Consider the following 57,671-nt stretch of genomic DNA (forward strand, 5'->3'; position numbering starts at 1 on the left):
GAGGAGCCGGTGGATCACATCAGGAAAGCGGCACCGGCCGGGCGCCGGCGACTCGCGGGTGCGGACCTCGGAGAGCAGCGCGTCGCAGATCTGCCGCATCGTCCCCGCGGCGTCCGCGATGGCCTCGTGGGAGGCCCGCCGTTCGGCGGCGTCGCGGGGCCGGCTGTTCAGCCAGTCGATCTCGGCGGTGACGCGGGCCAGCGGGGTGCGCAGTTCGTGCGACAACTCGGCCGCCTGGTGCTGTTCGTGGCGCAGGACGGCGGCCAGCCGGTCCAGCAGGACGTCCAGGTTGGCGGCGAGCGCGGCGAGTTCGGCGGGCCGCCCGGCGGAGCCGAATCGTTCCGGGGCGGCGGACTCGCTCCATCGCGCGGCCTGGTCGCTCATCGCGGCGACGGGCCGCAGAGCGCGCCGGACGACCAGCCGGGTGAGGAGGTAGATGCCGCCCAGCAGTGCCACGGCCAGGGCGGTGGACGCAACGAGCGCCGTGTCGGCCGTGCTGCGGTACGGGTCCAGGCTCACCGACGCCACGACCGTGCCCGCCTGGCCCGAGCCGTCCGCCTTCGCGACGGGGAGCGCGTACAGCCGCCACGAACCGGGGCCCGGACTGTCGGCGAAGACATGGCTCTTCCCCGCCAGCAGATCCGCCTGCCGCCGCAGCGGATCGGACGCGCCGGTGGGCTTTTCGACGGCCTTTCGGCCTTGATAGATCCATACGCCGCTGTCCAGCGCCTCGTCCTGTGCGGGCTCCCGGACGACAAGCCGGCCGTCCGGGCGGGCCTCGACAGTGGCGCCGACCGCTTCGGCGCGGGTGCGCACCGCGTCGTCGGCCTGTTGGCGGAGCCGGTTGTCGAGGGCGAAGTTGAACACGGTCGTGAGGACCGCGATCCACAGGGCGCCGGCGACCAGGGCCATCAGCGCGAGACGGCCTCGCAGAGTACGGGCGCTACGGAGGCGTCTCATGCGAAGCGGTATCCGATCCCCCGGACCGTATGGATACGGTGCGGGCAGTTCGCGTCGCGCAGCTTCCGCCGCAGTCTGGCCAGGTACTGGTCGAGCGTGTTGTCGCTGACCCGCGCGCCCTCCGGCCAGCCCGCCCGCAGGAGCGCACGCCGGCGGACGGCGGTGCCGGGCTCCGCCATCAGGCGGGCGAGGAGACGGAATTCGGTGGGCGTGAGGGCGACGGGGCGTTCGTGGACGCTCAGTTCGTGCCGTACCGGGTCGAGACGGAGGGCGCCCGTGCTGTCGGTGACGACCTGCGACGGGCCCGTCCGGCTCAGTACGGCGCGCAGCCGCGCGGCCAGTTCGCTGAGATGGAAGGGTTTGACCAGATAGTCGTCACCGCCGGACGCGAAGCCGGAGAGCCGGTCCGTGAGGTTCCCGCGGGCGGTCAGGAAGATCACCGGGGCGGTGATGCCCGCACCGCGCATGGCCTGGCACACGTCCCGGCCGTCCGAGTCGGGAAGCCCGATGTCCAGCACCACCGCGTCCACCGACCGGTCGACCGTCCGCAGGGCGACGGCGCCGTCGGAGGCGGTCACGACGTCGAAGTCCTCGTCGCGCAGGCCGCGGGCGAGCACGTCGCGCAGGCCGTGGTCGTCCTCCACGATCAGAATGCGGGCGAGCGTCACCATGTCAGCCTCTCTCCTGGCTCTCCTGGCTCTCCGGGAGCAGCAGGGTGAAGCGCGTCGGCGCCCGTCGGGTCAGACTGAGCCGTGCCCCCGTACTGTCGGCGAGTTCGGCGGCCAGGGAGAGCCCGATCCCCTGTCCCGGCCCGGTGGTGGTGCCGCGCTCGAACAGCGCCGACGGGTCGGTGGTGAGACGTCCCTCGTCGCCGACGTCGACGGCCAGGGCGTCGCCGATCTCCCGCAGGGTCACCGTGACCGTTCCGCTGCCGTGCCGCCGTGCGTTGTCCAGGAGGATGTCGAGGATCTGGGCACTGGTCCGGCCGGGGACGGTCAGCGCGGAGACCGCCCGGTCGATCACGAGGTCGAGGCGGCGGCCGTCCTGGGCGAGCGGGCCGTGCCAGCGTGTCTCGGCCTGCTCCAGCAGCGCCCCGACCGGGCGGCCGGCGGGGCGGGAGGCGGTCGCGGCCCGTTCCCCGGCCAGCCGGAGTACCTCGTCGATCGTGTCCTGGAGGTACTGGGACCGCTCCAGCGCGTCCTCAGCGCGGTGCGCGGGTCCGCGCCGGGGTCGCTGATGGCTGTTTCCAGCCCGAGCCGCAGACCGGTGAGCGGAGTGCGCAGCTGATGGGAGGCGTTGGCGGTGAAGTGCCTTTCATGGCGGAGCAGTTCGGACAGGCGCTGCACCATCTCGTTGTGCGTACGGGTGACTTGGTCGATCTCGGCGACTCGGCTGCCGGCCGCCCGCGCGGTCAGGTCGCCGTCGGCGATCGCCCGCGACGTACGGGAGAGGGCTTCCAACGGCTCGCTCAGGGACCGAGCCTGGCGCCGGGCGACGAGGACGGCCACGCCCAGCGCCCTGGTTCGGCCCGACGAAGACGCTCGACGTCACCCTGGCCTCCCTGCGCCGTCGCCTGCACCAAGCGGCGGCCGACGCACCCGGCTCCTCACTCCTGCCGACGATCACCACCCTGCGCGGGCACGGCTACCGGCTCGACCCCGTACAGCCGGGAGCAGGGGCAGAGCACGACACAAGCGGTTGATCAGGCTCCTGAGGCCGGCGGGCAATCACGACAGCTCTAACACCAGCAGACGAAGAACGTGCCGGTGTCGTAATGATCGCCGGGCGGGGGGAGCGCGGTGCACCGGTCGCCGTCGTCCGGCATCATGGAGACTCGGCAGTCGGGTTCCCTTCCGGGGGACGGGACTTGGGGGAAGCGTGGACGCTCTGACCGTCGCGAACGAGATCACTCCGTACGTCACGGCGGCCGTCGGCGCGTACGGGACCGCCGTGCTGACCCGGGCCACCGACGCCGGCGCGGACGCCACCGTCGGCCTCGGGCAGCGCATCCTGCAGCGGATCCGGAGCGGTCGGGAAGGCTCCGCCGAGCTGGAGCGGCTGGACCGGGCCGTCGAGGAGGTCGCCGAGGCTCCCGGGGACGAGGACTTCCGGGCCGCGCTTCGCGCGCAGTTCAAGCGCGTCCTGCTGGCTGATCCCGAACTGGCCGCCGAGATCGCGCAGTTGCTGCCGTCCCGGTCGGAGGTCCACCTCACCGCGTCCGGCGAGGGTTCGATCGCCGTGCAGAACAACTCCGGTGTCGTCAGCTCTGGGGGCGATGCCAGGATTCAGTGGCGTACGACATGAGCGGCGCGTCCCTGGAGGCGTCCGGCGAGCGGTCCGCCGCCGTCCACAGCAACGCGGGGATCATCAGTACGGGGCCGGGCACCACGTTCTACACCGCTCCCGCCGTGCGCCTGCCTCCCGCCCAGACCGTCGCCGGTCCGCGCGGGCCGTCCAACCACAATCTGCCGCGTCCGCCCAACGCGCTGTTCGTCGGCAGGGACGACGACCTGAAGCGACTCGGTACGGCGCTGGCCGCCGAGAGACCGCTCAGTACGCAGATCGTCGTCGGGCTCGGGGGCGTCGGCAAGACCAGTCTGACGCTCCAGTACGCGCACCGTCACCGTGCCCGGTACACCACCGTGTGGTGGATCACCGCCGACAGCCCGGACGCCATCACGGCGGGGCTCGCCGCGCTGACGAGTCGTCTGCTGCCCGATCTCGCGGCCCCGGCGACCACCAACGCGCTGGCGGAGTGGGCGATCACCTGGTTCCAGACGCATCCCGGGTGGCTCGTCGTCTTCGACAACGCCGACGACCCGAGCCATCTCGCGCCCGTCATCGGCCAGCTCGACACGGGTCATCACCTGATCACCAGCCGCCGCACGGCCGGCTGGCACCACCTCGCACAACCGGTGCGGCTCGACACGCTCCACCCCGACGACGCGACCGAGTTGCTGACCCGTACCGCCGGGCCGTACGCCACGGTCGAGTCGCGCGACGCCGCCGCCCTGGCGGCCGAGCTGGGCCATCTGCCGCTCGCCCTCGAACAGGCCGGCGCCTACATCAACAACCACGGCATCAGCTGCGGCGCGTACCTGGAGCGGCTGCGCCGCTACCCGGCCCGGATGTTCGCCACCGCGTACGCCGGCAGCACCGACCGGCGCACCATCGCCCGGGTCTGGCGCGTCACCCTCAGCACCATCGCCGACCGGGACCCGCTCGCGGCGGAGATCCTGTCCACGCTGGCCTGGCTCGCTCCCGACCGGCTGCCACAGGACCTGCTCGCCGGTTTCGGCGATCCGCTCGCCGTCGACGACGCCCTGGCGCTCCTCGCCGGATACAGCATGATCACGAAAATGCCGCCGCACCTGCGGGTGCACCGGCTCGTCCAGGCCGTGGCACGCACCGCCGACCCGGCCGACCCGCTCCGTACGGAGGAGGCGATCCTCGCCGCCCGTGAGCGGGCGGCGCGCGTCCTGCTCGACGGGCTGCCCGAGGGCGCGTCGATCGAGGTCCCGCAGTGGGCGCGCTGGCGGAGCCTGCGTCCGCACATCGAGGCGTTCATGGAGCTGACGCCGCCCGCCGACGACACGGCCGACGTGGTGAGGCTGCTGCACGCGCTCTCGCGTTTCCTGCTGGACCAGGGGCACGTCGCACAGGCCGCCGCGTTCAGCGAACGTGCCCTGGCCGGCGGTGAGCGCCTGCTGGGTCCCGACAACCCCGGCACCCTCACCTCGCGCAACCACCTGGGAAACATCTACCGGGCCGCCGGGGACCTCGGCCGGGCGATCCCTCTGTACGAGAGCACCGTCGCCGACCGCGAACGTGTCCTCGGCCCCGACCACCCCGACACTCTCTCGACGCGCAACTACCTCGCGAACGCCTACCGCGACTCGGGGCGCGTCACGTGGTCGATCCCGCTGTACGAACGCACCCTGGCCGACCGCGAACGCGTCCTCGGCCCCGACCACATGGACACCTTCCTGTCCCGGAACAACCTGGCGAGCGGCTACCGGGACGCGGGCGACCTCGGGCGCGCCGTCCCCCTCTTCGAGGCCACGAGCGCCGACGCCGAGCGCGTACTGGGCGACAACCACCCCCGTACGCTCCTCTTCCGCAACAACCTCGCCACCGCGTACGAGGCGGCGGGTGACCTGGAGCGTGCCCTGCCGCTGTACGAGCGGACGGTGGCCGACCGCGAGCGGCAGCTCGGCCACGCGCACCCCGACACCCTCACCTCGCGCAACAACCTGGCAGGCGCCTTGCAGGAGACCGGCGCTACGGGCCTGGAGCGGGCCGTCGGACTGTACGAGCGGACACTGGCCGAGTCCGAGCTGGTCCTCGGCCTTGAGCACCCGCGCACACTTCTCGTACGCAACAACCTGGCCGACGCCCTGTCGCAGAGCGGGGAGTGCGAACGGGCCGTCGCGACCTGGGAGTCGGTCCTCGCCGACTCGGAACGCGTCCTCGGCTCGGACCACCCGGACACCCTCCTGGTGCGCGGCAATCTGGCGGCCGGGCTGCTGGAGAGGAGCGAGACGGGGGCGGCCGGCGGCAGGGAGGCCGGGGGTGTCGCCGACCGCGAACGGGCCGTCGCGCTCTGGGAGTCCGTGATCGGCGGCGCCCGACGGGTCCTCGGGGACGACCACCCGGACACCCTGCTGGCCCGGAGCAACCTGGCCCGCGCGCACCGCTCGGCCGAAGCGACCGCGAGCGTTCTCGCCGACTGCGTACGGGTCCTCGGCCCCGGCCACCCCCGCACCCTCACTACCCGCCGCGACCTGGCAAGGGCCCACCGGGCCGCGGGCGAACTGCCCGAGGCGATCGCCGTGTGCGAGCGAGCGGTGCGCGACAGCACGCGGGAGCTGGGCGACGACCACCGGCTCACCCGGACCATGCGGGGAGAACTGGCCTCTCTGCGTAGGAAGTTGGTGACCATGGTGACCCCGTACGGCCCGGGGGCGTCACACCGGGTCGTGAGAACAGCGGACTGATCGGCCGGAGCGGGTGCCCGCGTCCGTGGGGCGGAGCGCCTCATCGAGGAGGCCCGCGCCAGGGCCAGCCAGCCAGCGGTCGAAGCGCAGCAGGAAGGGAAACTCGGCGCGCAACGCGTCGAGGTCCGCGTTTCCCGCGAGCCTGCCGTCGTCGACGAGAGCTGCCAGCTTGCCGAGGACGTCATCCTGCGAAAGCAGGGTCGTCGGCAGGCGGCTGTAGCTGATCGGCCGGCCGGCCGCCCGGGTCAGCTGCTCGGCCAGCGCCTTGCCGGTGAGAGAGTCACCGGCGATCTCCATGGTGCGGCCGGCGTAGCGATCGGATGAACCGAAGACCGCGGCGACGATGCGGCCGATGTCGCGTACCGCGATGAACTGCATGGCCTGGTCCGGGCGTACCAGGAAGGACAAGTGCCCCCGGGCGAGACCCGTTTCCGGGGTCACCAGGAGCTCCATGAACGCGGCCGGCCGAACGACGGTGCTGGAGATGTCCAGATTCCGGACATGGGCCTCGATACGGTTCTTGGTGTCGAGATGGTCGACGCCCGTCGCCGAACCCGCGGTGACGGCCGAGCTGTAGACGAGATGGGCGATGCCGCAGCGCTCGGCGATGTCGGCCACCGCCGTGCCGAAGCGGACCTCGTCCTCGTTGGTCACGTCGGCGCCGGCCTGGCCGGAGTTGGGCTGAACGCTGAAGACGCCGTACGCGTCGGAGAAGGCCGCGCGCAGCGACTCCGGATCGCCGAGGTCACCGCGGAAGGTTTCGACGCCGATGGCGGAGAGGGATCGGGCCCGGTGGCCGGACGGGTCCCGCACAACCGCGCGCACCGCCCAGCCGTCGGCCCGCAGCGCAGCGGCGACCGATCCTCCCTGCTGCCCCGTGGCGCCGAGGACGACCACGGTTTTGTTGATGTTGGTCATGCCGACCACCCGGCGCGCCCGGTGCTCACGGACGTGTTCTTGATGAAAGTTCCTGAGTGGTGAGTCGGAGATGTGCTGGTCACGGCGTACTCCAGGGTTCGTAAGGGATGCTTCGCCCCGCGTCCGTTACGCTAAAACCTGACGCCGACGTCAGGTGCAAGCGAGACGTGGAGTCGACTCAGGAGGTCGGGGTGCGGATCGGGGAGGTCGCCGCGAAGGCGGGCGTCAGCGTCAGGGCGCTGCGCTACTACGAGCAGCAGGAGTTGCTGCACTCCACCCGGAACCCGGGCGGCCAGCGCCAGTATCCTGCCGGTGCCGTCGAACGGGTCAGGCTGATCCAGCGGCTCTACTCCGTGGGCTTGCCCAGCAGAACCATCCGCGAGGTGCTGCCGTTCGCCGACTCCGGTGAGGTGTCACCGGAACTGCTGGAACTGCTCGCGGCCGAACACGACGGCCTCGACCGGCAGATGACGGACCTTCGGGACGTGCGCGACCGGCTGCACGACTGCATCACCGAGGCGCGCGGCCATCACCGAACAGCAAGTCCGTCCTGAAGCAGAGGAAGCGGCCCCGAGCGGCCAGTTGACACGCCGGCCGCGCCGGGGGGCGTGTCCGGGAAGCGACCGCTTCCTCCCTCCCCTGTCGGGCCCTGTGGAAGAGCGCCGAACGACGGCCACGGCGAGGTGCCGTGACCGTCGTCCGCGCGCCTGACGGGATCACCGGGCGCGGGCCTCCCGGACGGCGTTACTTGCCGGAAGACCCCTCGGCGGGAAGCACGGAAAGCGCCACCACACGTGCGTCGTTGCCGGCCCGGCCCCGAATCCGCAGGGCGACATAGCGGGCCGTGCCCTTCGCGGTGAGCGTCGCGACACGCCCCCTGGTGCGGAACGTCCCGGCCGGGTCGTACGACAGGCCGTCCGCGCTGAACTCGGCCTCCGCCGACGGCGCGCGGCCGCCCGTCCAGGTGACCCGGATCTCGCCGATCGCCGTCGGCGCCCCGAGGTCGACCACCATGCGGCCGCCGGTCCCCGGGCTCCAGGAGGTGTGCGGGTCGCCGTCGACCGCCGCCGCCGGGTCGGACATCCCGGCGGGGAGCGGCGCCGTCGGGAAGGTCGTCCGGCCGAGCGCCACGTCGGCGAGCGGGTAGGCGCTGGCCCCGCGTACGGTCACCTGTTCCGTACGCCCACGGCGCACGCTGACATGTGTCGCACGGCCGCCCGGCGGGGTGACCACCAGGCGGCAGGAGGGCCCTGTCAGTCGGACCGTGGCCGCGTCCACCACCTCGGCGCGCAGTCCGGACGGCACCGGCCCGCCTCCGTCCGGTCGCAGGACGAACCGGGCCGGGGCCAACACCGCCTGTGCCGCGTGGAGTTGGGCGTGGTAGTCGGTGCCGCCGGCCGTGACCGTCTGCGTACCGGCGTACAGCCGCACCGAGCGGGTGTCCTGCGGCAGGGACACCGTCGTGGTGACCGCGGCTGCCGACAGGTTGAACAGGCTGAGGTGGCCTCCCGCGGTGCTCGCGCGAACATCGGGATGTCCCGAACGGGGTGCCTCGCGCCCCGCCGCCGCCTTCACGTCGGACGGGGTGCCGTTGGCGTAACCCTCGACGACGACGGCCTCGGCGGGCCCGTCGGAGAGGACGAGGGTGTCGCCGTAGACGGCCAGCCCGTTCTTGGCCCCGCGTACGACGAGGCCCGCGCGCCCGTCGACCGACACCCAGCCGCCGGTGCTGGTGAGGTCGGCGTCCGGGTAGCGCGCCAGGTCCGTCCAGGTCTCGCCGTCGGCCGAGCCCTGGAGCGCGTACCCGCGGCCGGCGGCGGACTCCCAGCGCAGGGTGACGCGGTCGAACTCCCGCTCCTGTCCGAAGTCGACCGTGATCCTGCTGTCCGCGCGTCCGCGCTCGGCGACGGAGACCGCCCAGCGCGTCGCGAGGTCGCCGTCGACGGCCAGGGCCGCGCCCTTGCCCGTGTCGGAGGACGAGGCGGTCGCCGTCGCACCCCGGGCGAGATCCGCTCCCCCGGCGCCGTCGCGGGCCTCGATCGCGTACAGGGAGTAGCCGTAACGCGGGTCCGGGAGGACCCCCTGCATCCGGAGGTAGCGGTAGGAGACCTTGGCGAAGGTGGTGTCGTCGGTGCGCCCGCCGGGCGCCGGGGGCGTGGTGCCGCTGTCCTTGGCGGCGACGGTGACCGCTCCCTCGGCGGCGGTGTACGTACGGCCGCCGTCGAGGCCCGGCACGCCCGGCATGGTGAAGTTACGCACTTCGAGGTGGCCCTCGCCGGCGGCGACGCCGCTTGTCGCGTAGACGACGTCGCCGGAAGGCAGGGTGGTGAATCCGGCGAAGCCCGTGGGCAGCGCGAAGAGCGTGGCGCTGCCGTCGAAGCCGTCGCGGAGTTCGGTGTACGTGGCGACGGAGCGGGAGACCGGCTTGGCCGAGGTGGTGGGAAGGAACATCGGCGTGGCCCCGCTGACGGCGAACAGCCAGTCGTCGTGGGCGGGCTGCCAGGCGAACTTGACGAAGCCGGGTTTGCTGACGGCCGCGGCCCAGGCCGCCGGGGACTGGTGCGCGACGAGGCCGGGTGCGGCGCCGAAGTCCTTGACGCCGCTGGCCCGTTCGAACAGCTCCCGCTCCGTGAGGGGGCGAACGGCCTTGCCCCGCGCGGCCCGCCACTCGTGCAGCAGATAGCTGATGGCGATCTCGGCACGGGCCTCCGGCTCGTACTTCGGTTCCCCGGAGAACTTGGTCAGACGGTTGACCGGCGGGTACGCCTGGTAGGCCGCCAGGCGTTCGGCCAGCGCGGCCTCCGCGCGGGCGGCTGCCCTGTCCCCCAGTACCTGGGCGAGAAACGCGAGGGGGATGACGTCGCGTCCGTAGAGGTGCTCGCGGTCGTTGACCATCGGCATGAGCGGCTCACCCGAGTCACTCATCATCAGGAGGAGGGTCTCCCAGAGGGGACCGGCATTCGGCTGGGAGGTCAGGACCTCGGGCATCGGCCGGCCGGCGGTGATGAAGTGCGCGGCGTTGCGCCCGGACGTACGCCACAGCTCGGACTGGTAGTGCGGGCCGAACGAGCCGTGGTTCTCGACGATGAAGGTGTCGTACAGGTTCTGCGCGGTGTTGTCGCTGACGGGAACGCCGTCGACCAGGGCCGGGTTGGCGCGGTCGGCGGCAGGCAGTCCGGCCTCGTTACGGCTCCAGCGGCCGAAGGAGTCCTTCCACTGCGGGTACTTGGCGTTGTCGGGCGCCCAGGCGAGACCGGGGGCCAGCGACTGCGCGTAGACGCCCATCTCCTCCAGCTTCGTGTCTCCCACGAAGCCGCCGGAGAGACCGCGCGGCGTCCAGCTGCCCGACGCGGGGTCGTTGCCCGTACCGAGGCCGGTGGTGTAGTCGGCCTGCGCCCGCACGATCGTGTCCACGTTGTCGCGCGTCGCACTGTCCAACCGGTCCCAGAGCAGGCGCGCCGCGAGGACGAAATAGAGCTGGAAGGTGGTGTCGAAGAAGAGCGTGCGGCCCCATTCGGTGCCACCGGTAAGGCGGTTCGAGGCGGCGAAATGCTTGATGGTGTCAAGGGTGCGGGAGAGCAGGGTCTTCTCGTCGACGCCGGCCAGCTCGGCGTCGTAGGTCCCACGGGTGAGCAACAGCGCGTTGCCGAGGACGACGGCGAAGCCGAAGTCCTTGGCGGTGTAGTGACCCTTGGCAGCGTCCCACTGGGTCTCGGACCAGCGGGTGTGGGTGAGCAGCGCCTGGTGGTAGACATCGGCGATGCCGTCGGGTGCGGCCGGACGGTGCTCGACCGGCCGGCCGTCGGCCGCGGCCGACGAGACGCCGAGGGACGAGGCCGTCGTCAACGCCACGGTCAGGCCCGCCAGTTGGGCGAATCGGCGTCTGCTCAGCTCTGCCGGGTGGTGATTCACGCGGATGCGCCTCCTGGGATCAATCTAAGACAACGTTGTCAAAGCGCGTTCATTCTTTGTTCGCGAAGTCGGAACCGTCAAGCCCCTGAGCGCGCATCCATGGGCGAAGGGGGGCGGACGCCGGGCGATGCCCGAGGGAGGCACCCGGCACCTCTGGCGGACCGGCCGAGCCGAATCTCGGAAGATGAGCCGCTTTCGGCACGGGCAACGAATCCCGTCCCCGCCCCTTCAGGCACCCAGTTGTCGCTATGGATCGGTGCGCCTCCATGGCGGACGCCTGCGATATGGGACTCTCCGTGAGCAAGCCGGTACAGCAGGTCAGCCTTCACTTCCCGCCGACGCCGCGAATGCCGCGTCAGACGGGCAGCAGGTTCGGGGCGCGAGGGTCATCTCCGGGCGCGTTCCCGTTCATTGCCGTGATCGGCCCGGTGGTCGCGAACCATGACCGTGCCGTACGGGCGAAGCAGCGCCTCTCGCCGAGGTGGCGGAGGCTCACTACATCGAAAGGCAAGTATCACCATGAGGTTCAACCTCGTCCGTACCGCGGCTGTCGCGGGCTTGGCCGCAGGCGTTCTTCTCACCGGCGTGCCCACGACCACCGCTGCGCCCGTGTCCGCTGTCGCCGCGCCCACGGCGTCGCCGGCCGTCGCCAGCGCCGCACCGGCCTGCGTGCACCTGCGCCAAGAGGACTACTTGCGTGACGGCCAGTGGCGTTCACTGGCAAACGCCAAGAACAACTGTTCCCACGCCGTCCGGATCCGCATGATCTGGACGGGAACCACCGACGGGAGGTGCTTCAGCCTCAACCCGGGACAGGATCACGGCGAGTCGAAGCCCGGCAGGGGACCGTACGTCTCCGAACTGCGCGACTGCTGAGGACGGCAAAGACGCACACCAGGGGGCCGGTTTCCACCTCGTGTCGAGATCGGCCCCGCTGACACCTCGTTCGTGTACGGTGCGGCGCCGCCAACTGAATCCCGTGCCCGGGCGGGTTCGACCGCAACGACGGCCGACCGACGTTGCGGAAGCGTCCGCAGATACTGCGGCCGTGCCGCGAACCCCGGCGCCCACCCGGCCGGCCACGCTCGTCCAGCCTTCTCCTGAGAGGGCGTTACTGATGCGGGATGTGAACGCCGGCCGCACGCAGGTTCTCTTCGACCAGGGCGTTCAACCGGGCGATGGAGGGGCCCTGGTCTTCCCGGTGGTGGTTGACCACTCCGTACCGGGCGGCGGCGTCGGACTGGTTCCGGAACCCGGTCGGCATCGTCTGCAGCGCACGGTTGGCCAGCAGATTGGCGGCCACCGCGGACGCGAGCTCCACGATCCGCGGGTCGTCGGGGTCCCAGGATCTGGCGTCCCAGCTGCGCTTGGTCAGCTCGATGAACTCGGGGTCGGCGAGCGAGTGTTCGAGGTGGTTCAGGAAGCTCTCGAAGATCTCCGGAATCAGCGCCCGAGCCAGCACCAGACCCTCTCGCTGAACGGCCACGTAGTCGGGGCAGAAGCCGAGATCGGTGAGTCGTTCCAAGATCGCGCAGGCCCGGTCGGGCAGCAGAGCCCGGTCGCCGTGGTCGAGCCGGTGCAGCGTGTCGCGGCGTGCGGTCAGATCCTCGATCTGTTCGGTGAGGCGGCGATGGACGTCGTCCAGAGCTGCGGCGAACCGCTCGGGATCGGCGTCCAGCAGATCGCCGACCTCGGCCAGCGGTACGCCGGCCCCGGCCAGGGTCCTGGCCTGGATCAGCCGGAGCAGGTCGGCCGACCCGTAGCGCCGGTAGCCGGAACCGTCACGTTCCGGTTCGGCGACCAGGCCCAGCCGGTGATAGTGCCGCACCGTCTTGATCGTGACGCCGACGAACGCAGCCGCCTGACCGATCGTGAGCCCGTTCGCCATCGACTCAGCACACCTCCAGATCGCGGGCGATCACAGGGGCGAGGGTAGCGCGCGACAGTCGGTGCCGGAGAACCCATGGCCGCGATGGAGATTGACCTTGACCTTAGGTCAGGGTGCACGCTCATCGCGAGGCTGCCTCGAAGGGGCCGGCAGCCACCAGGACCACTGTCGCGAGATTGAGGAACGACCATGAGCGAGTCCGTCCACACCACAGAGAACTCCGCTGCCGGACAGGATCGCCCGGAACTCCGGAAGGCCATTCAGGAGATCGTCGATTCCGGTCTCACCGGGGTGTCGCTGCGCGTGAACGATGAGCGGGGCGAGTGGGTCGGCAGTGCCGGGGTGGCGGAGCTGGGCGGGACTGCCGAGCCGCCGGTCAACGGGCACGTCCGGATCGGCAGCAACACCAAGACCTTCACCGCGACCCTGGTGCTGCAACTGGTGGCGGAAGGCAGGGTCGGGTTGGACACCCCGGCCGTCGACTACTTGCCCGAGTTCGACCTTGACCGGCGGACAACGGTGCGGATGCTGTTGCAGCACACCAGCGGGGTGTTCAACTTCACCGGCGAGTTCCACGAGGACGGGACGGTCCTCGCGGGGATCCCCTCCACCATCTCGGGCCAGGAGTGGGTGGACAACCGGTTCAAGACCTACCCGCCGGAGGAGCTGGTACGGCTGGCGCTGTCCAAGCCCGCGCGCTTCGAACCGGGGACGGGCTGGAGCTACTCCAACACCAACTACGTGCTGGCCAGGCTGCTGGCCGAGAAGGTCACCGGCCGCTCGTGCGCCGAGGTGACGCGGGAGCGGATCCTGGATCCGCTCGGCCTGTCGGACACCGTGGTGCCGTACACCTCGCCTGAGATCCCCGAGCCGCACGCGCACGCCTACTACCGGTACGAGGAAGCCGGCGTGCGGAAGACGGTCGACATCACCCGCCACAACCCCTCCTGGATCAGCGCCGGCGGGGACATGATCTCCACCACCCGGGACCTCCACACGTTCATCTCCGCACTGGCGGGCGGCAGGCTCCTGCCGGCCGCGCTGCTGGCCGAGATGCGCACCCCGCACCCCGAGAGCGGCTTCGGCCTGGGGCTGCGCGTGCAGGACGCGGGCCCCGACGGCGGCACCCTCCTCTTCCACAACGGTGGTGCCGCCGGCCACGCGGCGCTGATGTACAGCACGCCCGACGGCAGCAGGACCCTCACCGCCGCGCTCAACTATGTGGACGACGCCGCGATGTCCCTGGCCGTGGCGTTCCAGAAGGCGATGGAGGGGCTCGTCGACGAGGTGTTCGGCAGCGGGCGGGCCGGATCGGCTGACGAGGTGACGGAGCCGGCGCAGCCGACGGACTGAGCACGGGCCTGTCGCGGAAGTCCGCGAACAACCTCGGGTGACGACCGACCAGGTACGGCACGGGGACAATCGACTGCTTGAGCGACGAGCACCCGGCACATGATTCCCCCTGTAAAAACCCACAGGCAGCCGTCCCGCATGGCGGGGCGGCTGCCGCCGTTCTGGGGCGGGAGCGCCACGAAACAGCGCCGTAGGCCGGCGGAACGGTGCCGTGTCCCGCGAAGCCGTCATGGCCCAGGCCTGAAACAAACACTGGTTCGGCCCGACGAGGACCGCGACGGAACATACGCGCGGGCATATGCGATTCGTCGGCGCGGATTGGCCGTCTCCTTCAATTCGACTTGATTCAATCGCCCACTGACCGGAAGTCTCTTTTCCTTTCCCTCTGCCGGGTTGATGTGGCAGCTTTTCCGAGGGGGATCGGAGACCGGATAAAACGTGGGGGGCGTACTGGGGAGCACAGGCGCATACCGGGGGCACACGGCAGTGCGAAAAGTGCTTCAGCCGCCGGTCGGCCAGGAGTTCCTGTCGGCGTATGACGGGCACTGGATGTGTTGCCGACCGACGGAGCACCATCTACTAGGGGGCGTGCATGATCCATGTTCAAGTCGTACACAGGGTCGGACTGTTCCGTGCGGCTCTTGTGGCGCTGCTGCGCTGCGAGGAGACGCTCCACGTGTCGGCGTCCCACAAGCGCCCGGCCCGTCAGGAGACGCTCTGTCCATCGCCGCATGTGTGGGTGGCCGATATCGACTGTCTCGATGACCCGGCGCGCACGGGAAAAACCGGACCCGGCAACGGGCAGGGTGGTATAGGGGCGTTATTGGTGCTGACGTCGGAAAGAAAACCCGGAGCACTGATGAAGGCATTCGAAGCGGGAGCGCTGGGGTACGTCAACAGGGACGGGGATCCCAGCAGGCTGGTCGAAGGAATTCACCGGGTGGCGAGCGGTGAGCGGTATGTCGACGACTCCCTGGCCTGTGATTTCCTCCAGGCGACCAAACTCCCCCTGACACCACGGGAGTTGAGCGTTCTGGCGCTCGCGGCGGAGGGCTCGCCGATCGGCGACATCGCGGCCTCGCTGCATCTGTCAAGCGGGACGATACGTAACTACCTGGCCTCCGCGATACGCAAGGTCGGCGCGCGCAATCGCATGGACGCCATCCGCATCTCCCAGGACGCGGGGTGGCTGTAGCCGCCGGGCTCCCGCCCTCGGCGGTTCAGCTGCCGACGGGCGGCGGCGTGTGCTGCCAGTGGCCGAACAGGTCGCGGTAGAGCGCCGAACTCGTCAGCAGTTCCTCGTGCGTACCGAACCGCGGTGTCGTGCCGTCCAGTACGAGCACGCGGTCCGCCCGGCGCGCGGACGACAGCCGGTGGGCCACGACGATCAGGGCGCCGCCACGGGCACGGGCCCCGTCGGTGAAGGCCCGCTCGGCGAAGGCGCGTTCGGCGCGGGCCTCCGCGGCCGGGTCCAGATGACAGGTGGCCTCGTCGAGGAGGACGAGTGGCGCGGAGGAGAGGTAGGCGCGGCACAGCGCGAGGAGTTGGCGCTCACCGTGCGACAGGCCGCGCGGGTCGAGTACGGCGTCGGGCCCGCCGAGCCGGTTGACGAGCGGCTCGGCGCCCAACACCCCTATCGCATAGGTCAGTTCACCGCTCGTGGCATCCGGCCGCAGATGCAGGAGGTTGTCGCGGACGCTGCCGGTGAAGACGTACGCCTGCTGCGGGATCAGGACGCGGCGGTCCGCGAGGTCCTGAGCGGTGGTGCCGGTCACCGGCTCTCCGCCGAGCAGCACCGTTCCGTGGTCGGGGGCGACAAGCCCGGAGACGACACCCGCGAGCGTCGACTTGCCGATGCCGCTCGGGCCGACGACGGCGATGTGCTCACCGCGCCGGACGGTGAGATGGAGGTGGTCCAGTACGGGGGGTGAGTCGGGGCCGTAGGCGTGGGTGACGGCGCGGATCTCGACCGCAGGCGCGGTGCGCGAGGGGCGTCGGCCGCGTGGGGTGGCGGCCTCGACGACCATGTCCGGGTCCGGGTCGGGAGCCTTCGGGGGAACGGGTGGGGCGGTGGCGTCCTGGAAACGGTCGACCACGACCAGCAGTCTCGTCCCCGCCGCTCCGAGCGCGGTCATCATGCTGTGCAGCGCGGGGAGCAGGGCCTGGAGCAGATACGTGAGCGCCCCCGCCAGCGCGCCGGTCGTCACCCCCTGCCGCAGCAGCCACGGAGTGGTGACGAGCAGGAGGAGTACGGGCAGTTGGCCCGCGACGCCGAGTGCCACCGTACGCAGCGCGGCCCAGCGCGCCAGCACGCGCGACGTCCGCTCCGCGGTGTCGATGAGCCGCCCCGTACGCTGCGCCGCGTCCGCCTGGGCTCCGCAGGCCACGAGGTCACGATGGCCGGCCGACACCGCGCCCACGCCTTCGGCCACGGCCTCGTCCGCGTCCAGGAAGGCGCGCTGGGCCGAGGCCATCGGGAGCAGTGTGGCGAGGAAGAGCCCGATGCCCAGGACGAGCGGGGGCAGGACGACGAGGAGCAGTTCGGGGGCGAGGGCCAGCAGGCCGATCAGTGCGCCGACCGCGTTGAAGACGAACGCCCTTACGGTGAGGACGAGTCCGGCGAAGCTGTCGCGGACGATCTCGGTCTGATGGGTGAGCCGTGAGACGGCACCGGTGTCCGCGCGGTCGTCGGTGCGGGCCGGGTCGGTGACCGCGTGGCGCAGCGCCTGCCGGACCGCGCGCCGTACGAGCGCGTCCCGCAACGGCTCGGTCAGCTCGGCGAGTTGGGTGAACACGCCGCGCATCGGAGGTCCGGCGCCGAGGATCGACGCGGCGGCGACGGCGAGCCAGAGCAGTCCTGTCCCGGTCTGCCCGGCGAGGAAACCGCGGTCGAGCGCCTGGGCGAGACAGTACCCGCCGAGGAACGTCTGCGCGGACTCCAGCAGCGACCACCCGCCGAGCCGTACGAGGACCCGCTTCCGGCCCGCCAGAAACCGCCGTGCGGGCGGCAGGTTCCGGCGCAGCGCTCCCCGGCCGGGGCGCGCGCCGGGTGCGGGCGACTTCGCGGCGGCGCTCACCGGTCGGCCCGTTCAGCGGTGTCGGCGGCGGGTGCGGGCTCGGTTGCGTGCTTGTGCGGGAGCGGTACGGCGCGTGCCGCGACGGGGGCGCGGTGCGTGTACGGTTCCGTCTTCGAGGCCGCCGCGGGGACCGCCGCCGGCCCGGGTTCCGGGGGCGCGAACAGGGCGCGGTACTCCCCCGAACGCCACAACTCCTCGTGCGGACCCGTCGCCCGCACCCGGCCTTCCTCCAGCCAGACCACCAGGTCGCAGCGGGCCGCCGAGGAGAGGCGGTGGGCGACGATCAGCCGGGTGCCGTGCCGGACGTCCCGTGCCAGGGCCGCCTCCACCTGACGCTCCGTCACGGTGTCCAGGCTGGACGTCGCGTCGTCGAGCACCAGCAGTCGTCCGGCTCGCGCGAACGACCGTGCCAGGCCCAGGCGTTGCAGCTCTCCCCCGGACAGGGGCGCGGCCTGCGGCGGTGTCGCGTACCCATGCGGGAGGAGCCGTACGAACGCGTCCGCGCTCGCCGCACGCGCCGCAGCTCGGACACGTTCCTCGGGCATCGGAGAGCCGCCCGCCAGTGCCTCGCCGAGCGTGGCTCCGAAGAGGACGGGGCGTTCGAAGGCATGGCCGACCTCGCGGCGCAGCACGTCCCGCCGGAGCGCGCCGAGCGGAATGCCGTCCAGCAGGACGGTCCCCGCGTCCGGCTCCGTGAGCCGCCCGGCCACCGCCGCAAGCGTGGACTTTCCCGCCCCCGAACGGCCGACCACCGCCACGGACGTGCCGCCGGGGATCGTCAGATCCACTCCGGCGAGGACGGTGCGGTCCTCGCGCCTCACGCTCACCCCGCGCAGTTCCAGCGTTCCGCGCCCCTCGGGCGGCAGGGTCCGGGCTCCGTACGTCATCGCGGGCAGCGCCATCAGTTCGGCCGCCCGGCGGGCCGCCGAGCGGCTGCGGATCAGGGAGCCGATCAGGCCGGCAGCCGTACCGACGCCGGCGGCGAGTGCCGCGTACCGGCTGGCCGCCAGCAGGTCGCCGACGCTCATGTCCCCGGACGCGAGCCTGATGCCGCCGACCGCCAGGACGGCGGTCGTCAGCAGCGGCATGAGCACACCGCTGCGCGCGACGGCCGCGCCGTGGATCCGCCACATCCGGCGTCCCTGCGTGGCCAGTTGGGGCAGCGGGGCGAGGATACGGTCGCGGTCACGTGCCTCCGTACCGGCGGCGGCGATCGTACGGGCCCCGGCCAGCGCCTCCACCAGACGTGTGGCGATGTCGGCCTGGGCGCGCTGGTAGCTGGCGACGCTGTCGGACGAGCCGCGGGCGAAGGCCCGCAGGACCAGCAACAGCACCGGGAGCCCGGCGAGGAACGTGACCGCGGTCCACGGGTCGATCAGGAACAGCGCGACAACCGCTCCCACCGGCGCGAGCAGCGACGCCCCGAGCGTCGCGGCGGATACGGGCGCGGTGGACGCCTCGGTGGCGTTCGCCGTGAGCCGGACGGCCACGTCGCCGGGCGGGAAGCGGGCGGCGTGGCCGGGCCACGCGGCGAGCAGTCGGCCCACGCCCCGGGTGCGGAGCCACGCGGCGGAGCGGGCGCTGGTCGTACCGCCCAGCAGGGCCACCAACGCGTCCAGCAGCACCTCGGCGACGATCACGGCGGCGCAGGCGAGCAGCCAGGGGTCCGCGTCCGGGCTCCGCCGGAGCAGGAGGTCGAGTGTGCGGCCGAGGACGGCCGGCAGCGCGAGGGACGCGACGGCGGACGCGGCGGAGCAGAGGAAGACCGCCGTGGTCCGGCCCGCGCTGTGGCGCGCGGCGCCCAGCAGGAGACCGGCGGCGGTCCCTTCTCGGTCCTGCGGGACGGGCGGTGTCTTCAAGAAGGGGTCTCCCCTCGGTTCGGGCGGCGGCCGGTGGGTCCGTACGGGCTCGCGGGACGTACGCGTACAGACCGCGTACGCGTACACGTCGGCGTGCGCGTACAGACCGCCGTGCGCGGACAGACGGACGCCCGCGAGCGCCGGACGGGCCTTTCAGGCTGTCCGGCGCTCGCGGCACCTGGTCATCGGCCGGCCGACGACCAGTGGTGTCAGTTACAGGTGGTGATGCTCAGGCTGCTGTCACCGCAGAGCAGCAGGCTCGCCCGGCTGCCGGTGGCGACGTCGCCCGTGGCCTCTTCCTTCGGGGTCTCCATCGACTGCAGGTCAAGAAGGTTCATGGCAGGTGCCTTTCTTCTATGGGGACGGTGTGCTGGTTACGACTCCGGGAGGAGCCGGTTCATGGGCCGCTTCTTCAGCGGCGGGAGGAACGGCAGTCGCGCGGGTTCGTCCGCGTGGGCGGCGGCGACCGCCAGCAGACAGCCGGCGGTGCCGGTGGCGAGGTCCATGGAGAGCCGCATCATCTGCTCCCCGGGGAAGGCGAGATGCCCCTGGTAGGGCATCGCGTGCCAGGCGAGGGCGCCCATCTGCCGCGCGATGTCGGCCGGTTCGGTGCCAGGGCCCGTCACCGACGTACGGCTGAGGTGGAGCACCATGCCGGCCGCGCCGCGGAAGAGTCCGGGCTGCGCGTAGAAGGTCGCCTGGGCCGCCCTGACGATGTCGCCGCGCGCTCGCGCGAATCGCTCGTCGGCGCGGTGGACGAGATAGTCGTCGAGGACCATCCCGATACCGACGCTGCCCGCGCCCAGGTAGGGCATGGTGCGCCAGCCCTCGTCCACCTGGAGCGTGCCGCCGGCGCTCTGTACGCAGCGGTCCAGGTCGTTGTGGAGCGCCGTGGCCGCGAGATCGAGCAGCGCGGTGTCGCCGGTGCGTTCGTACAGGCGGATGAGGAGGAGCGCCGTGCCCGCGCCGCCGTACAGCAGCCCGGCCCGCCGTGTGCCGTCGGCCGCCGTTCCTGCGGGGGTCAAGTCCATTGCACGGGCGACGAGTTGTGCGCAGCGCATGGCCGCGTCGGCGAGTCCGCTCTCACCGGTCGCCTCGCCGAGAGCGTCGAGCGCGAGTCCCAGTCCGGCGGCGCCGCCGTGCAGATCGGCGGGCAGCTCGTCCCAGGGCTGATTGATCGCCAACTCGGCCAGTTCCAGGGCGCGGTGGGGATGACCGAGCCGGTGCAGGGTCCAACTGAGGCCCGCGAGACCGTCGTAGAAGCCCAGCGGGGTGCCGGACTCGGGCTGCTTGGTCCGCTCCAGCAGCCATTCCTCGGCGCGCGGGCAGGGGTCGGCGCCGCTTTCGGCGAGGGCGTAGAGGACACCGGCCGCGCCGTATCCGAAGGAGAGACCGCCGCCGGTGGTGGCGAACTGGGCGATGTCACCGGGGAAGTAGCGGTCGTCACGTTCGGGGGTCGCGGAGGCGAGGATCGCGCGGACCATGGAGTCGCGGTTGTAGGGCCAGTCGGCGGGGTCGGCCGGAAGATAGGGGCCGGGGGCGGCGGGCGCCGTACCAGTTCTGGAACCGTTATCCGGCTCGCGGCCCGGCTCCCTCATGATCTCCGCCACCGCGTCGTCCAGGAAGCCACGATCGACGGGGAACTCCCGAGCGACCACCTCCGCCAGATGCGCGGCCTTGACCCGATCGATGGCGAAGAGACTGGTCAGCGGTATGAAGAGGGCCAGGCGCAGACAGGCGAGCGCGTAGCGGTCGACGTCGAGACCGCGTCGGCCCCCGGGGGCGACGAACGCCGGATTGGCAACGGTCTGCCGCCCGTTGTCGGCGGCGGGCGCCGCGGCCTCGAAGTCCAGCAGCACGACGGAGGACTCGTCCTCGGAGACCATGATGTTGAACAGGTGCAAGTCGTTGAAGACGATCCCGCGGGCGTGCACCGCCTCGACGGCGCTCTCCACCAGCCCGTACACGCGCAACGCCCACTCGGTGTATTCGGCGAGCCGCTCCGCACCGGGGTCCGCGTCGATCAGGGGATGTCTGCGGGCGAAGAAGGTGTTGAGGGGTCTGCCTTCGACGAACTCCAGCACCAGGAAGTGGTGGCCGCCGAGCTCGAACGTGTCGAGGACCTCCGGCGTACAGGCGAGCCCGGACAGCTGTTCCAGCGCGTACCGCTCCCGGGCCAGCCGGGTCACCGCGTCGGCCCCGTCCACCGCCAGACCGGCGTGCGGCCTGGCCTCCTTGAGCACCACCTTCGCGCCGGTCCTGCTGTCGCGGCCGACGTACACACCACCGCCGTTGGAGAAGTGCAGGGCCTGTTCGACGACGTACGGCGACGCCTCGACGGTCGTCGCGGCGCGCGCCTCTAGATGGGGACGCAGGACCTCGGGCGGCGTGATCCAGTCGGGTATCCGGAAGACGGGGCCGCGCGGATCGGGTACGAGCTTCCCCTCGGCGTTCTCGATCGCGGGGCGCAGCATGCCGTCGGCGTAACAGTCGCGCCGCGTGAAGCTGCCGTAGCGTACGTGGACGGGGCCGGCGTTCCACCGCAGATCGCTCAGGATGTACGGGCCGGGCTCGCCGGCGAGAATCGCGTCGAGTTCCGCGGCTATGCGCCCGAACTGCTCATCGTCCGCCGGGTAGATGGTGATGAATTTCCCGCTGGCGCCTCGGTCGGCGTATTTGGCGTTTCGGGTGTGCAGGAGATATCTGCTCGGCACGAATTTGAACGCGATGCGACGGTCTACGCAGTAGGCCATCGTCCGGTCGAGAATCGACTCGGCGTTGTCCAGGCAGGCGGAGACGTGAATCTTCCAGCCCTGGGGCGGGAGTTCGTGCTCGACCGGCCGGAACGCCAGCCAGTCACCACTGCGATGCCGCCGCCATCCATCGGGCACGGGGCGCCGGGCGGCTTCGTACCACTGCCCCGCGGGTTCGCCAACTGCCGGTCCAGCGGCTGTCGGTCCGCCGACCGGGGAAAGGTGGTGCGGCGAGTCGTAGAATTGCCGGTCTGCGTCGCAGAAAACGGCGTAACCCTTGTTCACACACCCTCCTTCGTCGGCGAGAACGCAAACGTTGCCACGCTGCCGAGGGCGGCTGATAGTCGCGGATGTCACCGACACGATGTGCATTACGCACGAGTAACGAGCGTGTTTCACCGGTTGGGGGTTCCAGGGGCGCGGCGTGGCGGGGAAGATCGCCAGGCTGCGCAGAAGATGGCCTTGCGGGCCGCTTCGCAATGAAACCGTCCGCTGATCTCGATCGATCTCACGAAAGCCCGCAGGGAATTCGAGACCGAGACCGAGACCGAGTTCGTGCGCAGTTCGGGGGACGCCGGCGTAGTGGGTCATGACTACCCCCTGCTGGCGCCCGCTTCGAAGCGCAGGAAGTTCTGCTGCGCGAGCACACTCACGGGTGCTGGGCCCTAGCGCCTCGTAGCGCACGCCGTTCCGGGTCTGGACGGTGATGGTGTCCTCGCGCGGGGAGGACCACCGCGGCGAGGGGCTGGTTGAGTTCCGGCACGAGCAGGATGTCGTTCGTGGTCGAAACGGCGTCGAGAAGCGGACTTTCGTTTTCACCGACGGCACCGAATAGCCTGTGAGGGAACCGGTCGAGGAGAGGTGCTGTAGTTGTCACACACAACCGATTGCTGGTCTTCTCGTCACCGGGTCGCAGCGTGACCCGCGACGAACTCATCGCCATGCTCCGCGAACAGACCCCGGCATGCGGACCCGCACGTGACGCCTTGATCGCCGGGGGTGATTTCGTCGTCTGGGACAGCCTGGTCCCCGCCAACCGGCACGCGGGCGTCTTCCGGGCTCGAATGCGTCACTCCCTGAAGCGTGGCCACACGATCGACGGCCTTGCCGGAAGCGTCGACATCCTCAAGCGGGCCGGGGAAGAGCCGCTTCGTACCGGAAGCATCGACGCGGTGGACAAGTCGTCGGTGTTCACGATCTTCCTGAACTCCACGGCGACAGTCGTGGTGGCCTGCTGCGGCGGACGTCGACCCACCACCATGGAGGCGGCCGACACCCCCGAGTGACAACGGACGAGGCCGAGGCGCTGGTCCATCAGGCCGCGAGGTTGGACGTCACGGTCAACACGCTGGTGCGGGGCAGGTGACCTTGACCGGCCCGGGGTCTGTCAGCCGGTCGACGTTGCCCGGAGACCGAGGGTGTCCTCGTGGAAAGGCGCCTCGTACACCACCGATACGACACAGCCGTACTCGGGCGCCGTATCGACGTAGCGCACGATGTACTCGACCGAACCGTCACGCACGCGAGAACACCGCCCCCGAGCCACCCCTTCGCGGTACGCGGCGAGCCGGGCCGGCTTTCGGCCCCGCAGCCATGCTTCGCGGCCGGGTCCTTCGGTCATGGCGAGCCCGAGCCCGACAGGGAAGCGACAGACCGCGTACACGATGAGATCCCCTTGCCAGACAGTGGCGAAGTGCAGTCGACGGCCGGCCGGAGAGGACGCGGTGCGGTCGTGGAGCCGACCGCAGTGCGGACACGGGCCGTCATCCATGACGACGGCCCCTGGGTCGGCTTCCAACATCTGCCCGAGCAACAGCCGCAGCCCCGCGCGGACCGTGACGAGGCGCTCTCCTTCCGGGCCCGCCATCTCCCCGGTGAGGCGGGCCCGTTCGTCGGGAGCAAGCCATTCGCGCAGGGCTCGACGCTCGTCGGACAGCAGCGTGGACACCAGGAACGTGCGCAGGGCGAGGGAGTCGAGCTCCCCGTCGCACTGCGCGGGGTCGAGACGGAGCGGTGGCGCGGGCAGCGGAGTCCGCTGCGCACCCCAGCCGCCGTCGGGATTTGTCGCAGGCACGATGGGAAATGTCGAAGGCACGGGAGGGAGATTCGGCTCCAAGGGTTCCATCGGATCCGTCGCTCCCTCCACTGCCTCTGCGCATGCTAGTGCTGAGACCGCTATCGCCGGGGCGTTCACGGTGCGGTGGTGAGCGGGCGTCCACCCCAGCGGATGCCTTTCTCCCAGCGGACCGAAGCAGACGAGTCCGTGCTCGCGAGGCGGCGTAGAGGCGTAGCACTACTAGATCGGGCCCGATGCCTCCTCGACACTGCGACCGATGTCGTCCGAATGGCCCGCGACGAGAGCGACTAGCCGCCCTCGGTGGGGAGTTGACGGTTGCGGTAGCGGCCGGGGGTCTCGCCGACGAGGGCGGCGAAAGCCTCGATGAAGCTCGTCGGATTGGCCCAGCCGCAGGCGAGAGCGGTGTCGGTGACGGACTTCCCCGCGGCGAGGCGGGTGAGCGCGTGCTGGACGCGTAGTTGAGTGCGCCACTGGTGAAAGCTCATCCGGAGTTCCTGCCCGAAGAGCCGGCTGAGCGTACGCTCGCTCGCCCCGACGCGCGCGCCCAGCTCGGCGAGAGTCTGCTGATTGGCAGGGTCGGCGTAGAGGATGCCGGTCAGCGCCCGGAGCCTGTCGTCGGCCGGTTCGGGCAGGTGCAGCGGCTGCTCGGGGGCCGCGGTGAGCTCGTCGACGACGACCGCGTGCAGCCGGTCGACCGCTTCCGGCGCCCGCCCGTCGGTGTCCGCCGCCTCGGCCGTGAGGGCGAGCAGAGCTTCGCGGGAGAGTCCGGAGACGGTGAGCACGGCGGGATGCGCGGGCAGCCGGGCGGCGAGGGCGTCGAACAGGAACAGAATCCGCATGTCCGCGTTGCCGTGCGCGGTGTGGTGGTGCTCGAAGGCCGCAGGAGTCCACGCCACCCGGGTCGGCGGAGCGATCCACGTACCCCTGGCGGTGGTCACGGACAGCACGCCGGTGGCCGAATAGACCAGGTGACCGCGGTCGTGGGCATGGGTGGGCAGCCGCTGCCCGTGCGCCAGGACGATACGGCCGCGTTCCGCGAGATCAAGATGGCGGGTTTCCCTCATAGATTGGCATCCTATCGGTGGCCCGCCGTCCCGGCTCCGCCCGAGAGTGGACGGCATGAACAGCCCAGTCACCCACCAGGCCCCAGCGGCCCGCCCGTCAGCGTCCCGGCAGCCGTCCCTTCCCGGGCCGGCCGGGGTGCGCACCGTACAAGCCGCTTTCGCGTTCGGCCTGGCCGCGCTGAACCTGCGCATCGCCGTGGCGTCCCTGTCTCCCGTACTCAAGGAGGTCCAGCGCGACGAACACCTCTCATCGTTCGGCGCCGGAGCCCTCTCGACGGTGCCGGTCGTCTGCTTCGGGGCGTTCGCGTTCCTCGCGCCCCGGCTCACGCGGCGCTTCGGACCCCACCACCTGCTGTGGTACGCGCTGCTCGCACTGACCGGCGGCATTGTGCTGCGCTCGGTACCGGGGGTACTCGCCCTGTTCGGCGGCACCCTGATCGCCGGCGCGGCGATCGCCGTCGGCAATGTCCTCATGCCGCAGCTCATCAAGCATGACTTCGCCGGCCGCGCCGGGCTGATGCTCGGCTGCTACTCCCTGGCCCTGTCCGGCGGAGCCGCGCTCGCCGCGGGCGTGGTCGTCCCGCTGGAGTCGGCCACCGGCTGGGGCTGGCGGCAGGTGCTCGCGCTGTGGGCGATCCCGTCCCTCATCGCCGCCCTCGCCTGGCTTCCCGAACTGCTCGCGCCGGACCGGCGTTCCCCGAACCGCCGGCGACAGGAGCGGGTGAAGCAAGGAGGAGCCGATACCGCCGCACCCGCGCTCAGGGCGCTGTGGCGCGACCGAACCGCCTGGGCGGTGACCCTGTACATGGGGCTGCAGTCCCTCGGCTACTACGCGATCCTCTCCTGGCTGCCGACGCTTCTGCAGGACCACGGCATGAGCGACAGCCAGGCCGGATGGATGCTCTCCTTCTCCAGCTTCCCCGGCATGGCCGCATCCTTCGCGGCGCCCTGGTTGCAGCAGCGTCTGCGCCCGGCCTTCGTCGCGCCCCTGGCGGCTGCCCTGCTGTGCGCCACCGGCTTCGTCGGCCTGCTCATGTCCCCCGTATCGGGGGCCTACCTCTGGATGACCGCCCTAGGACTGGGCCAGGGCCTTGCCATCGGTCTCGCCCTCGGCTACATCGTCGCCCGCTCGCCCGACGCGCACCACACCGGCCGGCTCTCGACGATGGCGCAGGGGGTCGGCTACCTCATCGCCTGCCTGGGCCCGCTAGGTCTCGGCCTGCTGCACTCCGCGAGCGGGGGATGGTCGCTGCCGGTCGCCGTGCTGCTCGCCGTGCTCGTCGCGCAGACTGTCGCGGCCTTCGGCGCGAGCCGGGACCGTCATGTCCTGGCGTCCTCCTGAAGGGCGTAGGCCCGCGAGCTCGACAAGATCCCCAAGGCACGCCCAGCCGGGCCGTCCCTGCGGCGAGCTGGAACCCGAACGCTGCACCGGTTCCGCGCGCGACGGGAGTGCCCAGGCTTCCGATGTCTTCACCCTTCCGCCGTGCACCCAGATCGGCATCACGATGGAACGGATCGGCAATCGGATCCGCTACGACGATGGGCTGCTCGGCTCCGATGGCGATGTCGGCAGCGGGCGTCAAGTTTCTGCTTGAGGCGACTAAGCAAGCCGCCCTGGTTCTGCACCGCGACTACCTTGCCGTCGAAGTGGCTCGCGGCCACGCCAGGGAGCCGGTCCGCGACCTGGTCGCCCCGGACCAGGCGCTGCGGAAGGAAGCGAGTGCCATGCTCGTCGCGGATGGACACGCCGTGGCCGGCCCGGTCACGGTCCTGGTAGCCATGGTGGCGTGCGAAGAGGGCGAGCCTCAGGCTGAACAACGCCGTCTGGCCTTGGAGCTCGCCGTCGATGGCGGCTTCCCTCGCGCGCGGATTGGCCCTGACGCGTCCGGCTCACGCGCTTCTGCTGACGATCTGGACGAGGTACGTTCCCAGGTCGTCGAGCGCGACGCCGCAGAGCTTGCCGAGGTGCTGCGCGAAAAGCTGGTCGCTGAACTCGGCCTGGGACAAGCCGCCTTGTGCTGGATGGGCGTAGGCGGGCCACACCCACGCCTCACGGAGGCCCTCTTCGTACGAGGAAGCAGACGGGCCCTCTGGGGCACTCATCCCCGACAAGCTTGCCAAGGGTATCCACCCCGGACCGCGCCCCCTGCTTTCAAACCCCCAAGTACCGTGGGCTGCTTGACACCCTGCGGATGTGTCTCGATCACGCTGGCGACGCGCGGCGTGCCGCCTTCACCCTGCATGTCCACCGCTCCACTTGAGCAGCTCACTGGGCGTCGGCGACGGCCAACTGACCGCGCGTCTCGGCCTGGAAGGGACGGGGCGGACGTTTAATCAGATGTGCGTGCGGCGCGGGGTTGTTAGGTTCGCCGTGTGCCGAAGCTGAATCAGATCATCGCAGTCGAAAAGGGCGTCAAGTCCAAGGCCCTCCAGGAGCTCACCCAGGCTCACCAGGACGTGCAGAAGCCCGCCCTGCTGGCCGGCATCTCCCGGACCTACCAGCCCAAGGACGAGGAGGGCGAGCAGCTGCCGCCCGAGTCCACGCGGGTGCAGATCAAGGCCGAGGACGCTCTGCGGGCGACCGCCGGGACGCTGACGCGGCTCTTCGACGTGACCGCGACGAAGGACTGGGCGAACCGGTCCGCGGTCGCGGACGTGGTGGTCGACGGTACGGTGCTGTTGTCCCAGGTTCCCGTCCCGTACCTGTTGTTCCTGGAGAAGCAACTCACCGACCTGCACACCTTCGTGCGCAAGCTGCCGGTGCTCGACGCCTCCGAGTCGTGGAACCTGGACCCCTCGACGGACTCGTGGAAGACGGACCCGGTGCGGACAATCCGTACGAAGAAGGTTCCGCGCAACCACGTGAAGGCCGAGGCCACGGAGAAGCACCCGGCGCAGGTCGAGGTGTACTACGAGGACGTCCCGGTCGGTTACTGGACCACGGTGAAGTTCTCCGGCGCGCTGCCCGCCCGGCGGGTCAACGAGCTCCTCGACCGCGTCGAGAAACTCCAGCAGTCCGTCAAGTTCGCCCGCGAGGAGGCGAACAACACCGAGGTCACCGACCAGCGTGTCGGCGACGCGGTATTCGGCTACCTCTTCCGGTAGCCCCCACATTCGCCCTCCGTCGCGAGCGGAGGGTGCGCGATGAGCGCAAGCTGAAACTGATGTTGAAGCTGATCAAGGGGTGTCAGTTGGGGGTTCGAATCCCTCTCCCCGCACCACGTGCGGGGGTGGCCCAAGCCTGGCAGAGGCGGCCCCATGAAACTCAGATTCTCGCTCCAGTCTCAGTATTCGCCGCCGAACACCGGATCGACCGAGCGTGGGCGAACATCGACGAGCTGGGGGTTCAAGTCCCCTCGGCGCCTCTCTCGTGGCGCTGTAGTTCAAAGGCAGAACACGTCGATCTCAACATGACCCGCGGCTCTTAAACGCCGCCGGTGTGCGCAAATGGGTGGCAAGTTGGAGCCCGGGAGCTGGACATGCTCCCGGGCTCCGTCACGTTCCGGCCTGCGGCTTGGGCTGTTGACCGGGAAGGCTCACCGGGTTGAGTGGTCAGGGCGTCCCTGCGAGTCTGCGCCGGAAGCGTCGCCGTGGTGCGAGGCAGTCGACACGAGGTGCGCCTAGAGGACTTCGCCGGCCTGGCCGGATGGTGTCGCTGTCCCGCCCGTCGCCCTGCCCCGCCGCACGAAGAGCTGCCGACCAGCGACCGACGTCAGAGGACTGTGCCCGTGGATGAGGCCGGTCGGCGGCGGCGTGAGAACGTACCGAGGTCAATGGTCTGGCCCGTGTGTTCGTAGGTGTGCGTGAGCCCGCTCCGGTCGTGGTCGTGCCCGCCTTCGACACCGTGGATCAGGGTGGTCGTGAGGCGGCCCACCAGAGGGGCGTGCTGAACTTACTACCGCTGGTGCCTATGGCCACGTAGAGGCCGTCAAGATCGGTTCGGGCGTATACGGGGGTCCGGTCGTCGGTCACGTCGTACACGCCCGCCACACCATGAGGCTTGTTGGGAACGCGCAGGCCGGGCAGGCGGCGAGCCGCCAGCGTCACCTGCGTCCCCGCTACGTGGTGCACCTCCTGGCGCAGCGACCGCAGACCGACGGTGAAGTCTCCTCCCCCACTTCGGCGAGCCGGTTCAGTTGTCCCGACCACGGGCCGGCCGCGTTGACGACCACCCCGGCGGACAGTTCCGTTCCGTCCCCTGAGGCGCGCCCCACGCACCCGTCCCCCGCATACGCACGATCAAGGCGACCGCGTCCTCCGAACAGGTACCGGGGGTCAGGACTTCCTGCAATAGGAGGCCGCGAATCGCGGCAACGGTGACGGTGGCCACATCGCGTGCTTCCTTGGTGTCGAGCCCTTCGCGTTCCGCGATTGAGGACAGCATCACGGTCAGGTCGCCGATCGACTCCACGAACTCACGGAAGTCCTCGGGGCCGTACGCGGCCAGTCCGGCGACGTAGAAGAAGCCGCGGATACGCGACAACCGCTCCGGCCGGGTGTAGGTACGCCAGATCACCTCGACGAAGTCGTCGAAGGTGCCCTGCTGGGCGGCCTCCAGAAGTGCCTCGTTGTCGCGGGATCGCTGCGCGTTGAGCATGGCGGCCAGGACGCCCGAGAGTGATCCGAAGTGGTATCGCAGCAGGGCGTGGCTGGTCTCGATCCGGGCGGCGATCTCGCGGAGCGACATCTCAGGCGGGGGAAGGGCCTCGCCGAACGCGTCGAGAAGCCGTGCCAGGAGTCGCTCGCGCGCGCTGCCCTTGCGTTCCGAGGTTGACAGGATCACTCCCACAGTTTATCCATTGGAAAAGAAAGTTCGGCGGTTCCGTGTTGCTTCGCACATGGTCGCAGTCAGCCCGCAACGCGGAGGATCGACGATCGAACCTGCTCATGCAGTCGGCGCGACGGTCATCGACGGATCGGGGCGCGATCCCGGCGACGTCGACGTCACCATCGAGAACGGCCGAATCACCCGACTCGGTACCTCCAGCGCGCACCGCGAGCGTCTCGATGCCAAGGGATTGACGATGACGCCCGGCCTGATCGGCGCTCATGTCCACCTGGGCCTGTCGAGCCCGATCCAGCCGCACTTCTCGCTTCAGATAAGCGCCGCCGAGATCGCTGCCGGCATCTTCGCCACGACCGGCACGACACTCGACGCCGGCTTCACGACCGTTCGCGACACCGGCGGGGTCGAAGGCGGTACCGTCACCGCGACCGCGAAGGGCAAGGTCAGAGGGCCGCGTGTCCTGTCGTGCGGACCTGTTCAGTGCCAGATCGGCGGGCACGGTCAATACGAGGCCGGCTCCGTGATGGCGGGCAACGCGGACAAGCTGCGGCACAACGTAGCGACTGAACTCAGCCTGCGCGCAGCCCTCGAGACGCCGATGGAAGCTCTCGTAGCGGCGCCGCCTTCCGGCCAGGTGGGTGTCATCACTCCTGGCGCGCAGGCAGACCTCGTTCTTTGGAACGGCAACTCGCTCAAACACCCAGAACTGTTCCCCGACCCCACCAAGGCCGTACTCGTACTCCGGGCCGGCCAGATCGTAAAGGACCTCAGATGAGCACCATGTGGCAGGGCTGCCTCGCCAACACCGACTACTTCGAGATGCGCTCCAGTGGTGGGTACGACTACGGCATCTGGGTCACCACGCCACCGGGCTACGACCCTGCCGCCGCGCAAGCGCCTGTGGTGTACGTGCTCGACGGCAACTGGGCTGTGGGCATGACCGCCCCGCTCATCGTCACCCAACTGGACCCCATGCAGCCGATTCAGCCCTACATCCAGGTCAGCGTGGGTTACGCGGGCGAGGAGGCGGAGCACTGGGAGCGGCTGCGCAACCGAGACCTCGTGCCTCCCGGTGAACCCATCGCCAAGGAGTTCATCGACGCGGTGGAGATGGCGGTCCGACTGGGCGCGAAGACTCGCGAGCAAGCCGACGCCTATCTCGCCGAATTGAACGACAGCCGCGGGGATGTGTTCCTGAACTTCCTTACCGCCGACCTGCATCCGCGGATCGAACGCGACTACGGCACAGCCCCGAGCGGTCACGGCCTCTTCGGCTATTCCTACGGCGGACTCTTCAGTCTCTACGCCTGGCTCACCGGCGACACGTTCTTCGAGAGCATCGGTGCGGGCAGCCCCGGCGTTGTCAGTGCGGACAGTCAGGTCTTCGCTCGACTTGAAGCAATGGGTGACAGCCGGTCCGCCACCAAGCTTCACGTGACCCTCAACGACCGAGAGATCCTCGGAGACGTGGCGATCTACCAGAATCTCGCGAAGAACGCGGCGACGTTCCTCCACCGCCTTCCCTCACGCAGCGAATCCGTCACCAGCGAGGTCATGCACGAAACGCACGTGACCGGGCTGCAGGCATCGTTCCTCAGCTACCTCAGGACCTGCCGTGCCCGGTGAGCCTGAAGGCCGCGGCTCTGCCTGACCGCATCGCTGGGGGGGCAGCGCTCCTGAGCAACGCCGCCGAGCCGTCATGAGACTGCGAGCAAGTTGATTCGCTCGGACTCATGACTGGCGTCGGCGGCTGTGGCCATCCGTCTGACTGAGGTGCGACGGGTGGCCTATGGCTCACGAGTCTTCTTGGCGATCAGTCGTGGGAAATTGCCATATCTGGCGCCTACTTGGGGTCCACCACACCCGCCAGCAGCCTCGCTGTGCCTTCGGGCGCCTCCACCTGGAAGTGGTGGCTGCCGAGGTCGACGAGGACGATGTCGACACGGTTCCCGTAGCGCTCGATCGCTTCCTGATCCGTAAGTTCCCGTATCGCGAAAACCGTGATCGGCTGCTTCGTCTCGATCAGCGCCGCGTCCATGTCCCAGTGAACCAGGCCCACGATGGAATGCAGGCCGGCAGGCTGCCGTACCGCGACCATCTTCTCGAAGTAGGCATCCTTGAGGGCTTCGTCAGTTCCAGCCGGCGAACCTCCCTCGACCAGCCCCCGCACCCCTCCCTCGAAGTCTTGGCGGAAGAGGTTCTCCATCGCCTCGACCTGCTCCGCACTCTGCGCGGGAAACAGGCCCAGGTAGTGCAGCGCGTCGAGGGCGACGATGTGCGACACCTTGTCGGGCAACTGTCGGCCGACTTCGACGGCAACTGCCCCACCAAGAGAGTGCCCGGCAACAATGGCCGTGTCTATCGATTCCGCTTCCAGGACGGCGGCTACGTCGCGACCGAATTCTTCGATCGTCCAGACGTTCCGCGTCGACCGCGACTCGCCGTGCTCGGCGAGGTCAACGGCGATGACTCGAATGTCGTCAGGCAGGTGATCGGCGATCACGTCGAAATCAGTCCGATTGAGGCCCCATCCATGAATGAGCGCCAGCGTCGTTCCCGAGGCGGGGCCACTGACCGTGTACCTGATGGTCGTGTGCTCGTCCCGCTGAACCTCAAGATGCTTCTTCGGCCTGGTCGTCATGATCTTTCCTTGTCATAGGTGGTGAAAAGCCGTATTGGTTGGCGCGTGGATATTGCTGGGCAGCTCAACTGCATGGGGCGATCTCTGTGGTTGCGGCTGAGTGGCGTGCTACGCGTATCTGGTTCAGGCGCAGCGCCAGGGCGGAGAAAGTGATCACCGCGATTGCGAGCGCATAGATTTCCGCTGCCGCCCTCAGTCCGATGCTGGTGACGGCGATTCCTCCGAGTACGGCGGGAACGCTGTTTCCCAGGTAGTTGATGACGTTCGCCAAGGCGAACACCTCGCCGCGCTCATGCGGCTTGGCAACGCGTGCCAAGGTCCCGAAGGTGGCCAGCACCGAGGCGCCGAAGCCGATGCCGGAGATGACGGTGCCGACGGCGGCAAGCCAGGCGAGGCCCTGCACCACCCCGGAGAGCGATATCAGCGTGCCGATCCCGAGCAGTGCGGCCGACGGGGCCAACAGTGTCGAAGCCGGCCTGGAGCGGAGCAGGGTTATGGAGACCGCTCCGGTGCCCGCCAGGAGCGTTACGACGACGCCGCCGATCAAGTGGCTGTGCAGCCCCAGCAACTGGGCGGCGACGGATGGGCCGAGGGAGAGGTACATGCCGCCGAGAGCCCAAGCGGCGATTCCCGCAGGTACGAGCGGCACAAGGTCTGCGCGCAGATAGGCGGGCATCGCGACCCGCGGGCGCAAGGAGGCTACGGCACCCGGGCGGCGCGGTGAGGTCTCGGGGGTCCGCGCGACTACCACCGCCGCCGCGGCCATTCCGGCGAGCAGCAATGCGTAGACCAACCGGGTCGGTGACGGGGCGAGTTCCACGAGCATGCCACTGCCCAGAGCACCGGCCGCGAGTCCGCTCAGCGGCGCGATGGAGGTGACGACCCCCGCCCGTCCGCGCACGGGCTCGAGGTCGACGAGCATGGCGCTCAGAGTCGTTGTCGCGGCCCCGGTCGCTATGCCCTGCAATACGCGGGCGGCGGACAGGACATACACGTTCCCCGCGACCAGAAAGAGGACCAGCGCGACCACTTCCAGTGCGATCGCGGCAGCGAGAACTGGCCGACGGCCGAGATGATCCGACAGCCCTCCTACGGTCAGCAGCGAGGCCAGCATGCCGAGGACATAGAGGGCGAAGACGACGGTCAGTGCCCACGCCTCGAAATGCCACTGCTCCTGATAGATCACATACAGCGGGGACGGCGCGCTGGAAGCGGCCAGAAAGAGGATGAATATTGCGGCTACGGCTGCAAAGACGCCCTTGCCCGGCCTGCGGTGCGAAGCGCCGACGGACGTGTGCTTCGTCTTCGTACCGTCCGGTCCCCCGGCCCTAAGGCCCCCGGCAGTGCGATTCATGGATGTCATGGGATTTTCCCTTCACCTTCCGTCTTCTGCTCTGCTCTCACAGGGCCCGGTGGTACTGATTCGGCCAGGACGAGTGGTCGTCACGGCGGTGGTGGAGGACGAGGTACGGATCGCGCAGCAGCGCCCTCCCCATCAGCACCGCGTCCGCTCGGCCACTCGCTACGACTTCGCCCGCCAGCGACATGTCGGCGATCTGCCCAACAGGGGCGACGGGGAGACCCGACGCCTTCTTGAGCGCGTCGGCGAACTCGATGTGAACTCCGTCGCGAGCCGGCGGGCGGGCCTGCACGTCCCGCAGCAGCACGCCGGAGGTGACATCAAGGAGGTCGATACCGACGGCGGCCAACTCCTTGGCGAAAATTGCCGCTTCGTCGATGGAGATGCCACCTTCGACCCAGTCCGTGGCTGTGATACGGACGAAAACAGGTTTCTCCGCCGGGAACGCCTTTCGAACGGCCTGGGCTACGCGCAGAGGGAAACGCATTCGGTTCTGCAGCGCTCCGCCGTACTCGTCCGTCCGGTGATTGGACAGCGGAGAAAGGAACGCGTGGAGGATGTATCCGTGAGACGCCTGAATCTCGACCACCTGGTATCCCGCGTGCCGCGCCATCGTGGCCGAGTGGGCGAAGTCCGCGACCGTCCGGTCGATGTCGGCGTGGCTCGCTTCCTGCGGAAGGCTCAGATCACCGAAGGGGACTGTCGACGGCGCGATGGTGTCCCAACCGCCGTCACCCACGCGCACGGGGTCGTTCTGACCCAGCCCGTCCCAGGGAAGCTTGTGCGACCCCTTCCGGCCCGCGGCCTGGAGCTGAATGGCAGGCACCGCACCCTGCTCGGAGATGAATGAGGTCAGGCGCCGGTGAGCGGCGGCCTGCTCCTCATTCCAGAGCCCGAGGTCAGCAGCGGTGCATCGGTGGGACGGCCCGACGGCCGTGGCCTCGATCATGATCAGCCCTGCTCCGCCGACTGCTCGCGCCCCGTAGTGCACGAGGTGCCAGTCGGTCGGCTTGCCGTCCGGGGCGGCGGAGTACTGGGCCATCGGAGACATCCACACACGGTTGGCGACCGTGACGTCCCGCAGTTGCAGGGGGCTCATCTCGGGGCCCACGAATGCCGGACTGGACACAGGAGGACTCACTTCCTGAGGCGCAAACCTCGCAGTGATCATTGCGTTAGCGGCTTGAGCCTAACACAAACGCAGCGAACGCTGCGCTACAAAGGCAGTGATCAGTGCAATACTGGTCACATGCCTGCTACGACATCCCCCCAGCGCACCGAAAGTCGGCCCGGCGGCCGCTCTGCCCGGGTCCGGGCGGCCGTCCACCAGGCCGTAAAGGACCTACTCACCGACGAAGCCAGTGAACTGACCATCCCGGTCGTGGCCTCTCGCGCCGGCGTGCACGCCACCACGGTCTACCGCCGCTGGGGCTCCATCGCCGAACTGCTCGCCGACGTCGCCACGAGCCGCTTCTCCGGCGACATCGTCGTACCGGACACCGGGACGCTCCGCGGCGACCTGGAGCGATACGCGTCCGACCTGGCAAAAGACCTCTGCGACCCGGACACCCTCGCTCTGGTGCGAGCCACGATCGGCACAGGTGGGGAACAGGGCGCTGCCGCCTGCCGCGGCGAACGCCAGCAGCAGCTCGAAGCCATCCTTGAACGCGAGCAGGCCAGAGGCCGTGAGCGCCCGACTCTGGAGCGGACCACGGACGCGATACTCGCCCCCCTTTACTACCGGGCCGTCTTCACCAACGAGCCCCTCACCTCCGGGTGGGCGTACGACCTTGTGTCCCACCTGCTGTCGGATGAGAACGGCGCCGACACGGCACCCGACTCCGCGTCGGACAGTCTTCTCGCGGACTGACGGGGCCGGCCGCGACGTCCCCGTGGGTCGCCCCGGTCGACGGGCTGTGCGGTGCCGGTGCCGGCCCCCTCTGTCTACGCCCCGGCCGCCGGCCTGCCTATCGGATCCTCGCGTAGGCACGCAACTGTTCGGCCAGCCGGTCGAGTTCGGCCACCGTCGCGGGCGAGGCGTCGCTGAGTCCGCTGTGTACGGCCGTCGGGCTTCGCAGGAAGCGCCGCAGCGTGGCGACGAGCAGTCCTTCCGGCAGGGTGCGCAACGCGGCAAACCCGCCAGGGACCGGCGGCGTCGGCAGGGCGGCCAGGTTCTGCCGCATGATGCGGAGCATGCCGCGGACCGCGTCCAGATCGTCGGCCAGCGCCACCGGGCCGCCCGCCGCGTGCACCGCCTGCCCGAGCGGGACCTCGAACGCGGCGTGCGTCTTGAGCCAGGCATCCATCTTCGGCTCGGCCTTGGCGTTGATCCCGGCGGTGCGGAACTCCCGGACGATTCGTTCCAGTCGCGGGGTGGTCCCGCCGTCGGGTTCGCCGATCGGCGTCGCAACCCGGCGGGTTATGAAGTTGGGCGCGCGGTAGCGGACCACATCGCCCTCCATGGTGCCGCCGGCTGTGCCGAAGCCGAGCAGCACCCGCTCGTGGCCGATCACCGCGCCCAGCGGTTCCGCGCCGGCCGCCCAGTTGAGCAGGAACAGCACGTCGCCTTCGAGACCGGCGAGTGACTCCAGCACCGCGTCCACCTGATGGGTGCGGACGAAGACCGCGGTCAGGTCGTATCCGCCTGCCGGGTGCTCGACCACCGGCACCGGCACCCGCCTGACGTCCGGGCTGCCTGCCTCGGCGAGCTGCACGCCGTGCCGACGCAAGGAGGCCAGGCGCTCGCCCCGGGCGAGGAGCGAGACGTCGTGCCCGGTCTCATGCAGGCGGGCGGAGAACAGGCTGCCGAGAACCCCGGCGCCGTATACGAGCAGTTTCATGACAACCCTTTTCGCCCATTCGGTTCATTCATACGTTCGTTTCAATCGAACGTCTGTAGTGTACGCAGGCATGGCGCAACCTGACACCCGCACCCAGATCCTCGACGCGGCCGAGCACCTCTTCGCCGAGCGCGGTTACCGTGGCACCTCGGTTCGCGCGGTCACCGACCTCGCCGGAGCGAACCTGGCCGCCGTCGGATACCACTTCGGCTCGAAGGCGGAACTCCTGGCCGCGGTCGCCCGCCGCGTGATCGAGCCCATCAACGCCGCGCAGTGCGCCGGGCTCGACCGACTGCTCGCCCGGACCCCCGACCCGTCGGTCACCGAACTGGTGGAGGCATTCGCGGGGCCGCTGTTCGACGGGACGCGGGCCGGCGACGAGGGCGGCGCCCGGACGTCCCGGCTGATCGTGACGATCCTCAGCGACCCGGCCGAGGAGGCGCGCAGCTGGACCGGCCCGGACGAGGACACGGTCCGTGAGCGCTACCTGGCGGCCTTCGCGCGCGCACTGCCCGGCCTTTCCCCGGAGGAGCTGCGGTTCCGGATGCGGGGAATCCTCGCCGTGACAGCCATCGACCGCGTCGAGGTCTACCAGCAGCCCTCCCCCGCCTGCCTGACTCCGGTGGCGGGCGAGTCGACCCGGCACTGGGCGATCACGTTCCTGACGGCAGCGATGAGCGCACCACCGACCCGGACCTGACGACGCGGGAGCGCCGCGGGCGCCCGGCGATATCAGCGGGCAGCCGCGCGGAGTTCGTCGCGGACCAGCCGGGAAGTTGGTCGCGCGGGCCTGCCCTGTCAAGGTCAGCGCCTGCCATCGTCGGGTGCGAGCAACCTGGCAACTTCAGAAGAGCAACTGACCTGGCCGGATGTCGGTCAGGGCGGCGAAAGCAGCGTGCCGCCTTCGGTGACCGAAGGCGGCACGCTGCTTGATGAGTGGGGTCAGGGTCGGCGGCGCCGACCGGGGGTCAGTGGCGTCCGACGGAGGGGATCGTGAACGACGCCGGACCGGGCGGCAGTTGCACCGTGTACTGGCGGAGGTAGGTGTCCAGGAACGGTGAGCGGGCGCCGGCCGTGGGGCGGTCGTCGGCCGGGGAGTCCAGGGCCAGTTCGATCCGCGCGTTCTTGACCTTGATCGTCTCGCCGGAGGGGGTGTCGCGCCATGAACCGGTCTGGATGGAGCCGATCTCCACCGCCAGGACGTGCCCGGAGATCAGGGTCCAGTCGGTCGACTTGAGATCGACGGTCAGCTTGCCGGAGTCCAGCAGGGAGACCTGCTCGTCGAACATGACGGCGGTGCCGTCCGGCGCGACGTCGTACAGCTTGACCATGACGTTGCCCGTGCCCTTGGCGGTCAGGGAGACCTGCGGGGTGCCGGTGACACGTACGGCCCGGTTGACCGGCTTGGACCACACGAAGAAGCTGGACGTGATCTCACCGGCCGTCCGGCGCTTCGCCTGCCCCTTCGCCAGGCCCTTCGGGGCGGCCGGGTCGAGCGCGGGGGCGTTCTCCATGTCCCAGTCGCCGGAAGGCTGTTCGCGGGGCTGAGGCGTCGCCTCGCCCGACGGGACCAGGCCTACACGTGCGGAGGCGCCGCCGTCGTCCACGTACGAGCCGTCGCCCAGCGGGAGGGTGGCGGACCGTTCCACGACGGGCCACGTCTTCTGGGCACGCCAGGTGCCGGTGGAGTCCTGGACCGAGTAGGCCGGGTAGTCGACCTTTGGTTTGACGCCCTTGAGGTAGTGGTCGTAGAAGGAGAGTGTCTCCTCGTACCAACCCTCGCGTCCCATGGCCAGGCGTCCGTCGCTGGTGTGGTCACCGCCGCGCACGTGGTCCCACTGGCCGAGCCATCCGCGCTCGGGGCCCTTGTGATTGGCGAGGTACTCCTGCATCTCCTCGGGCTTGGTGTTGTTCTCGATGAAGCCCTGCGTGACGAAGAGCGGGGTGTCGGTGCCCTTGGCCATCCTGGCCAGGTCGCGGGAGGTCCAGTGCTTGTCCCGCTGGTCGGCTATTCGGTATCCGGCCGAGTTCTCGGTGAGGCACTCCGGGTGGGTCTCCTCCCACCGGGAGTTGGCCAGATAGCGCGGGTCGTCGTCCGCCATCTGGTCAACGGTGGCTATGGAGTTGTAGGCGTTGGCGGTGCCGGTGACGTTCGGGCGGGGCACTCCGTTGGAGTAGATGTACTGGTACATGTCCCACACCGGCTCCTGGGCGACGACGGCCTTGAGCGCCCGCTGGTCCAGGTTGTTGCCGATGAGGCCGGTGACGGCGTCGTACGACTTGCCGTACATGCCGACCGCACCGGTCGACCATGGCTGCTTGGCCGCCCAGTCGATGGCGGCCTTGACGTCGGCCTGCTCGCCCGGCCCGCCCCAGTCGAGGCAGCCGGTGGAGCCGCCGAAGCCGCGCAGGTCCACCATGACGAAGGCGTACCCCTCGTCGAACAGGTCCGTGCCCTCGATGAAGTCCTGGAAGCGGTTCGAGGGACCGGTGTGGGTCCAGTCCTCGGGGCCGGTCTGCCCCGAGTGGCCGAAGTACGGGCCGATCGACAGGATGACGGGCACGCGCTTCTTTTTCTTCGCCAGCGCCTCGGGGAACAGGACGTCTGCGTGCAGTTCGGTGCCGGAGTTGTCGGAGGACGGGAAGTAGCTCTGCGTCCAGACGGAGCCCTCGGGGACGCGGTCGTTCTCCGCGTGCGTGACGGGGTCGGTCGCGGTGGCGACCGTACCCGCCCGATCCTGCGCCGCGGCCACGGGGCCGGTGAGCGTACCGGTCAACGCGAGAGCTGCGACGAGTGATGAGGCGGCCCAGGCGGTCGCGCGACGTCTTTTCACATGCGTCTCCCAGAGTTGTGGGTGCGGAGCGGTGCGGGTGTCACAGTCGGGCGATGGCTCTGACCTGCGGTGGAGTGGGCGACGGCAACTCCCCTGCGGTCGCGGGGGGTTACGTCATGGACATGGCCGGGACTGACGGCGAGGCAGCTTACGATCATCGGTAAATCACGTCAACGGGGCGGCGCATTCGCGCGGAGGGCGGCAGGACTCGCAGACGTGGCTGTCGATCTCGGCCACCAGATTCGCAGCCGCCGCGCGCACGGCGGCGTCCTCGTCACAGGCCAGCAAGTCCGCCGTACTCCTGCCGTTGAGCACGGCTCGGTGAGCCGCGCGCTGCACCGCGATCTGTGGAGGATTGCCGTGTTCGAGGATCGCCTGTAGCAACAGGACCACGCCGGACCGGCTGTTGACGGAATCGGTCACCGCGAGACCCCAGAGAAACGGCACCGCCTCGACAGTCGCGTCGAAGACAGCCAGCTCACCGAGCCACAGACCGAGATCGCTCAACGCCGAAGCACTCGTCCGCGCGTCACCGAAAGCCACCCGTGAGAGCCGGCCCGGAACGTCGCCCGCCGATCCGTACGCATGCGTCAGATCGTGCCAACGCACGCGGCTCATGCCCTTGAGTACCGTCCCCACCACGCCCCCCAGCGCACTTCGCGGACCACGTCGACCCGGTACGCCGCCACTCGGCGCGCCCGACGACATGTCGGCAGTTTGCCCTTTGAGTCGGGCGATCCGCATCGAGGAAATTGTGGAGTACATCGACAGGTTGGGGCCGCTCGCATCCGACCCGCCGCAAGACGGGAGCCGCCGGGTCGGCGTAGCGAAACATGCCTTATGGCGATTCAAGAGGTAATTTCGGGTGCCGCCGTGACCGTCGTGAGTGAGTCTGGAGAGACCGGGACCGATGCCAGCACTGCTCCAACGCCTCCGACAGCGGCTCACCGCCCGGGACCACGGTCTGCTCGTACTGCGTCGCGCGGGGCGGACCGCGATCGTGATGCCCGGTACGTTCGCCCTCTGCGACCAGGTGATCGGCAATCCGGAGATGGCGCTCTTCGCCGCGTTCGGGTCCTTCGCCATGCTGATGCTCGTGGGCTTCGGCGGTCCGATGCGTCAGCGGATGCAAGCTCAGGCCTCCCTGGCCGTCGTCAGCTCGCTGTTCGTATGCCTGGGGACCCTGGCCTCGCGGGCCGCTTGGCTGGCGTGCCTCGCCATGGCCGTGCTCGGTTTCGGCGTGCTGCTCGCCGGCGCGGTCAGTTCGGTGCTGGCGGGGGCGAGCACCTCGCTGCTGCTCTCGTTCATCCTGCCGGTCTCGCTGCCGGGGACGGCCTCGGATGTGCCGGATCGGCTGGCGGGGTGGGGGCTGGCAGCGGTTGTCGGGCTGTTCGCGATCCGGTTGCTGTGGCCCGAGCCCGCCGCCGATCCGTTGCGGGGAAAGGCAGTTGGCGCCTGTCGTGCGCTGGCCGCCCGGCTGCGCTCCGAGGACGAGGCATCGTCGCCCGACCACCAGCAGATCGTACGTAACGCCCACCGGGCGTTGGACGAGTTGCAGCGGCAGTTCCTGACCACGCCCTATCGGCCGACCGGGCTGAGCGCGTCGGATCGCGCCGTGGTCCGGCTGGTCGACGAGCTGAACTGGGCGAGAAGGGTCATCGTGCATTCCCTGCCGATCCCCGACGACTCCCCCAACCTGGCCGCCCGCCGCGCGAGGATCGCGGCGGCGAACGTACTCGGACACGGTGCGGATCTCCTCGCGGCGCCGCGTACGAGCCCGGACGCGCTGTACACCGCGTCGGCCGAGCTGCGCGCCGCCCTGTTCGCGCTGGAGTGCGACGCCGCCGACGTACTGGCGCCGCTGTCCGGCCGGGGGCCCGGGAACGGCACCGGAGCGAGCACCGTATCGACGGACGAGACGGACGAGCCGGCCGACCGGCAGGTGACCGAGGTCATCGACGCCCTGGAGCCGAGCTTCCGCGCCCATGAACTGGCCTTCGTCGTCGGCGCGATCGGCGACAACATCGACGCCGCCGCCCGCGCCGAGCGCCGCACCTGGCTGCAGCGACTCCTCGGCAGACAGGCCACCGGGCTGCCGGGGACGTTGTCCGCGGCGCAGGAGCGGGTGTCCGCGCACGTGGATCCGCACTCGGTGTGGCTGCACAACAGCGTGCGCGGCGCCGTAGGGCTGGCACTGGCCGTACTGGTGGCGAATCTGACCGATGTCCAGCATGCCTTCTGGGTCGTGGTCGGCGCGTTGTCGGTACTGCGCTCGAACGCGCTCAGCACCGGGCAGAACGCACTGCGCGCGGTGCTCGGCACCTTGGCCGGCTTCGCGATCGGGGCGCTCCTGCTGCTGCCGATCGGCAGTGACACCACGCCGCTGTGGTTCCTGCTCCCCGTGACGATCCTGGTGGCCGGGGTCGCGCCGGCCGTGATCTCCTTCGCCGCAGGGCAGGCCGCCTTCACCTTGGAGCTTGTCATCCTGTTCAACATCCTCCAGCCGACAGGCTGGCGGGTCGGGCTCGTACGGATCGAGGACGTCGCCATCGGCTGTGGGGTCAGCCTGGTGGTGGGCCTGCTGTTCTGGCCGCGCGGGGCCGGCGCCGCGCTGAACACGGCCCTGTCCCAGGCGTACACCGCCAGCTCCCGCTATCTGGCAGCCGCCGTGGAGTTCGGCATGCGGCGCCCCGGCTCCCGCCCGGCCTCGACGGCGGTCGAGGCGAAGCGGCAAGCGGTGCGTGCGGCGTCGGCCGCGCGCCGGATGGACGACGCGTTCCGCCAGTATCTGACCGAGCGCGGCGCCAAGACGACACCGCTGGCCGAATTCGCGATGCTCATCGGCGGAGTGATCGGGCTACGGCTCGCGGCCGACACGGTGCTGGACCTCTGGGAACGCGACGGCGACCAGGCCTTCGGCGAGGGGAGCGCGGCTCGCCCCACACAGCTCCCGCACGCACAGCTCCGGCACACGCTGCTTCGTCGTACGTGGCAAGTCACGGACTGGTACGACGACTTCGCCAGGAGCCTCGACGGCGAACGACCGGTGCCGCGTTCGCTGGACCTGGACGCGGACGCCGACCGCGCACTGGTCCGCGCGCTGCGCGAGGACCTGCGGGACAAGCACGGGATCGCCTCGGCGACGGCGGTGCGCGTCATCTGGACCGGCGACCATCTCAGCGCGCTGCGCCGGAATCAGCCGACGCTCGTCCATCCTGTTCTCGCGACTGGGCTCGCACACGGTGAACGGGCCCCGGACTGACGGACATTGATGCGGATGGCGGGCGCGTTCACACGTCGCGGTGCCGCACGACGACCGTGGCGAGTACGACCGCGATCAGCGGCCAGATCGCGTACACGGCCCACGAGCCCGGGACGGTGGCGCTGTACGCGAGGAATGAGGATCCGGTGCTCAGTTCTGGACCAGGCGCTTCCATGCCGTGACCGGCGGCATCGCGTGGTTTACGGCGGCGGGCCAGCGGGCGCACTGCGAGAAGATCGGCGGCAGCGTCAACAAGGTGAAAGCACTGGTGACCTGGCCTGCGTCGATGAGGGCACCGACGTGCCGCAGGCCGCGTGGGTGGGTGGGTGCGGAAGGGGACGCCGCTGACGGTGGCGGTGCCCGCCGGTGGGCGCGTCCAGGCCGAGGTTCAGACGCAGGGTGGTGGTCTTGCCCGCTCCGTTGGGGCGGAGGAAACCGGTGACCTGACCCGGTCACACGCTGAAGGGCAGCCGGTCGACGGCGGTCCTGCCGCCGCAGCGCTTGGTGAGTTCGTCGACCTCGATCACAGGGTCAACCCTGCGGGGATGGCCCCGTCCGGTCATGTGACCGTGGGTGGCAATCGTGCGGGCGCCTTCGCCGTGGGCGTACGTCCGCGGCCCGATTCCGCGGGGGCGGCGGCTGGAAAGTCTCGCGGGATGGATGCCATCTCGACCACCTCGTTCCTCGTACGCGTCGGGCGTCGTGATCGCCCTCCTGGCGACGGCGGCGGCGTGCATGGGTGGGCTGTTGAGCCGCCAGCGCCGCGAGCACGCGGTGGCGCTGCGGTCACAGGAGGTGGCCGAGGCCGTGATCGCCGAACGGCTGCGGATCACACGGGAGTTGCACGACATGGTCGCGCACAGCATCGGCATCATCGCCATCCAGGCCGGGGCGGCGAGCCAGGTCATCCGGACCCGGCCCACGGCGGACGCGGGGATGCGGGTGGATGTGCGCCGCAGTGGAGGAGCGGGCGCTGCCGGCCGACGTCGACCTGTCCGCCGCCTTCCGTATCGTTCAGGACGCGCTGACCAACGTGGTATGCCGCGACTTCAGCGCCGGGCCGCGTCCCGAGGGCGGTTTCCGGGTGACGGCCCGGCTGCCTCTGCCCGAACCCGCCGGAGTTCCGGTGGAAGCACGATGACCGACGGTCCCGTACGTGTCGTACTCGCCGACGACCAGCCACTGGTGCGGTCCGGCCTGCGCCTGGTGATGGCCGGTCCGATCACCCCGACCTGGAGGTGGTCGGCGAAGCCGCAATCAGCCCCGACGTCGTGGTGATGGACATCCGGATGCCCGGCATACGGCGCGCTGCGGGCCGGAGCTAGCGGCTTCGTGGTCAAGGACATGGCGCTGAACGACATCCTCGCGGCGATGCGTTGCTCGCGCCGGGGATCACGCGCCGGCTGATCGCCGACTTTGCCGGGCGGCCTCCGCAGCACTCCCTGCGGCCGGTCGCGGGCATCACCGAGCGGGACCGGGGCCAACTCGTGATCACCCCGTACGAGACGGGGCTTGTCCCGCTGCCCGGCTCACCTCCTGCGACCAGGCTCGGTTTCGTACCCGCCCGGCCAGGAACGCGAGCCCGTACAGCAGGCTCAGCCAGCCGTCCGGGTCGGTGGCGCGACCGCCTCACGCAGTTCGGCGGCGGTCTGGGCGACGAGATCGGAGAGCGTCGCGTCCGGGTCGGCCAGCCAGCGGGACGTGGCGCGCCGGGAGACCGCAATCGCCACGTCGATGATGAAGCGCGCTTTTCCGGGCTCGACGCCGCGGTGATCGAGCGCCCCTACCAGCGCTTCGGCGATGTCGGCGAGCTTGATCAGGTCGCGCTCGGCCAGCGCCGGGCTGGCGGCGATCACCTTGACGCGGCGCAGCAGGAACTCGCGCGATTGAAAGACCTCGTCGGCCGTTCCCAGCGCGTTGAGCAGCGCCTCGATCGGTGTGAGGCCGGGGTCGGCCGCCTCGACGCCGGCGGCAAGGTGGGCTTCGAGTTCGTTGCCGGCGAAGAGGACTTCCCGCTTGTCGGGGAAGTAGCGGTAGAAGGAGCGCTCGGTCAGGCCCGCAGTGCGCGCGATCTGCGCGACCGTGGTGCGCTCGAACCCCTGCGTCTCGAAGAGTTCGAGCGCCGCGCGCTCGAGCCGCCCCTGTGCGTCTGACTCCCATCTCGGCATGCCCACCAGCATATGACAGCAGAGGCTGTCGTCATGGCGTTAGGATCGATGACAACAGATGCTGTCATCACTTGGAGATCGTCATGAAGGCTCTTCAGTTCGACCGGTTCGGATCCCCGGACGTGATCGTGCTCCGCGAGGTCCCGAAGCCGGAGCCGGGACCCGGCCAGATCCGGATAGCCGTGCGGGCGTGCGGACTGACGCCGGGCGACTGGGCGGTGGTCGACGGCCTGCTCGCCGACCAGTTGCCGCCGCTGCCGCGCGGGCTCGGCACCGAGGTCGCGGGCACCGTCGACGCGCTCGGCGATGGCGTCATCGGCGTCGAGATCGGCGACCGCGTGTTCGGCCCGGCGGCCTTCGACGGCCCGACGGCCGGGGCGGCCGAGTATGCGCTGATGGCGGTCTGGGCCCACGTTCCCGCGGGCGTCACCGCCGAACAGGCCGCCGCGCTGCCGATGGCGGCCGAGACGGCATGGCACGCGCTCGACGACCTCGGCGTCCAGCCGGGCGAGCTGCTGCTCGTCCACGGCGCGGGCTCCACCGTGGGTGAGGCGGCGGTGCGCCTGGCGCTGCACCGGGGTGTCCAGGTGATCGCCACCGCCGGGCCGACGCGGGCCGCAGCCCTGGAAGAGCTCGGCGCCCTGGTGACCGGCTACGGCGACGGCATGGCCGAACGCGTCGCCGCACTGGCCGGGGCCCGCGTCGACCGCGCCCTGGACACGGCCCCGACCGGCGGCCGGATCGACCGCGCCGACCAGGCCAGCCCGGGCGGCGGCTCGCTGCCGACCCTGATAGAGCTGACCGGGGACCCCGACCGCGTCCTCACCGTCTCGGACTTCGCCGCCGCGGCCGAGCTGGGCACCCGGATCACCCAGATCGAGATGCGCTACGACCGGATGGGCGAGTTCGCCCGGCTGGCGGGCGAAGGCGTTCTCGCCGTATCGGTGGCCCGCACGTACACGCTCGACCAGATCCAGGAGGCGGCCGAACTCAGCCAGTCCCGTCGGCCCGGCGGCAAGCTCATGCTCGTCCTGTGATCAGGCGGTCAGCGGAAGGAAAAGCGGCGGGCGCCCAGGTCATCTTGTCCTGGTGCGGCTGTCGTTGACGTGGTGGACGGCCCAAGCGGCTGCCGGCGACGGCCCCGGCACACAGACCGTCGCGATCCACGGCGCGTCTTCCTCCGGACCGGCCGCCCACCCGGCGGCCGGCTCCACTCGTCGGTGAAGCCGCCACCGCAGGACTGTCAGGGGTGTCCGCCGCAGCCGCAGCCCGTCATCGTGGCGCCCTCCTGCGGTGGCGAGGTCTGGGCGGCGGCCTCTTCCACCGCCGCGAGAAGCCGGCGGCGTTCCTCCGGCGGGATCCACCTGCCGTCGACGACCACGCCGTGGATGCGGCGGGTGTTGCGGATGTCACGCAGCGGGTCCGCGTCCAGGACGAGCAGGTCGGCGGCCTGTCCGCGGGCCACGGTACCGACGGCGGGCAGACCGAGAGTGCGGGCCGCGTCCCGCGTGGCCGTACGCAGGGCCTCGGCCGGGGTGAGGCCGGCCGCCACGAGCAGTGCCAGCTCGTCGTGGAGGGCGAAGCCCGGGACGAGGTATCCCGTGCCGGTGTCGGTGCCCGCCGCCAGCCGCACACCCGCGCCGTGCAACTCGCCCACCAGCCGGAGCCGGTGCGCGAAGATCTGCCGGATCTGCCGGTCCTGCTCGGGGGTGCGCCCACCGGTCAGGGCCGCCAGTTGGTCCGGCCAGCTCTCCACCTGCCAGGCGGGCAGGTACTTCCACTCCTCGGCCCGGGACGGAACATCGTCGGGCAGCTCCAGTGTGCGGTGCACGCTGAGCGTGGGGACGACCGCCGTCCCGTTGGCCGCCAGGTTCCGGAAGAGGGCGTCCGCCCGGTCCCTGTCGTAGCCGCGCACGGCCCGCCATTCGAGGGGATGCACCTGCTGGAACCAACTGTGGTAGCGGGACAGGCTGCTGGGGTCGCGCGGGTCGATCCTTACGGCGGCCAGGCGGCGCCGTATCTCCTTCTCGTGCCGTGACGTCGCCAGGAGCAGCGCGTGCAGGTGCTCGATGGTGCGGTGGCCGGTGGCGCTCGCCTCCCCGATCCGTACGGTGTCGGGGCAGTGCCCGAGGTGCGGAATGCCCTGGCGCCGCGCCTCGTCCGCGATGGCGAAGTAGGCCTCGCGGGACAGGCGGGAGTACACCTTGACGAAGTCCGCGCCCTCGCGCTTGACCCGCCGTACGGCGCGCCGGGCCTCGGCCGCGTCGCGCACCTCGATGGTCGGGCCCACGTCGGCCGCCCACAGTGAGGGCGTGCCGTCGACGATGGGGCTGCCGACCACCCAACGGGGGCCGAGCAGCGCACCGTTGCGGATCTTCTCGCGCCACTCGTGGTGGATCGCCTGGCCCCGCATCTCCCGGACCGTGGTGACGCCGGCGAGGGCGTACAGCGGCGGGACCACTGACTCCGGGCCGTCGCTGTGGGTGTGCGCCTCGATCAGTCCCGGGGTCAGGTACTTGCCGGTCAGGTCGACCGTACGGGTGCCCGGGCGGAGCCGCGTGCGTGCGCTCGGGGCGAGTCCGGTGATGCGGCCGTCCTCCACGACGACCGTCATGTCGGGGGCCGGGGGTGCTCCCGATCCGTCGATCACCGTGACGTGGGTGAGCGCCAACGGGCCTGTGTCGGCACCGTTTCGGGCCGCCGGACCGGCCGCGCGTGCCGTACCGGCGGACGCCGCCGTGCTCGTCAGTGCCGTACCCGTCACGGCCGCAGCCCCGGCCAGGAACCCTCGTCGAGCCATGCCGCGCTGTGCCCCAACTGCTGCTTCGGACATGCTGTTTCCCCCTCCAGCTTGTGAATCCGTCGGCCGCCTCCGCCGACACCCACGACTCTGGCGGACGCGGGGCGACAGGACAGTGCGGCCAGCCAGTGCGTATAGGGGTGTTGCTGGGACCACCGGGGGCCGTCCCCGGCGCATGATCACGTCGCGTCGCGCCCCCGAGAGGCCCCTTCTCCGAGACCTCCGCGCCGTCCCGCGCTTCCGCCAGGAACGTGGCGCCCAGCCGAAGAGGACCTGCGGTGCTCCGCGCGGCCCGGCGCCCGCGCTCCTGGCCACAGCACTCGGAACAACCACCCGGACGGAGCGCCCGACGAACCGGTCGAGGGGTCCCGGGACGCATACCGTGACTTCCTGATCTTCACCGCCCGTCCGTGAGGCTGACGGCGAATCGACCAACACGAGAGCCAGGGAGACGTGAAGTGTCCAGTTCGTCCAGCGAAGAGGCAGGCCAGCAGCCCGACGTGCTCATCGTGGGTGGCGGATCCGCCGGAGCGGTGCTCGCCGCGCGGTTGAGCGAGGACCCGCAGCGGCGGGTGCTGCTGCTTGAGGCCGGACCGGCCTATCCGCCCGACGGGTACCCGGACAAGGTCGCCGACAGCGACGCCGTCGGGGGCCTCACCGGGCATGACTGGGGCTACATGACCGAGCCCGGCGTCATCGGCCGCCCCGTCGCCGCCTTCCGCGGCAAGGTGCTCGGCGGGAGTTCCGCGGTCAACGGCGGGGCCGCGGTGCGGGCCCTGCCCGCGGACTTCGCCCGGTGGGCCGAGCGGGGGCTCAGGGGCTGGGCGTTCGATGAGGTGCTCCCCGACTACCGCACCCTGGAGAACACCCCCAGCGGCGAGGACCACTGGCACGGGCGAAGCGGGCCGCAACCGGTGCGCCAGCTCAGTTTCGAGGACCTGACCCCCGTTCAGCAGGCCTTCATCGACGCGGCTGCGGCCAACGGGATCGTGAAGACAAGCGACCTGAACGGCCCGTCACCGGCGGGCGCCGCCGCGTTCACGAAGAACGTCGTGGACGGTATCCGCGTCAACACCGGCATGGCGTACCTCGACGGTGCCGTACGCCGGCGGCCCAACCTGGAGATCCGCGGTGACGTTCTGGTCGACCGCGTCGTCTTCTCCGGATCGCGGGCGACGGGCGTGGCACTCGCGGACGGCACCATCGGGCAGGCGGCCGAGGTGGTGCTCTCGGCCGGCACCTACGGCAGCGCCGCCATCCTGCTGCGTTCCGGCGTCGGGCCTTCGGGGGACCTGCAAGCCCTGGAGATCCCGGTCGTGGCGGATCTGCCCGTCGGCCGGCACCTGGTCGACCAACTCTTCTACTACATCGCGTACGCAGCCCGCCCGGACCTGATCGGAGCGGTCACCCCGGCGGTCGGTTCAATCGTGTGGACCGCCAGCTCGCACGCCGAACCGGGCGAGCTGGACCTCCACCTCATCGCGCAGCACACGTTCGATCCGTCTCAGAGCCCGACCGGCGCCGGATTCGTGATCGCGGTCGGCATGATGCACCCGAGTTCGATCGGATCGCTGACGCTGGCCGGGCGTGATCCGGACCTGGCCCCGCGCATCGATCTCAACATGCTCGCCACCGCCGAAGATCGAGCGCGGCTGATCGAGGGCATCCGACTGGCCCGGCGTATCGCCACCACCTCGCCGCTGGTCGAGATCATCGACAGTGAGCTGAGCCCCGGCGCGACGGCGACGAGCGACGCCGATCTCGAAGCCGCGGTGAGCGCCACGATCGAGTCGTACGGACACCCGATCGCCAGCGCCCCGATGGGAGCCGACGACGACTCGCGTGCGGTCGTGGACCGGCTCGGCAATGTCCGCGGACTCACCGGACTTCGCGTCGTGGACGCCTCGATCCTTCCGGACCCGATCAGCGCGGCGCCCAACCTCACGGTGATCATGGCTGCCGAGCACATCGCCCGGCTGGCGTACCGGTAAGGGCGGACGGCCGACGCCGAGGGCATCCACCGGGTGACGACGGCGCGCCCGTTACGACGTGACCGCAGCGTCCTCCCCGTCGGTCACCGCAGCGGAGGATGGCGCTCCCGCGCGTCCGGCGCGCAGCCCCGCAGGATGAACGCGATCACATCATCCAGTCCGCCTTCCGCCGCCTCCGGGGCTCGGTGGCGGCCAGGGCGGCGTAATCGTGAAGTGTCCACTTCGACGAACCCGAACCTCACCGGCGAGTACGCCCCGAGGAAGGCGTACGACCAGTCCGACGGCGGCGCTCTGAGTCGCCTCGTCGTGCGGATCGTTGCACCCGACCCCGGTCGGGGGCACCGGCGGTGCCTGAGTGCTACTTCGTGGCGGGTGGCGTCCCCTTGTCCGCCGTGCGGAAGTGGACAGGGGCCTGGAAGCGGGCCTTGCGGGCCGCGCGGCGGAAGACTGTCAGTACCGCCGGGCCCGCGAGGGTGACGCAGACGATGTTCGTGACGGCTCTGCCCGTGTCCCAGCCCAGCGAGGTGGCCAGGTCGAAGGCGACGTAGCGCTGCCACTGTTCGGTGAAGGGCAGGCCCGGCAGATAGGCGATCGAGCTGTTCGGGGCGAGGGGGAACGGCCAGAAGAAAAGATTGAGCAGGAAGCCGAAGAGAAAGCCGGAGAGACCTCCGTAGACGGCGAGCAGCAGTACCTCGCGGCGGCCGGTGGCGCGGGGCAGCAGGCCCGCGAGCATGCCGAAACGAAGGCGCAGCCGAACATCTGGTAGGGCATCCATGGTCCGACGCCGCCCGTGATGAGCGCGGAGGCGAACAGGGAGGTGCAGCCCAGGGTGAAGCCGAAGCCGGGGCCGTACACCCGCCCGGCCAGGACGAGGCTGAAGAAGACGGTCTCGATCCCGGCGGTGCCGGCGCCGAGTGGGCGGATCGCGGCGTTGACCGCGGAGAGCACCCCGAGCATGGCCAGGGCCTTGGAGTTGATGCCGCCTTCGGCGATCTCCGAGATGACCACGCACAGGATGAGGACGAGGAGCACCCCGAAGATCGCGAGCGGCGCGTAGGGGAGCCGAAGGTGCCCGGTGCGACGAAGAACGGCCAGAAGAAGGCCACGACGCCGGGGAAGGCCGCCATCGCGATGACGATCGCGGCGCGTACGGGGACGCGGATCGCGGTGGTGCGTGGCTGTTCGAGGGTGCCGGTTCTCTTCATTCGTCATCGCCTGCCGTGGCCCGGGCCAGTGCCGTCGTCGCCTGATCCACCGTCAGGTACGGCAGTGGGGCGAGTACTTTGGCGATCTGGGGTGCGAAGACCGGTGAGGAGACGACGACTTCGGCGGCGGGGCCGTCGGCGACGATCTCTCCTTCGGCCATCACGACCACCCGGTCCGCGGTGCGGGCGACGAACTCCACGTCGTGGGTGGAGACGACGACGGCCCGCCCCTCGGCCGCCAGATCGTCGAGGATCCGGGTGAGTTGGGCCTTCGCCCGGTAGTCGAGGCCGCGGGTCGGTTCGTCGAGGAGGACGACGCTCGGGGCCGTGGACAGCTGGATGGCGAGGACGAGGGAGAGCTTCTGGCCCTCGGACAGGTCGCGGGGGTGGGTGGCGTTGTCGATGCCGGGAGCGAGTCGGTCGAGGATCGCGTGTGCGGACAGGCCGCCCTGGACGGCCGACTCGGCGTCCGCCTGGTCGAGTTCCTGTTTGACGCTTTCCAGATAGAGCAGGTCGGTGGGGGGGCTGGGGGACGAGTCCCACCAGGCGGCGTGCCGCTGTGGGCGATACGGTGCCCGGGTCGCGTGAGCCGGTGCCCGCCTTCTCCTCGGCACACGGTGTGACGCGTACGGTTCCGGCCGTCCGGGTTCCGGACCCCTGGAGGGCCCACAGTAGCGACGACTTGCCTGATCCGTTGCGGCCCATCAGCGCAGGTCTCGCCCCCGCGCAGGTTCAGGGCGACTTCCCGGACGGCGGGGAGCACTTGGCCCCGGTACCGGACGCTCACGTCCCGGGCCTCCAGGAGACGGTCCGCGCCGGCCGGTACGGGACGGGCCGGCGGAACAGGTACGTCGGCGAGCCGGGCGCGCAGGGGTGCGGCGGCGCGGCGGGCGTCGCGTACGGACAGGGGCAGCGGTGACCAGTGGGCGTAGCGGCCCAGTTCGACCACGGGCGGGGCGATCGTGGTCGTACGGAAGACGTCTGCGGGTGGGCCGGACACGACCCGGCCGTCGCCGGGCAGGTACAGCACCCGGTCCGCGTACTGCACGACGCGCTCCATGCGGTGCTCGGCGAGCAGCACGGTGACGCCGAGGTCGTGCACGAGCCGGGTGATCGTGGCGAGGACTTCCTCGGCGGCGGTGGGGTCGAGCGCGGAGGTGGGCTCGTCCAGGACGAGGATCCGGGGGTGGGCGGTGAGGACCGAGCCGATGGCGACGCGCTGTTGCTGGCCGCCGGAGAGTTCGTGCGGGGCCCGGTGGCGCAGGTCGGCGAGGCCCAGGAGGTCGAGGGTCTCCTCGACGCGTTTGCGCATGGTCTCGGGCGGGACCGCCAACTGTTCCATGGCGTAGGCGAGTTCTTCCTCGACGCTGTCGGTGACGAATCCGTCGAGGGGGTCCTGGCCCACCACGCCTACGACGTCTGCCAGTTCGCGGGGCGGGTGTACGGCGGTGTCACGGCCGTCGACGGTCACCGTGCCGTACAGGGTGCCGCCGGTGAAGTGCGGGACGAGCCCGTTGACCGTGCCGAGGAGGGGTGGACTTGCCTACCCCGGTGTGGCCGACGACCAGGCAGAGTTCGCCTTCGTCGACGGTGAGGTCGACATCGGTGAGGACGGGTGCGTCGGTGTCGTCGTAGTGGACGCTGATGTGGTCGAACGTGATCACTTGGCGCCGGCTTTCTGCGTGGGCTCGGGGCGTGGTGCGGGCGCCCGTACGGGTTTGGCCGCCGGCGACGTCGTACGCGCTCCGCCGCCGGGCGGCACCGGTGGCGGCGCGAGGAATCCCGCGCAGCCCGCGAGCAGGATCGCGGCGGCCGGGACCGGCGGCAGCGTGGGCCAGCTCAACGGGTAGATGGACGGGTTGAGTTCGGCGGCGTCGAAGCCGACGTTGGTGAAGAGGAGCACCGCCGACAGGACGCCGCAGCCGGCCACCGCCCACTCCGCGAGGCGCCACGGGTCGGGCCGGTAGGAGGTGCGGGTGACCCGTCGCCCGCCCAGCCGCAGTCCGGCCAGGCACAGGGCGGCTCCGAGTACGAGGGCGGGCAGGCCCAGGAACGCGGGTGCGGACGCGTCGAGCAGGCCGTAGGCCCCGGCCTCGCCCCGCCCTCGCGCATCCGCAGAGGGACCTGCCGAACACTCATCGCCGTACCGGCCGCCTTCACGGCCCTGGCCCTGACGGCGCTGCCCGCGCTCGCCACGTCAACGCCCGCGCAGATCGCCACCTCCAAGACGAACGGCGTGAGTTACCTCCGCTCGTTGCAGGCCGCGAACGGTTCGTACGCGGGCAGCGGCCTCTCCAACGAGTGGGCGTTCTCCGCCTTCGCCGCGGCTGGGACCGCGGCTGTCGACGTCACACCGGGCGGTGACACGACCAAGAACGCCCGCACCGTCTACCGCGCCCACCTCGCCAACGCCGCCTGGCCCGGCACCTCCCCGGTCGTCACCGACTACGAGCGCGGCATCATCAACGCCTACTCCGCCGGAGTCGACCCCGCCCGCGTCTCCGCGAGTCGCAACCTCGTCGCGGACACCTACGCGTACTGGCAGAACTCCGAGCCGGGCTACTGGGGCGCCTCGGCCAACTTCAACGGCACCGTCTTCGCACTCATCTCCCTCGCCGGCGCCAAGACCCAGACCGGCGCCCAGCGTGTACCGCAGGCGCTGCTCGACACGTCCGTCGCCACGGTCCGCGCCAACCAGCACGACGACGGCGGCTGGACCTTCGCCAAGGCCGAGGGCGACCCGGTCAAGCTCGCCGGCGCCAGTGACATCGACATGACCGGCGCCGCCATGGCCTCGCTCTGCGTCTCCGGTGTCCCGGCCACCGACCCGGCCGTCCTGGAGGCGAAGGCGTTCCTGAAGTCCAAGCTGATCCGGGCCACCGGCGGCTTCGACTCCCTGTACGCCGTCAACAGCAGCTCCAACGGCTGGGCGGTCTCCGGTCTCCAGGCGTGCGGCATCAATCCGCAGACCGGCGACTTCCTCACCACGGCCGGCAAGACGCCCGTGGACTTCCTCATCGCCCAGCAGTTCAACCCGGCCGGCGGCTTCAAGTACCAGCCCACCGACACCGGCCCGTCCGCGTACTCCTCCATCGACGCGCTGCGCGCCGTGGCCGGCGGCGGCTTCATGGCCGCACCGCCCACCCCAACCACCGCCGGAGCCCCGCGCTGGGTCGCCACCTCCGGCTTCACCTCGGGCACCGCCACGAAGCTCGCTCTCACCGTCCACAACGGGGCCTCGCTCAAGGTCTGTTCGGTGGCCTTCACCCCGACCGCGTCCACCACCACCCTCAGGGCGGTTCTCGACGCGGCGACAACCTCGGCCACTCCGGCCGGCTGTGTCACCTCCGTCACCCCGGGCAGCGGTGTGATCACCGACATCAACGGCACGGCCAACAGCGGCGGTTCGACCTGCAAGACCAGCGTCGACGGCGCCACGGCCACGGCCGCCAACCGGAGTTCGGTGATCAACCTGGGCGACACGATCTCCCTGCGCTACGGATCCTGACCGACGACGCGGTGATCCCGGAGACCGAGGTGGCTGTCACGCCACCCACTCCGGGATCACCGCGTTCGGCGTTCTTGTCAGGGCGGGTCTTCCTCGGTAGGACTGTGCTCGTAGGTGATCAACCGAACTCCAGTACGGGGCCTCCGGGTGCCTGATCACGGTGGCCGGACGATGCCCTGGTTCTCGAAGGAATCCCGAAGAAACTCGAAGGAACAAGGAGCCGCTCATGAGCCGTCCGCAGAACTTCGGGCCGAGCCGACGCCGTGTCCTGGGCGGCGCCGCCGGGCTGGCCATGGCCGCGGGGCTGTCGTCCGGCACGGCGTTCGCGGGAGCGGCGGCGTCTCCGGCCGACGAGGCCCGTCGGCGCGGGCATGCCGCCCGGGTGACGATCACACGGGACGACTGGGGTGTTCCGCACGTCGTGGGCGAGAGCGACGCCGACGCGGTCTTCGGGATGATGTACGCCCAGGCCGAGGACGACTTCAACCGCATCGAGCAGAACTACCTCGTCGCCCTGGGCCGGCTCGCCGAGGCCGAGGGCGAGCGTGCGATCTGGCAGGACCTGCGTCAGCGGCTGTTCCTCGATCCCGAGGAGCTGAAGAGGGAATACGCGAGGTGCCCGGCGTGGCTGCGTGCGCTGATGCGGGCATGGGCGGACGGGCTCAACCACTACCTCGCGACACACCCCGAGGTGCGTCCGCGCGTACTCGACCGGTTCGAGCCGTGGATGCCGTTGAGCTTCTCGGAGGGCAGTATCGGCGGTGACATCGAGTCGGTGCTGCTCTCCCAGCTCGAAGCCTTCTACGGCGGGCGGGACGTGCCGGTCACCGACGAGGAGCGGGGGCTGGTGCCGCGTGAACCCACGGGGTCGAACGGCATCGCCATCGCGCCGAGCCACACCCGTAACGGCCACGCCCTGCTGCTGATCAACCCGCACACCAGCTTCTTCTTCCGTGCCGAGCAGCATGTGACGAGCCGCGAGGGGCTCGATGTCTACGGCGCCGCCACCTGGGGGCAGTTCTTCATCTACCAAGGCTTCAACGCGCACACGGGCTGGATGCATACGACCAGCGGGGTCGACAACATAGACGAGTTCGCCGAGACGATCGTGACGGGCTCCGACGGCGCCCGTTCCTACCGTTACGGCGACGAACTGCGCCCCGTCACCTCGAAGACGGTCACCCTGTCCTTCCGTACGGCGCAGGGCGGCCAGGAGAAGCGCAGCTTCACCACGTTGGCCACCCACCACGGCCCGGTCGTTCGTGAGGCGGACGGCAAGTGGATCGCGTGCGCGCTGATGAACAAGCCCGTCGAGGCCCTGACGCAGAGCTTCCTGCGCACCACGACGCGCGACTACCGGCAGTATGTGAAGGTCGCGGGACTCAAGGCGAACAGCTCGAACAACACGCTCTTCGCGGACTCGAAGGGCGAAATAGCCTTCCTGATGCCGCAGTTCATGCCGGTGCGGGACGACCGGTTCAACTACCTGAAGCCGGTCGACGGCAGCGATCCGGCGACCGACTGGCGGGGCACGCACAGCCTGGACAGCATGCCCCGGGCGGTGAACCCGAGGAACGGCTGGGCGTTCAACACCAACAACTGGCCCTGGACCGCCGCCGGCGCGGACAGCCCCGACGCGGCCGACTACCCGCGCTACTTCGACCGGGTCGGCGAGAATCCGCGCGGTCCGCAGGCGGTCCGCGTACTGACCGCGCGCGACGACTTCACCCCGCGGACGCTGATCGAGGCCGCGTTCGATCCGTATCTCACCGCATTCGCACGGCTGTTGCCGGGGCTCGTCGCCGCGTGGGACCAACTGCCGCGGCGCGACGGGCAGAAGGCGAAGCTGGCCGGTCCGGTCGCCCTGCTCCGTGACTGGAACCACCGCTGGTCCGCGAAGTCGACGGCGACGTCGGTGGCCGTGTTCTGGGGTGAGGACATGTGGGCGCTCACCTCCCAGGCGGCGGCAGCGGCCGGGATGTCGGTCTGGGACTACATCGCCGACCGCGCCACGGACGCGCAGCGGCTCGGCGCGCTGGAGACGGCGACGGACCGGCTGCGGCGGGACTTCGGCGACTGGCGGGTGCCGTGGGGCGAGATCAACCGCTACCAGCGCAACGACGGGGCGATCGTGCAGGAGTTCAGCGACGCCAAGCCGAGCATCCCCGTGCCCTTCACCTCGGCGCGATGGGGCTCCCTCGCCTCCTTCGGGGCGAAGGCGTATCCGGGAACGAAGCGCTACTACGGCACCAGCGGCAACAGCTTCGTGGCGGTGGTGGAGTTCGGGCCTCGCCTGCGCGCCTGGGCGGTGACCGCGGGAGGGGTGAGCGGGCACCCCGACTCACCGCACTTCGACGACCAGGCGGAGCGCTACGCGAGCGGGAATCTGCGGCCCGTCTACTTCTATCCCGAGGACCTCAGGGGCCATGTCGAGCGGAGGTACCGGCCCGGCGGGTGACCGAGGAACCGGAACCGGCGCGGCGGCTCACGCACGTCGGTTCGCGCCGGTCCTGGCCGGCCCAGGACTCCGCGCGGTCGTGAGCCGCGCCGCCGCCGCGGCCGTGAGCCGCGCCGCCGCGTCGTTCAGCAGGGTGTCCAGCACGACCGGGTAGGCACTGTGCGTCATACGGGCGGCCAGCAGCCGGGCGGTGGCGGCGATGTGGGGGTGGGTGTCGGCGGGGAGCGTGGCGTACGTGGAGTTCCACATCTCCTCGTCCGTCGCGCGGGCCTCGTCCGTGAGGGCCAGCGATCCCGCGTCCAGGGCGGCGAAGGCCAGGCTCGCGTCGATGAAGGCGTGGTAGACGCGTACGGCCGTGGCGTCGGGGAAGCCCGCGTCGCGCAGGACGCCGAGGATCGCTTCGTCCACCGCGATCTCCCGGGGCCGGCCGGTGACCCTGCTGGCGGTCAGTACCGCGGCCTGCGGATGGGCGAGGTACGAGGAGTGGATGGCGAGCCCGAGGGCGCGCAGATCGGCCTGCCAGTCCCCGGTGGCCGTCCAGTCGTCCAGCGCCCGCCCCATGAGTTCCTCGCCGATGGCCCTGGTCAGATCGTCCATGCCCGCGAAGTACCGGTAGAGGGTGCTCGGGTCGGCGCCGAGGGCGGTGCCCAGCCGGCGGGCGGTCAGTCCGGTGCTGCCGTGCTCCCTCAGTACGCGCAGCGCGGTGTGGACGATCAGCGTCTCGGACAGTACGGAGCCCTGCCGGGTCGGACGGCGCCTGCGTCGCGCCCGCTCCGGCACCACCTGTTTCGGCATCGCGTCACTCCTCGGTCTTATGCCAACAGGGTTGACCTTAGCCGGGGCCGTCCCGTTGCATCAAGGCACATCAATGCACCCGGCAGGCGCCCGCCTGCGGGAACGAAAGGTGTGCGACATGCGTGTACTGCTCGTGGGCGCGGGCGGCGTCGGAACCGCCGTGAC

46 protein-coding genes and 5 pseudogenes (1 of these 51 running past the window's edge) are annotated in these 57,671 nt (G+C 70.4%); 22 read left to right on the forward strand and 29 right to left on the reverse strand.

Going from position 1 to position 57,671, the window contains the following annotated elements; all coding sequences use genetic code 11:
* From BHU15_RS13930 to BHU15_RS13945, 4 genes are all read right to left on the reverse strand, one after another.
* Positions 1 to 960 (reverse strand): histidine kinase dimerization/phospho-acceptor domain-containing protein (locus tag BHU15_RS13930; RefSeq protein WP_069627523.1); only part of this gene is annotated, 960 nt, incomplete at its 3' end.
* A complete protein-coding gene (locus BHU15_RS13935) occupies positions 957 to 1,631 on the reverse strand; it encodes a response regulator transcription factor (RefSeq protein ID WP_069627475.1) in 675 nt (224 codons plus the stop codon). The genes BHU15_RS13935 and BHU15_RS13930, both read right to left, overlap by 4 nt.
* A gap of 1 nt (position 1,632) precedes the next feature.
* Positions 1,633 to 1,983: an ATP-binding protein gene (locus BHU15_RS13940; protein WP_069627476.1), complete on the reverse strand. Its 351-nt coding sequence runs from the start codon at positions 1,981 to 1,983 to the stop codon at positions 1,633 to 1,635.
* Positions 1,980 to 2,468 (reverse strand): HAMP domain-containing protein, encoded by a 489-nt coding sequence (locus BHU15_RS13945; RefSeq protein WP_069627477.1) that lies wholly within the window; start codon positions 2,466 to 2,468, stop codon positions 1,980 to 1,982. The genes BHU15_RS13940 and BHU15_RS13945 overlap by 4 nt, the downstream gene beginning before the upstream one ends.
* Before the next feature lie 370 nt (positions 2,469 to 2,838).
* Between BHU15_RS13945 and BHU15_RS13950 the strand changes: the two genes are divergently transcribed.
* A complete protein-coding gene (locus BHU15_RS13950; protein ID WP_069627478.1) occupies positions 2,839 to 3,264 on the forward strand; it encodes a hypothetical protein in 426 nt (141 codons plus the stop codon).
* Positions 3,261 to 5,957, forward strand: coding sequence for an FxSxx-COOH system tetratricopeptide repeat protein (fxsT, locus tag BHU15_RS13955; protein WP_141726820.1), 2,697 nt, complete (start codon positions 3,261 to 3,263; stop codon positions 5,955 to 5,957). Before BHU15_RS13950 ends, fxsT begins: the two co-directional genes overlap by 4 nt.
* Here the strand turns inward: fxsT and BHU15_RS13960 are convergent.
* Positions 5,928 to 6,875 (reverse strand): NmrA/HSCARG family protein, encoded by a 948-nt coding sequence (locus tag BHU15_RS13960; protein WP_069627524.1) that lies wholly within the window; start codon positions 6,873 to 6,875, stop codon positions 5,928 to 5,930. The genes fxsT and BHU15_RS13960 overlap by 30 nt on opposite strands.
* A 167-nt stretch (positions 6,876 to 7,042) precedes the next feature.
* Here BHU15_RS13960 and BHU15_RS13965 point away from each other — a divergent pair, with 167 nt between their 5' ends.
* The gene (locus tag BHU15_RS13965; RefSeq protein WP_368483203.1) at positions 7,043 to 7,429 is read left to right on the forward strand and encodes a MerR family transcriptional regulator; all 387 of its coding nucleotides are present in this window, start codon (positions 7,043 to 7,045) and stop codon (positions 7,427 to 7,429) included.
* Between the two features lie 190 nt (positions 7,430 to 7,619).
* On the opposite strand, the gene BHU15_RS13970 is transcribed toward BHU15_RS13965, so the two are convergent.
* On the reverse strand, positions 7,620 to 10,787 hold the full coding sequence (locus BHU15_RS13970) for a discoidin domain-containing protein (RefSeq protein ID WP_079128130.1): 3,168 nt from the start codon (positions 10,785 to 10,787) through the stop codon (positions 7,620 to 7,622).
* Between the two features lie 585 nt (positions 10,788 to 11,372).
* On the opposite strand from BHU15_RS13970, the gene BHU15_RS13975 reads away from it, so the two are divergent.
* Positions 11,373 to 11,663, forward strand: coding sequence for an alpha-amylase inhibitor (locus tag BHU15_RS13975; protein WP_167756184.1), 291 nt, complete (start codon positions 11,373 to 11,375; stop codon positions 11,661 to 11,663).
* Positions 11,664 to 11,898: 235 nt separating this feature from the next.
* On the opposite strand, the gene BHU15_RS13980 is transcribed toward BHU15_RS13975, so the two are convergent.
* Positions 11,899 to 12,675 (reverse strand): MerR family transcriptional regulator, encoded by a 777-nt coding sequence (locus BHU15_RS13980; protein WP_069627483.1) that lies wholly within the window; start codon positions 12,673 to 12,675, stop codon positions 11,899 to 11,901.
* Between the two features lie 189 nt (positions 12,676 to 12,864).
* Here BHU15_RS13980 and BHU15_RS13985 point away from each other — a divergent pair, with 189 nt between their 5' ends.
* Together BHU15_RS13985 and BHU15_RS42135 are read left to right on the forward strand one after the other, a co-directional pair.
* On the forward strand, positions 12,865 to 14,028 hold the full coding sequence (locus BHU15_RS13985; protein WP_069627484.1) for a serine hydrolase domain-containing protein: 1,164 nt from the start codon (positions 12,865 to 12,867) through the stop codon (positions 14,026 to 14,028).
* A gap of 859 nt (positions 14,029 to 14,887) precedes the next feature.
* Positions 14,888 to 15,223 (forward strand): response regulator transcription factor, encoded by a 336-nt coding sequence (locus tag BHU15_RS42135; protein ID WP_023536620.1) that lies wholly within the window; start codon positions 14,888 to 14,890, stop codon positions 15,221 to 15,223.
* 25 nt (positions 15,224 to 15,248) lie between these two features.
* Here BHU15_RS42135 and BHU15_RS13995 read toward each other — a convergent pair whose 3' ends face one another.
* The 4 genes from BHU15_RS13995 to lanKC all read right to left on the reverse strand — a co-directional run bounded on the left by BHU15_RS13995 (position 15,249) and on the right by lanKC (position 22,002).
* Complete coding sequence (locus BHU15_RS13995; protein ID WP_218028059.1) at positions 15,249 to 17,105, reverse strand: ATP-binding cassette domain-containing protein; 1,857 nt, start codon at positions 17,103 to 17,105, stop codon at positions 15,249 to 15,251.
* On the reverse strand, positions 17,102 to 18,964 hold the full coding sequence (locus tag BHU15_RS14000) for an ABC transporter ATP-binding protein (RefSeq protein ID WP_069627486.1): 1,863 nt from the start codon (positions 18,962 to 18,964) through the stop codon (positions 17,102 to 17,104). Before BHU15_RS14000 ends, BHU15_RS13995 begins: the two co-directional genes overlap by 4 nt.
* A 209-nt stretch (positions 18,965 to 19,173) precedes the next feature.
* Entirely contained in the window at positions 19,174 to 19,302 is a 129-nt protein-coding gene (ramS, locus tag BHU15_RS14005) for a mycelium formation morphogenetic lantipeptide SapB (RefSeq protein WP_023536623.1), read from the reverse strand.
* Between the two features lie 36 nt (positions 19,303 to 19,338).
* A complete protein-coding gene (gene lanKC, locus BHU15_RS14010; RefSeq protein ID WP_069627487.1) occupies positions 19,339 to 22,002 on the reverse strand; it encodes a class III lanthionine synthetase LanKC in 2,664 nt (887 codons plus the stop codon).
* A 632-nt stretch (positions 22,003 to 22,634) separates the two neighbouring features.
* Between lanKC and BHU15_RS14015 the strand changes: the two genes are divergently transcribed.
* Positions 22,635 to 23,003, forward strand: coding sequence for a hypothetical protein (locus BHU15_RS14015; RefSeq protein ID WP_069627526.1), 369 nt, complete (start codon positions 22,635 to 22,637; stop codon positions 23,001 to 23,003).
* Between the two features lie 101 nt (positions 23,004 to 23,104).
* Here the strand turns inward: BHU15_RS14015 and BHU15_RS14020 are convergent, their stop codons facing one another.
* Positions 23,105 to 23,791: a hypothetical protein gene (locus tag BHU15_RS14020; RefSeq protein WP_069627488.1), complete on the reverse strand. Its 687-nt coding sequence runs from the start codon at positions 23,789 to 23,791 to the stop codon at positions 23,105 to 23,107.
* Between the two features lie 290 nt (positions 23,792 to 24,081).
* On the reverse strand, positions 24,082 to 24,858 hold the full coding sequence (locus tag BHU15_RS14025; protein WP_069627489.1) for an AraC family transcriptional regulator: 777 nt from the start codon (positions 24,856 to 24,858) through the stop codon (positions 24,082 to 24,084).
* Positions 24,859 to 24,913: 55 nt separating this feature from the next.
* Between BHU15_RS14025 and BHU15_RS14030 the strand changes: the two genes are divergently transcribed.
* A complete protein-coding gene (locus BHU15_RS14030; RefSeq protein WP_069627490.1) occupies positions 24,914 to 26,200 on the forward strand; it encodes a CynX/NimT family MFS transporter in 1,287 nt (428 codons plus the stop codon).
* 548 nt (positions 26,201 to 26,748) lie between these two features.
* Here the strand turns inward: BHU15_RS14030 and BHU15_RS14035 are convergent.
* Positions 26,749 to 26,961, reverse strand: a complete 213-nt coding sequence (locus tag BHU15_RS14035) for a hypothetical protein (RefSeq protein WP_069627491.1) — start codon at positions 26,959 to 26,961, stop codon at positions 26,749 to 26,751.
* Here BHU15_RS14035 and BHU15_RS42140 point away from each other — a divergent pair.
* Together BHU15_RS42140 and BHU15_RS14040 are read left to right on the forward strand one after the other, a co-directional pair.
* On the forward strand, positions 26,874 to 27,119 hold the full coding sequence (locus BHU15_RS42140; protein WP_366448291.1) for a helix-turn-helix domain-containing protein: 246 nt from the start codon (positions 26,874 to 26,876) through the stop codon (positions 27,117 to 27,119). The genes BHU15_RS14035 and BHU15_RS42140 overlap by 88 nt on opposite strands.
* Before the next feature lie 112 nt (positions 27,120 to 27,231).
* Entirely contained in the window at positions 27,232 to 27,963 is a 732-nt protein-coding gene (locus BHU15_RS14040) for a DUF7873 family protein (RefSeq protein ID WP_069627492.1), read from the forward strand.
* 1,027 nt (positions 27,964 to 28,990) lie between these two features.
* Here the strand turns inward: BHU15_RS14040 and BHU15_RS14045 are convergent.
* Positions 28,991 to 29,641 (reverse strand): TetR/AcrR family transcriptional regulator, encoded by a 651-nt coding sequence (locus tag BHU15_RS14045; RefSeq protein WP_255293102.1) that lies wholly within the window; start codon positions 29,639 to 29,641, stop codon positions 28,991 to 28,993.
* 55 nt (positions 29,642 to 29,696) lie between these two features.
* On the opposite strand from BHU15_RS14045, the gene BHU15_RS14050 reads away from it, so the two are divergent.
* Positions 29,697 to 30,419: an amidohydrolase family protein gene (locus BHU15_RS14050; RefSeq protein WP_069627493.1), complete on the forward strand. Its 723-nt coding sequence runs from the start codon at positions 29,697 to 29,699 to the stop codon at positions 30,417 to 30,419.
* Complete coding sequence (locus tag BHU15_RS14055) at positions 30,416 to 31,270, forward strand: alpha/beta hydrolase (protein ID WP_069627494.1); 855 nt, start codon at positions 30,416 to 30,418, stop codon at positions 31,268 to 31,270. The genes BHU15_RS14050 and BHU15_RS14055 overlap by 4 nt, the downstream gene beginning before the upstream one ends.
* A 217-nt stretch (positions 31,271 to 31,487) precedes the next feature.
* On the opposite strand, the gene BHU15_RS14060 is transcribed toward BHU15_RS14055, so the two are convergent.
* From BHU15_RS14060 to BHU15_RS14070, 3 genes are all read right to left on the reverse strand, one after another.
* The gene (locus BHU15_RS14060; RefSeq protein ID WP_069627495.1) at positions 31,488 to 32,285 is read right to left on the reverse strand and encodes an alpha/beta fold hydrolase; all 798 of its coding nucleotides are present in this window, start codon (positions 32,283 to 32,285) and stop codon (positions 31,488 to 31,490) included.
* A gap of 64 nt (positions 32,286 to 32,349) precedes the next feature.
* Positions 32,350 to 33,648, reverse strand: a complete 1,299-nt coding sequence (locus BHU15_RS14065; protein ID WP_255293103.1) for an MFS transporter — start codon at positions 33,646 to 33,648, stop codon at positions 32,350 to 32,352.
* A gap of 37 nt (positions 33,649 to 33,685) precedes the next feature.
* Positions 33,686 to 34,774 (reverse strand): NADH:flavin oxidoreductase/NADH oxidase, encoded by a 1,089-nt coding sequence (locus tag BHU15_RS14070; protein ID WP_255293104.1) that lies wholly within the window; start codon positions 34,772 to 34,774, stop codon positions 33,686 to 33,688.
* Between the two features lie 252 nt (positions 34,775 to 35,026).
* Here BHU15_RS14070 and BHU15_RS14075 point away from each other — a divergent pair, with 252 nt between their 5' ends.
* The gene (locus BHU15_RS14075; protein WP_255293105.1) at positions 35,027 to 35,515 is read left to right on the forward strand and encodes a TetR-like C-terminal domain-containing protein; all 489 of its coding nucleotides are present in this window, start codon (positions 35,027 to 35,029) and stop codon (positions 35,513 to 35,515) included.
* Positions 35,516 to 35,612: 97 nt separating this feature from the next.
* Here BHU15_RS14075 and BHU15_RS14080 read toward each other — a convergent pair whose 3' ends face one another.
* Positions 35,613 to 36,485 carry a ketopantoate reductase family protein gene (locus BHU15_RS14080; RefSeq protein WP_069627497.1) on the reverse strand — a complete coding sequence of 291 codons (873 nt, stop codon included), beginning with the start codon at positions 36,483 to 36,485 and terminating at the stop codon, positions 35,613 to 35,615.
* A 70-nt stretch (positions 36,486 to 36,555) separates the two neighbouring features.
* Between BHU15_RS14080 and BHU15_RS14085 the strand changes: the two genes are divergently transcribed.
* The gene (locus BHU15_RS14085; RefSeq protein ID WP_069627498.1) at positions 36,556 to 37,185 is read left to right on the forward strand and encodes a TetR/AcrR family transcriptional regulator; all 630 of its coding nucleotides are present in this window, start codon (positions 36,556 to 36,558) and stop codon (positions 37,183 to 37,185) included.
* 268 nt (positions 37,186 to 37,453) lie between these two features.
* On the opposite strand, the gene BHU15_RS14090 is transcribed toward BHU15_RS14085, so the two are convergent.
* Both BHU15_RS14090 and BHU15_RS14095 read right to left on the reverse strand, forming a co-directional pair.
* Entirely contained in the window at positions 37,454 to 39,319 is a 1,866-nt protein-coding gene (locus BHU15_RS14090) for a CocE/NonD family hydrolase (RefSeq protein ID WP_069627499.1), read from the reverse strand.
* 165 nt (positions 39,320 to 39,484) lie between these two features.
* Positions 39,485 to 40,063 (reverse strand): hypothetical protein, encoded by a 579-nt coding sequence (locus tag BHU15_RS14095; RefSeq protein ID WP_348538505.1) that lies wholly within the window; start codon positions 40,061 to 40,063, stop codon positions 39,485 to 39,487.
* 166 nt (positions 40,064 to 40,229) lie between these two features.
* Between BHU15_RS14095 and BHU15_RS14100 the strand changes: the two genes are divergently transcribed.
* Positions 40,230 to 42,581 carry an FUSC family protein gene (locus tag BHU15_RS14100; RefSeq protein WP_069627500.1) on the forward strand — a complete coding sequence of 784 codons (2,352 nt, stop codon included), beginning with the start codon at positions 40,230 to 40,232 and terminating at the stop codon, positions 42,579 to 42,581.
* A gap of 28 nt (positions 42,582 to 42,609) precedes the next feature.
* Here BHU15_RS14100 and BHU15_RS40115 read toward each other — a convergent pair whose 3' ends face one another.
* Entirely contained in the window at positions 42,610 to 42,756 is a 147-nt protein-coding gene (locus BHU15_RS40115) for a hypothetical protein (RefSeq protein ID WP_167756185.1), read from the reverse strand.
* 184 nt (positions 42,757 to 42,940) lie between these two features.
* A pseudogene (locus BHU15_RS40845) lies at positions 42,941 to 43,108 on the reverse strand (ATP-binding cassette domain-containing protein); the annotation flags it as partial.
* 419 nt (positions 43,109 to 43,527) lie between these two features.
* Between BHU15_RS40845 and BHU15_RS42265 the strand changes: the two are divergent.
* Both BHU15_RS42265 and BHU15_RS38245 read left to right on the forward strand, forming a co-directional pair.
* A complete protein-coding gene (locus tag BHU15_RS42265) occupies positions 43,528 to 43,722 on the forward strand; it encodes a hypothetical protein (protein ID WP_435897029.1) in 195 nt (64 codons plus the stop codon).
* Positions 43,719 to 44,074 (forward strand): annotated as a pseudogene (locus tag BHU15_RS38245) (response regulator); the annotation flags it as partial. The gene BHU15_RS42265 and the pseudogene BHU15_RS38245, both read left to right, overlap by 4 nt.
* Before the next feature lie 102 nt (positions 44,075 to 44,176).
* On the opposite strand, the gene BHU15_RS14115 reads toward BHU15_RS38245, so the two are convergent.
* Entirely contained in the window at positions 44,177 to 44,749 is a 573-nt protein-coding gene (locus tag BHU15_RS14115) for a TetR/AcrR family transcriptional regulator (RefSeq protein WP_069627529.1), read from the reverse strand.
* An 83-nt stretch (positions 44,750 to 44,832) separates the two neighbouring features.
* Here BHU15_RS14115 and BHU15_RS14120 point away from each other — a divergent pair, with 83 nt between their 5' ends.
* Complete coding sequence (locus BHU15_RS14120; protein WP_069627530.1) at positions 44,833 to 45,786, forward strand: NADP-dependent oxidoreductase; 954 nt, start codon at positions 44,833 to 44,835, stop codon at positions 45,784 to 45,786.
* A 206-nt stretch (positions 45,787 to 45,992) separates the two neighbouring features.
* Here BHU15_RS14120 and BHU15_RS14125 read toward each other — a convergent pair whose 3' ends face one another.
* Positions 45,993 to 47,582 carry an amidohydrolase family protein gene (locus tag BHU15_RS14125; RefSeq protein ID WP_255293106.1) on the reverse strand — a complete coding sequence of 530 codons (1,590 nt, stop codon included), beginning with the start codon at positions 47,580 to 47,582 and terminating at the stop codon, positions 45,993 to 45,995.
* A gap of 425 nt (positions 47,583 to 48,007) precedes the next feature.
* On the opposite strand from BHU15_RS14125, the gene BHU15_RS14130 reads away from it, so the two are divergent.
* The gene (locus tag BHU15_RS14130; protein WP_218028060.1) at positions 48,008 to 49,540 is read left to right on the forward strand and encodes a GMC family oxidoreductase; all 1,533 of its coding nucleotides are present in this window, start codon (positions 48,008 to 48,010) and stop codon (positions 49,538 to 49,540) included.
* Between the two features lie 358 nt (positions 49,541 to 49,898).
* On the opposite strand, the pseudogene BHU15_RS14135 reads toward BHU15_RS14130, so the two are convergent.
* The 3 pseudogenes from BHU15_RS14135 to BHU15_RS38250 form a co-directional block, all read right to left on the reverse strand.
* A pseudogene (locus BHU15_RS14135) lies at positions 49,899 to 50,745 on the reverse strand (ECF transporter S component family protein).
* A pseudogene (locus tag BHU15_RS14140) lies at positions 50,742 to 52,409 on the reverse strand (ABC transporter ATP-binding protein). Before BHU15_RS14140 ends, BHU15_RS14135 begins: the two co-directional pseudogenes overlap by 4 nt.
* Positions 52,406 to 52,837 (reverse strand): annotated as a pseudogene (locus BHU15_RS38250) (energy-coupling factor transporter transmembrane protein EcfT); the annotation flags it as partial. The pseudogenes BHU15_RS14140 and BHU15_RS38250, both read right to left, overlap by 4 nt.
* 18 nt (positions 52,838 to 52,855) lie before the next feature.
* On the opposite strand from BHU15_RS38250, the gene BHU15_RS14150 reads away from it, so the two are divergent.
* Positions 52,856 to 54,253 carry a hypothetical protein gene (locus BHU15_RS14150; RefSeq protein WP_069627505.1) on the forward strand — a complete coding sequence of 466 codons (1,398 nt, stop codon included), beginning with the start codon at positions 52,856 to 52,858 and terminating at the stop codon, positions 54,251 to 54,253.
* Between the two features lie 226 nt (positions 54,254 to 54,479).
* Complete coding sequence (locus tag BHU15_RS14155) at positions 54,480 to 56,711, forward strand: penicillin acylase family protein (RefSeq protein ID WP_218028061.1); 2,232 nt, start codon at positions 54,480 to 54,482, stop codon at positions 56,709 to 56,711.
* Positions 56,712 to 56,738: 27 nt separating this feature from the next.
* Here the strand turns inward: BHU15_RS14155 and BHU15_RS14160 are convergent, their stop codons facing one another.
* A complete protein-coding gene (locus BHU15_RS14160; protein ID WP_079128131.1) occupies positions 56,739 to 57,506 on the reverse strand; it encodes a TetR/AcrR family transcriptional regulator in 768 nt (255 codons plus the stop codon).
* A gap of 118 nt (positions 57,507 to 57,624) precedes the next feature.
* Between BHU15_RS14160 and BHU15_RS14165 the strand changes: the two genes are divergently transcribed.
* Positions 57,625 to 57,671, forward strand: the beginning of a protein-coding gene (locus BHU15_RS14165) for a saccharopine dehydrogenase family protein (RefSeq protein ID WP_069627506.1). The gene runs 1,177 nt beyond the window's last position; 47 of the gene's 1,224 nt are visible here — the first part of the coding sequence; its start codon is at positions 57,625 to 57,627; its stop codon lies beyond the right edge, outside the window.

Source organism: Streptomyces niveus (genome assembly GCF_001723055.1).
Lineage (GTDB): Bacteria > Actinomycetota > Actinomycetes > Streptomycetales > Streptomycetaceae > Streptomyces > Streptomyces niveus.

Excerpts from the sequence above, each read along its gene's own strand:
- ramS (WP_023536623.1), bottom strand. The coding sequence starts at position 19,302 with ATGAACCTTCTTGACCTGCAGTCGATGGAGACCCCGAAGGAAGAGGCC.
- BHU15_RS40115 (WP_167756185.1), bottom strand. The coding sequence starts at position 42,756 with ATGGAAGCGCCTGGTCCAGAACTGAGCACCGGATCCTCATTCCTCGCG.
- BHU15_RS13980 (WP_069627483.1), bottom strand. The coding sequence starts at position 12,675 with ATGGCGAACGGGCTCACGATCGGTCAGGCGGCTGCGTTCGTCGGCGTC.
- BHU15_RS14085 (WP_069627498.1), top strand. The coding sequence starts at position 36,556 with ATGGCGCAACCTGACACCCGCACCCAGATCCTCGACGCGGCCGAGCAC.
- BHU15_RS14025 (WP_069627489.1), bottom strand. The coding sequence starts at position 24,858 with ATGAGGGAAACCCGCCATCTTGATCTCGCGGAACGCGGCCGTATCGTC.
- BHU15_RS14095 (WP_348538505.1), bottom strand. The coding sequence starts at position 40,063 with ATGCGGATCGCCCGACTCAAAGGGCAAACTGCCGACATGTCGTCGGGC.
- BHU15_RS14125 (WP_255293106.1), bottom strand. The coding sequence starts at position 47,582 with ATGTCCGAAGCAGCAGTTGGGGCACAGCGCGGCATGGCTCGACGAGGG.
- BHU15_RS42135 (WP_023536620.1), top strand. The coding sequence starts at position 14,888 with ATGAAGGCATTCGAAGCGGGAGCGCTGGGGTACGTCAACAGGGACGGG.
- BHU15_RS14160 (WP_079128131.1), bottom strand. The coding sequence starts at position 57,506 with ATGCCGAAACAGGTGGTGCCGGAGCGGGCGCGACGCAGGCGCCGTCCG.
- BHU15_RS14050 (WP_069627493.1), top strand. The coding sequence starts at position 29,697 with ATGGTCGCAGTCAGCCCGCAACGCGGAGGATCGACGATCGAACCTGCT.
- BHU15_RS13985 (WP_069627484.1), top strand. The coding sequence starts at position 12,865 with ATGAGCGAGTCCGTCCACACCACAGAGAACTCCGCTGCCGGACAGGAT.
- BHU15_RS14030 (WP_069627490.1), top strand. The coding sequence starts at position 24,914 with ATGAACAGCCCAGTCACCCACCAGGCCCCAGCGGCCCGCCCGTCAGCG.
- BHU15_RS14065 (WP_255293103.1), bottom strand. The coding sequence starts at position 33,648 with ATGACATCCATGAATCGCACTGCCGGGGGCCTTAGGGCCGGGGGACCG.
- BHU15_RS14100 (WP_069627500.1), top strand. The coding sequence starts at position 40,230 with ATGCCAGCACTGCTCCAACGCCTCCGACAGCGGCTCACCGCCCGGGAC.
- BHU15_RS14055 (WP_069627494.1), top strand. The coding sequence starts at position 30,416 with ATGAGCACCATGTGGCAGGGCTGCCTCGCCAACACCGACTACTTCGAG.
- BHU15_RS13960 (WP_069627524.1), bottom strand. The coding sequence starts at position 6,875 with ATGACCAACATCAACAAAACCGTGGTCGTCCTCGGCGCCACGGGGCAG.
- BHU15_RS42265 (WP_435897029.1), top strand. The coding sequence starts at position 43,528 with ATGTGCGCCGCAGTGGAGGAGCGGGCGCTGCCGGCCGACGTCGACCTG.
- fxsT (WP_141726820.1), top strand. The coding sequence starts at position 3,261 with ATGAGCGGCGCGTCCCTGGAGGCGTCCGGCGAGCGGTCCGCCGCCGTC.
- BHU15_RS14115 (WP_069627529.1), bottom strand. The coding sequence starts at position 44,749 with ATGCCGAGATGGGAGTCAGACGCACAGGGGCGGCTCGAGCGCGCGGCG.
- BHU15_RS14060 (WP_069627495.1), bottom strand. The coding sequence starts at position 32,285 with ATGACGACCAGGCCGAAGAAGCATCTTGAGGTTCAGCGGGACGAGCAC.
- BHU15_RS14120 (WP_069627530.1), top strand. The coding sequence starts at position 44,833 with ATGAAGGCTCTTCAGTTCGACCGGTTCGGATCCCCGGACGTGATCGTG.
- BHU15_RS14155 (WP_218028061.1), top strand. The coding sequence starts at position 54,480 with ATGAGCCGTCCGCAGAACTTCGGGCCGAGCCGACGCCGTGTCCTGGGC.
- BHU15_RS14080 (WP_069627497.1), bottom strand. The coding sequence starts at position 36,485 with ATGAAACTGCTCGTATACGGCGCCGGGGTTCTCGGCAGCCTGTTCTCC.
- BHU15_RS13935 (WP_069627475.1), bottom strand. The coding sequence starts at position 1,631 with ATGGTGACGCTCGCCCGCATTCTGATCGTGGAGGACGACCACGGCCTG.
- BHU15_RS14035 (WP_069627491.1), bottom strand. The coding sequence starts at position 26,961 with ATGAGTGCCCCAGAGGGCCCGTCTGCTTCCTCGTACGAAGAGGGCCTC.